A 57,671-nucleotide genomic window follows, 5' to 3' on the forward strand; every position below is an offset into this window, starting at 1 on the left:
AACTAAATTTCAATTTTTTCAAAGAACTTTTTTATATTTTAATGGGACACTAGTGACCACTTATTTCCTCTAATTGGATCGAAGATGCAGACAAGAAATATCCATGTAATTATCTTACTACCCATTTGGCGTTATTGTAATATTTAAGTGTTATTAACTGAATAACGATATAAAAATGGGTTAGCTGTAGTTGGTTTAAAGAAAAGTCCTTAATGCTTGGAAAACTAATAGTACAGGCAAAGAACCCTTGCAGTTATCTAGCTAATGATTAATAATACTTCTCAGACACTGATTTATAAAATTGGCCTTAAAACCGTAGGTGTTTTGCCAAAGTGGTATTAGTTGGGCTACATAGGAGAAATGGATTCAGTCGTTGTTTTTTGTAGTCAATTATTTGCGGGGTGTATACGTAGCCCTATCTGGACTCTTGTGTTTTCTAATTTTGCTATTCAACATTAAATTATCTCTGAATGTTGGTGCTATTCTGAATGTGAATACAAGCTGGTTTTTGGAGTTTTAAAGTACTTGAGGCTTAGCTGATAATGTTGTGAATAGTAATAGTCTTTTGTGCAGAGACATTGTATTTCTGCCACGTTGTAAGACAAAACCTTTTCTCACTTTACACTTCTTTCAAATTAGATCCTAATTATATCTTTTGGGAGGGATCTGATTTGTCGTAATATGAATATGGATTATTTTTTCATTGGGTTCGAAGGAGTTCGTGTTCTGGGGAGCTATACCTGAAAAATGACGTTTAGTGACTAAATAAGCATTTTTCTTTCCGGTATTTACCCTATTTATCTATTGTTTTCTTACTGTAAATGGTAAAAGCCTGCAACCAAATGAATAGGAAGTACTAACAATAGGATTTGGGACGATAATCAGGATAAAGTGGTTTTTTTTTAATCCTTTAAATCCTATTCAAACAAATGTATTTATTGTGGTTTAACCAATTTATTATCATTTAGTTATCTTGATTTTGCATATTTAGGTAATATATTTCTATGAATACTAATTTTAATTGTATACCATTGTACCGTTCGTCAACGAATAATACATTTTTGTCAAAATAATAATGTTGCTTTCTGATCCGGAACGAAAAGCAAATCTTCAAGAAATTAATAACTTAAAAAATAAAATGAAAAATTTAACTAAAGTTTTCGCTGTTGCAATCACGATGTTTGGATTTGCAACCAGCTCTTTTGCACAAGCCAATGCAACGGCTTCTGCTTCTGCTACTGCTACTATTATTGCACCAATTGCTATTGTAAAGAATACTGATATGGTTTTTGGAAATATTGTAGTACAACCACTTGCTGCTGGCCAAACAGTCACGTTAGATGCTGCTGCTGTGGCTAATGCTTCCCACTCGCCGTTAGTTACTTTACCAAATTATGGTATAGTTACTCCAACTGCCGCTGAATTTACTGTTACCGGAGCTACTGATTATACTTATACTCTTGAGTATCCGGCAACTATTTCTCTTGCAGGTGCTACAGGTATAGATATGAGTGTTGCTCTAACTTGTAATGTCGAAAAAACTGCAGGTGTATTAGCAGAAGGTTCTGAAACACTTTACATTGGAGGGACTCTTTCTCTTGGAACAGATCAGGTAGCTGAAGTGTATACCACTGCTTCTGATTTTGATGTAACAGTAAACTATAACTAATAAATTAATCTTCATGTGAAAATACAGCTAAAAGTTGTATTTTCCCTGAAGACTATTTAAGGCGTAACTTGTTTTTTAAACCTGTTTCTTTTGTTAGCCATAAAATTTGGCTTGTTTCTTCAACAATACAATTATGAGAGTAGTCGGATTATTCCAGACACCAATAGCCATAAAAAAGGCAATTTTTTTTTCTTTTTTCTTAATCGTATTATCTCTTTTTTCTTCAGGAAAAGTTATGGCACAAGGTAACCTGTTGATTACGCCACGAAGAGTAGTTTTTGAGGGAAAGAAAAGAATGCAGGAATTGAATCTGGCCAATACGGGAAAGGATACTGCCACTTACAATATTTCATTCAAACAAATCAGAATGACGGAAGGAGGAGAATTTGTGGAAATCACTCAGCCTGATATGGGGCAGAATTTTGCCAGTGACAACCTTCGTTTTTTTCCACGCCGTGTAACCCTTGCCCCTAATGAAGCTCAGCTTGTAAAAATGCAACTCACCAAGATCAATCAATTACAGTCAGGGGAATACCGTTCCCATATCTATTTTCGAAGCGTGCCTCAAAAAAAGCCACTTGGCGAGAAAGAAGACCGAAGCAAAGCTAAAGGACTCTCCGTTAGTTTGACGCCTGTTTTTGGAATCACTATTCCCGTGATTATCCGCAGGGGAGAATCTACCGCTCAAGTGAGCCTTTCGAATTTGGAACTTATTCGGGACGAAGATCAGACTTTCAAGCTAAAATTAAAATTTGACCGTACTGGGAATATGTCGGTTTATGGAGATATTCGGGTTGATTATATTTCGCCGGAAGGGAAGTTAAGTCAAATTGGGCTTGTAAAAGGATTTGCCGTTTATTCGCCGACTTTGGCTCGAACTTTTTCAATGAAACTTGACAATCAGGACGGAATCGATTATACAAAAGGGAAATTACATTTGGTGTACAGCAGGCAAAAAGCTGATAAAGGAGGTGTGCTTTGCGAAGCAGAACTGAACCTGCACTAATCATTCTACACAAGAGAATCTTCATGACACTTGCCTTCAGGCGCAATCGCTTATGTAAATTTATTTGCGGAGGCTTACTTTTTCTATTGAGTCATTTGTCCTTAATAGCTCAGGAGCCATCAGTTACACTCTCTGTTGTAACCATTCAAAACATTAGTTTTGGAGCCTTCTTTCAGGGGAGTTTAGGAGGAGCTGTCACAGTTTCGCCAGATGGTACACGACTGTTTAGTGGCGACATCATAGAGGCCAATATTTCAGGATTTTCGTATTATCCTGCAATTTTCGAGGTAGAGGCTGATCCCGGAATGCTGATATCCATTATCAAAGGTTCTGACACCAGCATGTCTCGCAGTAATGGCGGTTCCATAAGTCTTCAGGTAGGTGTCTCTGACCCCGGTTTTCCGGTTATCGTCCCTCCTTCAGGTCGGATACAAGTTAGTATGGGTGGCATTCTGACTGTGGAAAATCCACAAGTAAATCCTTCGGGAGATTACAGTGGCTCATTCGAAGTCACTTTTATACAGGAGTAAACACCTTTAAAGCAGATAAAGTTTAAATGAAAGTTAAAAATTTATATGTCACTTCTTTCAAAAGAGGTAGACTAACTTTTGCTTTATGGGCTCTTGTAAGCTGTTTATTTATCCTATTGCCTCAGTGTACTTTAGGACAGGTAGCAACCGAATACGATGAAATTTCAATTTATTTTAATGTGAAAGGGATAGATGGAGCTGAGATTCCTGCAGCTATTTACGAACAACAAGCTTATCTGTCACTTACTGATGTTTTCGATTTTCTTAAGATTAAAAATATTCCCACACCTCGATTAGATTCTGTAGAAGGTTTTATTATTAAGGAAGAGGCGACTTACATTGTAGATGCCAAAAATTACCAAATTCAATATCAGGATAAACGCTTTGATCTGAAGCCCACAGATTTGATTCGGACTGCAGACAATTTATACCTGAAACTCGATTATTTCGGGAAAGTATTTGGCTTAGACTGCAAATTTAATTTTCGGAGTCTCTCGGTAAAAATGAAAACCGAACTCGACCTGCCTCTAATTCGTCTGCTCCGTATGGAAGCCATGCGCAAAAACAGAGATGGACTGAAAGGCGAAATTAGCCCGGATACAATTATTAAGCGGGATTACCCCTTGTTTAAATTGGGCATGGCTGATTGGTCTATTGCTGCCAACCAGGACCTGCAGGGAATGAGCAGTGAAAACTTACATCTGGCTCTAGGATCGATGATTGCGGGAGGAGAAACCAATTTACGTCTCAATTATACCCCAAATTCAAATTTCTCTTTGAATAAGCAGTATTACCAATGGCACTTTGTGAATAATAAGCTTAAGCTTATGAGGCAAGTGAGAGCCGGAAAAATATCCCGGCAATCAATTTCATCCATAACCGCCTCTGTTGTGGGTGTGCAATTGACCAATACACCTACAACCCAACGACGGTCTTTTGGCTCCTACACTTTGAGTGATTTCACGGAGCCAAACTGGATTGTGGAACTTTACGTGAATAATAGAATGATTGATTACGCGAAAGCTGATGCCTCAGGCTTCTATTCTTTCAATGTGCCTTTGATGTATGGGAATACCGAATTAAGACTCCGTTTTTATGGTCCCTGGGGAGAAGAACGTACCAAAGAGGAGACGATTAGTATTCCTTTAAATTTTCTTCCACAAAATGAATTTCAATATAGCCTGCAGGCTGGCGTGCTTCAGGATGGTGAGCAGAGCCGGTTTACAAGGGCTAAATTCAATTATGGGGTAAGTCGGTCTATCACATTTGGTGGTGGGATGGAATATCTGTCCTCTCCAAATTCAGCAGAAAGTATCCCTTTTGCTAATTTTTCACTTAGGATTGCCTCAGGGTTATTGTTTTTGGGTGAATATAACCATGGAGTGAGTTCTGTCGGCAGACTGAGTTACCAGGGAGTCTCTAATTTGAATTTGGTTGTGGATTATACGCGCTATGTAAAAGATCAGATTGCGATAAATACGAATACGCTCGAAGAGCGAAAACTAAGTCTGTCTCTCCCAATCCGAACTCCGAACTTCTCAGCCTACTCACGTCTCGCCTTAAATCAGATGATTTACCCCTCGGGTAAAAGTACCAGAGCTGAGATCATGTTTTCAGGATCTATTTTTGGAGCCAATACGAATTTGAAAACCAATGCGATGTTTTCAAATGGTTCTCAGGTTAACGTTTCCAGTAATCTTTCAATGGCTTTCGGGTTGCCATCTGCTTGTACTTTTTCACCCCGTCTTCAATACAATTATTCTCAGAATGAGTTAGTATTTGTGAGCGCTACTCTTCAGAAAAAGGTATTTAAAAAAGCTTATCTCGATATTTCATACAATTACAATCTAACGAGTGAGACTAGTACAGCACAAATTGGCTTGCGTTATGATTTTTCTTTTGGGAGTGCGTCTGTTTCAGCCCGACGCAGTAATAACAAAATCAGCTTTTCTCAATCGGCCCGGGGAAGCCTCATGTATGATCGTTCAACAAAGTATTTAGGGACAAGTAACCGGAATACAGTTGGTAAGGGAGGTATCATTTTCCTGCCTTTTTTGGATTACAATTGCAATGGTCATCATGATAAGGGGGAGCCAAAAACCTGGGGATTAAAACTCAAAATTAAAGGTTGCTCCAGGGTAAATATGGATCGAGATACCATCATTCGTGTCGTTAATATGGAACCTTATAGAAACTACACGGTTCAGATTGACCCCAATAGTTTCAACAATATTGGATGGAAAATTGAAAAGAAAATTCTTAGCATTGAAGTAATACCTAATTATTTTAAACGGGTTGAAATTCCTGTTTCGGTGGTTGGGGAAGTGGCTGGAACAGTTTATCACCGCGATGGTGAAAAACAGAATGGGATCGGACGTATTATTGTAAATTTTTACAATAGCGACTCCATACGTATTGCTCGTACTCTTACCGAAGTTGATGGTTATTTTAGCTATTTGGGATTACCAGTCGGGTCGTATACGGTACGTGTTGATAGTGCTCAATTGCAAAAATTAAACTTGATTGCGATGCCTGATATTTTGCCATTTACAATTAAACGTAAAGTAGATGGCGATTATGTCGATGGACTTGAGTTGGTGCTTCAAAACCCTGTACGCGATACGTCCATATCAATTGTAACAGCTGAGGAAGAAGAAATGCTTGTCAAAAATACTGATAGAGATGCTTGTTTGGTTCAAGTGGGTGAGTTTGAGCTTAAGGCTCATGCGGTGGCCGTTCAAAAGCAACTTCAAGAATCTTTGGGTTATTCAGCTGTGATTGTTTTTGAAGGTGATATTTATAAGCTCATAATAGCTGGGGTAGAAAGCAGAAAGAAAGCCGACTTATTGGTTCCAAAATTGGTTGCAATGGGATATTCTGATGTGTTTACTGTTTTTGTTGAAGAGTATCGTAAAATCAATAATATTGAACTTATAACCAGAGGTGTGTTTGCTGTACAACTTGGTGCCTTTTTGAAGCAATCCAATGCCTTGGCTTTACAATATCGTTTGGCTGGTATTTCAGATAAAACTGTAGTTATTGAGTATGAAGAAGGATTGTATAAAGTTCGGTTTAATTATTTTTATGGGCGTAAGGAAGCTAAAAATTTTATATTGAAACTGTTGGATCAGGGGTTCTCAGAATTGATTATTGTGCCTGTTTTCCGTAAACTTTCTTTTTAAGCATTTCAAAATGATCAGTAATAATCATGAGCTTACAATAGGAAAGATAAAAGGGAGATATACAAAATATGTGAAACATCGGCAGATGCTGTTTTAACTATCTTAAGCAGGGACAAATAAGGGTGTTAAAATCAGGACATAAGCCTATTTGCGTGCTTTTTGTCAGGTTTCAAACTGTTACAAATATGTTGGCATTAAAATAACTCCGACAAGATTATGTCTGAGTTATACTAAAGGATAAGCTTGGTTAGATTTCCAAAGCTTATTTACATCACCAATTCTCTCCAATTTTGTTTTATCTGGTAGATTTGACAGTATGAATCTTAGTTTAGATTTAATACCTTAGTAAGAATATTAGTGCTGTTTTTATAGATTATCATCATAGTATGTGAACATTACTAGTCTATTCGGATGGCACACTGCTCTATGAGATGTATAAGTGTACATACACATTCATAATTGTTATGTCCAATTATAAAATAAGTTAAAAGCAATAAATACTTAAAAAGGGAAAAAATGATAGAACAATTAAAAACGATTAAAGGAAATGTGCTCGCAATAGAAGTTGTTGATGGGTTCACAGAAACGGATGGAAAATTTTGTCAAAAATTCTTTCAGGAAAAACTGGATGAAGGGTTTGAGCAGGTGAATGTGCTGGTAAAATTAGATGAGCTGAAAGTAAGCCGCAGTAGCGTAAAGGCATTTATGGAAGATACTATTTGGGCTTTACGTCACTACAAAAAAATTGGACATATGGCAATAGTGGCTCATTCTAGAGTATTAAAGGCTTTAGTTCCCATTGATAATTTGTTTTTTGAGAGAGCAAGCAAAGGGAGACATGAACGATATTTTGATATTTCCCAATTAGACGAAGCCTTTGAATTTGTCACCTCAGATGACAATGAAAACTAAAAAGGAATAACAGGGGATAGCAGTACCTGCCCCTGTTGATGCCCGATTGTATTGCGTTCCTTTATAAATACTTCATTCCCCCACTAAGGAGCTAACCCATCAAAAAGTGTCCTAAGCATGCACATTTGTGACGTCTCTGTTTTATGCCTGTTATGTAATTTTAGATATTAGTTGGTATTAGTTCGTTTTCTGATATAAAATTTGTTGGCAAACTGTCATCTAGCAAGTTGGAAACTGGAATTTCTGTTGGCAGAATGCTCTCAGCGATTAAAGTTGACTAAAAGCCATGCGGCAAACTGCTCTCGACGAGTAGACTTGGGTAAAACCACGCGGCAAAATACTCTCGACGATCAAATTTGAACAAAACCATGCGGCAATGTCCTCTCGATCATCAATAGGTAAAGTTTTCCGTTGGCAAACTGCTCTCGACGACCAAACTTGAGTAAAACCACGTGGTAAATACTTCAAGCCGAACGTCAATTACCCCAAAGGGGCTTATTGTGAGGAGTTTTTAGGAAGAAGTCTTCTTTTTGGAGATTAGAGGCAACTATTTTTTTTTGAAGTTCACTTTAGGGGATTTAGGGTTTATCCTCTTGCTTCTGAAATTTCATGCAGGAGAGCAGGTCGCTTAAATCGATAGTTGCAATACCCGATGATATATCAGACATGGCATAAGGAATAACTAATTGATGATTGCGAAGTATGCCTCCACACGAATAGATAACATTCGGTACATAGCCTTCACGTTCTTCTTCGTTGGGTGTGAGTAATGGTTCTTCAAGTTGTGCAATTACTTTTGTAGGATCATCCAAATCGAGCAGGATAGCACCTATGGAATATTGACGCATGGGTCCCACGCCATGAGTAAGCACAAGCCAGCCTTCATCAATTTCAATGGGCGATCCGCAATTTCCTATTTGTATAATCTCCCATGGTTTTGTAGGTTCTTGTATAATTTTTGATTCCTGCCAAAAATGCAGATGATCCGAAAACATGATGTGATTGTTTTCTCCGTCCTGGCGCGACAGCATTACATATTTTCCTTTTATTTTGCGGGGAAACAATGCCATTCCTTTGTTTTGCACAGCTTTGCCATTTAAAGTAATAACATTAAAATTGAGAAAATCTTTTGTCTCTATTAGCTGCGGAAGGATACTCACCCCATTGTAAGCTGTGTAGGTTGCATAGTATATGTATTCGTCCGTGTCATGATAAAATTGAACAAACCGGGCATCTTCAATACCTCTGTTTTCGTTTTCCGAATAGGGAAATATCACGCGCTCCGAAATCCCGCAACTCTTATCAAACTGTATGTTGTAGTTCGAATTCGCCAACCAAAATAAAGTGTTAATTACTTTATGGTTACAGCTAAAGTCCGGATCCATGTGAAGTACACCAATACTTACTTTTAACTCCTGAAAAGTAAACCGGTCGGGTATTTGTTCCATTACCCGGCTGCTTGTTTCGTCCCATGCATTTAAATCTTCTAATTTTAGTCGAAACAGATGGCTGTCATAAAACGGGTTGTGGCGCATTTTTGATGTCTCAACAAACTCGCTGATCGGATCGAAAAGAATTGAATCATCTTTATTAATGACACCACTGCGAAAAACGATTGATGAAATGTGCCCTTCGCCTGTTGCCCGCAAACTCATTATAAAACGCAGACTGCCTTTGGATAAATTACTTTGATCCGGATGAGGAATCATGGAAGGATTGAAAAGAGCTGCCGATTCAATGGAGTACTCCATTGTAAAACAGGCTCCAATGAGCTTTTTTTTCGTTTTACTGATTGTGATGCCGTGTGGTAAAAATTCCGAAACATTATCAAAGTGTTCCGTTATTTTCCTCTCTATATTTTTGTGTCTGTCCTTGAATTTATCACAAATAGTATGCATTATTTTCTCGGCATCCTCTTCGTTAAGCTTTAAAACCCTATCGATTATATGATCGATGCGCGATAAGTCACCTGGTATTTGTGCACGGGTAATTACCCGAGAAGTATCGCGCACTATTTTTATTGTTTTCCGACTAATAAGTCTGTTGATTTCCACTGTCTTTTCCATTTGTGTATTGCCTTATTGCTTAGTGATTTTATTAAAATGCGACTACTACTCTAAAATTTTCCGATAAACATCTAAATAAGCTTCTATCATTTTTTCCTGAGTAAATTTCAATTCTGCCCATTCTTTACAATACGCCCGGCTTACCCATTTAATTGAATCAACAGCAAGCACTGCTTCATCAATTGTATTCACCAAAAAGCCCGATTTGCCGGCCTGTATTAATTCCGGCATCGATCCTCTGTTGAATGCGATTACAGGCGTTCCGCACAACATCGATTCGGCAACACTCAATCCGAATGGTTCGTTAAAGCTTATGGGATGCAGCAGGGCAAAAGCTTCACCCAAAAGTTTATTTCTTTCTTTGGGATTCGAATTGCCAACATACACAACAGCGTCATCATCAATAAAAGGTTTTACCTTCTTGTTAAAATAGTCCTGGTCTTGTATTAAACCCGACATAATGAGTTTCCTTCCAGCTTTCTTAGCTATTTGAATGGATTCGGATGTGCCTTTTTCAGGATGAATTCTGCCAAAAAACAGTAAATATTCCTTCGGATTCGGGTTGAAAGTAAAATCAGAAGATTTTATTCCGTTGTAAACAGTCGCTATGTAATCGAGCTCGGAACTGCGGTCGGAATTGCTAATAGAGACGTAAAAATTATTCTTGTTGTATTTTTTATAGACAGGAATAATTTTCGGTGACGAAAAACCATGAATAGTAGTTAACATGGGTGTTTTAATTAGCTTGGAATAACTAAGGGGTAAAAAATCATAGTTATTGTGTATCAGATCAAACTTGTCCGCCTGCTCCATCAAATTGCTAATGTGCAGGCATTCCCAAACTTTTGGTTCAATAGTACTGTTTTCCGCATAAGCGGTCGCCGAGACATATTCCAATTTGCCTTTTGTATTCGAGTTTCCTGTTGCAAACAAGGTAACATCAATTCCTTTTTCAACAAGCCCTTCGGCGATATTCGAAGCTACCTGTTCCCATGGGCCATATTTTGTTGGCGGCGTTCTCCATGCAATAGGCGATAATACAGCTATTTTCATGAGCTTATAAAAGTTTGTGTGGATTGTGTACACAATGAGCCACTGGTTCGTCTAAAATAGCGGTGCCTGCACACATTGCTTTATCAGCAACACCTCAGTTAATTAAATTCTGCGATATTTTTTCAGGTGATCTTTTTTTTATGAAGCTTGCCTTATTGAAATCTTTATGCGCCTGCAGAACAGTTAGGTGTGAAATTAAATAAGCCAATGTGCTTTCTGCACCTTGATTGCGGTTAACACCATAACTTTCCAGTCCATCGCAGCAACCGTTCGTTTCAGAATCATACAAACCTATCCGTAAATCATTTTCACCATGAAACCACATGTATGATGTGAATAATTTTTCCAGATATTCTATGTTTTTGGTCAATTTAAAAGCTTGCTTAAATAATAAAATCATTGCCATAGCATCAAGTGGCTGCTGAGCAAAGACAGCTCGTTTTCCATCTTTTTCGTACCAGCTGTCATTTCCAATTATCGATAAATATCCATTGGCAAATGTTTTACTGATCAGAAACTCCATTGAACTGAATGCCGTTTTACGAATTTTATCGTCATTATGTATTTCAGCAGCATGCAGCAACGCAAGTGGCAACATGGCATTGTCATAGGTTAAAAATGGTTCAAACCATCTCCAGCTATCCGAACTGTTTGTTTCATAACTTTCAACCAGCTTTTTTGACAGACGGCTTAGCAGCTCGGTCATTGAATCATCGGCAGGATTTCTTTTCAAATAATAGCTGATTCCAATTATTGTGTTGGCAATACTCCTAATTGATTTTAGTTTATCGAAAACAGGAACTGCTTTTTTAAAAATGGATTCACCCGATTGATAATATGAATAATTGGGGGGATTGCTAAGCAAGTAGCCTAGTGCCCAAATGGTTCTTCCAAAAGAATCTTCCGATCCAACTTCATCAAGAAAACTACGATCGAAGCCGAGGAAATTCCGAAATGTTCCATCTTCGTTTTGCATATAATGTATATAGCTCAAATAGATCGGGCACAATTCGAGAGCCTTGTAATTATTTTTTCCCTTATAGGCCAGCAAAGCCATTAATAATGCTCTGGCGTTATCATCTAAACAGTAACCATCTTTTAAATTTGGGATATTAAATTTAGCATGTTGTATAATTCCGGTATCATCAGTTAATCGGTGTATGTGTCGAAGCGACAATGGGGGCATATTCAAAATATCAAATGACTGCTCCTTTATTTCTATTTCGTCTTGCAGTGTATCAAACATCAGGTTATTGTATTTAATCCCTGTTTTAGGCCACGTTAGATTTCTCCCATATTCATATGCTTTTTTCCGCAGAGCATGTAAGGTCTCGGGCTCATCCAGCAGCTCAATCAAAATATCTGTCAGTTGGTTCGAGTTGTGGAAATCAAATAGGCGGCCTACTCCGTTGGCTAATAATTCGGTGGCGTGCCAGTATGGGGTCGAGATAACGGCCGAACCTGCACCCACTGCATAAGACAAGGTGCCACTTGTAATTTGGGCTTCGTTGTTATAGGGTGTTATATAAATATCCGAAGCATATAAATATTTAAATAAATCTTCCTGAGGAACATACTCGTTTGGTATTATTACGTGATCTTCAAGGGTAAGATCTTTAATAAGTTGTCTTAGATATACCAAATACTCATCGCCCGAAGAGCGCATAACACTTGGATGAATTTTCCCTAATACCAGATAGATAATATTTGGATGCTTTTTAACGAGCTTTGGCAATGCTTTTATGGCTACCTCAATGCCCTTATTTCGGCTCAAAAAACCAAATGTTAAAAGGATTTTTTTCTCTTCGAGTTTGAACTCTTTCTTTACTTTTTTCTGATCAAAATGAAAGTCCGGCACTCCATGTTCAATAAATGCAATTTTTTCTCTGGGAACATCATATATATCTGTGAGAAAATCAATTGCTTTTAGATTCATTACAACAACCATATTTGCCATTTTGCATATTTCCTTTAGAATGGCTTTTTCGGTGTATGATGGAGTATTACTAATGGTATGAAGGGTAACTACCAAATGTATTTTAAGGCTGTGCAGCAAGGAAAGGATGTATATGCCACTTTGTCCGCCAAAAATTCCAAATTCATGTTGAAGAATGCAAACATCCGCTCCGCTATTGTTTATGTGTTTTGCTGCAGCGATATACTCATTTCTATTTTCCTGCTGAATAGTTAGTTTTACTTCTTTCGGATACGAATATTTTTCATCCGAGTTATTTATGGCAACAATAAATCCTTTATTGTTAGTACTGTCACCCGCCATAGAATAGTATAGGTCGCGTGTGAAGCTTCCTATTCCACACTCTCGTGGGGGATAAGTCCCGATGTAGACAAATTTCATATTTCGTAATTTTTAAAAGAATATTAAAACAGCTTTACTATTTCAAGATATTGTCCTGTTTGATAGGAGTTTTTTTTAAAGGTAGGACAGGACTCTGTTAAAGATAGTGAAATATCTTGAATTTTAAGGTGTTAAGGGGGTGTAAAAGGACTTGCAATAGGAGAATATTAGTTTGCAGCGACTCTTTTAACATGTGATTTATCCTACTTTCGCCAACACTTATTTACATTTCCTGACCTTATCTGCCATTGCCACTGCTTTTTGCAGGCTAATGATATTTACGGGCACCATTGTTCCACATTTTGCTAAATTGGTGTTGATAATTTTTGTTTAGCATTCTGTTTGCTATATTGCTTGTGTTAAATGACAAAACAGTTCAGACTAAGTTTTGAACCGCAGCAGTGATTAAGGAAGATATACATGACCAAAATAAAAGAAACACTTTCTATTCAAGAAGCCAGAAAACTGGTGTTGCTATCACAAAAGTTACCTCCGGCAAAGCAGACAGGTAGAGCACTTGAAGCTACTCTGTTGGCTGTTGAGCATCTTGGTTATATTCAAATTGATACCATTTCGGTGATTCAGCGGGCTCATCATCATACATTATGGAATCGAAATCCTTCTTATGAAACTTCCCATCTCGAGAAACTGATTGCTGACAAAAAAGTTTTTGAATATTGGTCTCATGCAGCTTCTTATTTGCCTATGTGTGATTACCGTTTCAGTTTGGTGCGCAAACAGGAAATTGCAAGTGGTAAGCAGAAGCATTGGTACGATCGCGATGAGAAGTTGATGAAATTGGTATTGAAGCGCATTACCAGTGAGGGGCCCTTAATGGCGAAGGATTTTGAGTATTCAGGTAAAAAGAAAATGGATTGGGCAAGCAAGCCTGCCAAACGTGCTTTGGAATATCTGTTTATGCAGGGCGATCTGATGATTCCTTACCGGCAAAATTTCCACAAAGTTTATGATCTTACGGAAAGAGTACTTCCTGAGGATATTGATACTTCAGAGCCTTCGCAGGATGAGTACGCTCGTTTTTTAATCACACGCTATTTGCAGGCCAACGGATTGGGACAAACCTCTGAAATGGTCTATTTACTGAAAAACACCAAAGCTCTTATTTCTGCCACTTTGCAGGAAATGCATTTGAATGGTGAATTGATACAGCTTGCTGTTGGCGAAAATAATTATTACACTTTGTCGGATTCGCTTGAATTATTGAATAAACCTCTGTCTCGCAGCAAACTAAAAATACTGTCACCATTTGACAACCTGTTGATTCAACGCAAGCGCATACAAACAATTTTTGATTTTAATTATCAGATTGAGTGTTATGTACCTGAGCCAAAACGTCGGTATGGTTATTTTTCTCTTCCCATTTTATGGGATGGCAGTTTGGTTGCACGAATGGATTGTAAAGCGGACCGAAAAGAATCGCTCTTTCATATTCAGCACCTTGTATTGGAGCCAGGTTTGGTGAAAACGGATGCTTTCATTCTTGCCCTTTGCAAAGAACTTGAATTTTTTATGCAGTTTAATAATTGCAGTAATCTCAAATTGCACAGAACTACTCCTAGCTACTTCAAACTTGTATTTCAAACTGCTGTTAACGTTTAATCAGGTGAAAAATACGGATGATAAATTGTTGTCGGAGAAAGAATAGATTGTAATTACTCCCGTTCACTTCCTATTTTAGAAACGATACTCATTTTGCTCATCATATACTCATGTGAGTTTTTGGTATGCGGTAGGGTGCAATCAGAGCAATTTTTAAATCCGTTTGTATATTTAAAATTACCTCCGCATTTATCTTTTAGCATGTATAATGGGCAGTAGCAAAACAAACAATTAAACTCTTCTTCGTTTTCTACTTTATGACAAGGGAAATATTCGCACTTTTTATTCTGGAAAAACTTGTAATTTTCTGACATATTTCAAACTCTTATTCTTCTTAAGTCATTATCAATTTAATGCAAAGCTAACTATTGGGGGTATTTATTCCAATTAAATATCTTTTTCCCTGGAATTATTGATCTTCATATAAATTGTTTTTTGCCTGTTTACTATTTGCTTGTGAAAGGATTTAATTAGCTGGGTTTTATAGATGAAGCTTCATTGAATTACATGTTTATGAAAATTGTTTAAAATGCCTGAATAGGTTCTGTGCAACAAATGTATGTGAGATCCAATTAATTTACAAAATTGAAGAAATGCACATTTTTGTAAAATTATATTTTATATCAGTATATGAGTGTGTTGCGTGTGTTTGTTTGGCGGGATTTTTTGCTTATTTGTGTTTTTGTATTTATTAGAGTACTTTTGTTGTGTAGAAACAATTAAGGACTATTGCTTTCATTTAATAATGTTTTAGGCTTTATAACTTAAAGACAGTATGCCTAATTATAGTAATTGTCTCTATTCTAACAATAAATGTGAATTTAATATAAATACAATTTTTATGATTAATTACAAGACATACACCTCAATTGCTAAACCTGATGGTATAGAAAGAGAAGCTGTCGTAAGCTTTTTGTATAAGCATTTAGGCGAGTACGGCGATGCTAAGGAAGATATTGAAAAGGCAATTATTTATGCAGTTAAAGATGAGCCGGTAGCAGGAGGCTTTGTTTTAGTGGCCAGAAACAATGAAGAAATAGTTGGTGCTGTGGTGGTTAATAGAACCGGAATGGAAGGTTATATTCCTGAGAATATTTTGGTGTATATAGCTGTACATGAATTTCAAAGAGGAAAAGGTCTTGGTAAAGGCTTAATGAATGAGGCGGTTAAAATTAGCAAAGGTGATATTGCTTTGCATGTTGAGCCGGAAAACCCAGCCCGGTTTTTATATGAAAAAATAGGTTTTAGCAGCAAGTATGTAGAAATGCGATTGAAAAAGTAAAGGCATGCCTATTCATGCAATTGATATTTTTAATTGAACAACATTCTATAATATCTGGTACATGAACAAGAAAATAATTGCACTTCGAAGAGAATTACATAAATATCCCGAAGTTTCAAATTGCGAATATCAGACTACCGACCGTATCATAAACTTCATCGATGAGTACAAGCCCGATGAGGTGATCAGACTTGGAGATAAAGGGGTATTGTTTGTTTTCAAAGGTGCTGAACAAGGAGAAACCCTGATGTTTAGATGCGAGTTGGATGCTCTTCCTATTCAGGAAATTTCAGGACTTGAATATACTTCTGTAAATAAGGGAGTATCGCATGTATGCGGACACGATGGACACATGGCTATAATAGTGGGTTTGGCTCGTGAAATAGCAAACGATCGTCCAACCAAAGGAAAAGTAATTTTACTTTTTCAGCCAGCCGAAGAGGTGGAGCAGGGTGCATGTGATGTATTGGAAAATGTGAATTTCAAAAACAACGAACCCGATTATCTCTTTGCGCTGCACAATATCCCTGGAGTTAAGAAAAATAGAATAGTTCTTAAAAATGGAAGTTTTGCTTCCGGATCAAAAGGCATGACTGTTCAACTTACCGGAAAAACATCTCATGCGGCCGAACCTCAGGATGGCATTAGTCCTGCTGGTGCAATTTCTCAAATAATCAGCAAACTGCATGATTTGAGGTCAGATAAAACCCTGTTTAGCGATTTTATTTTACTAACCATCATCCACATTCAATTGGGTGAAATATCTTTTGGTACTTCTCCAGGTTATGCCGAAATGAGAATTACATTGCGTGCTTTTGAAAATGAAGATTTAATATTGCTTACTTCTTTGTGCGAGAAAATAGTAAAGGACGTTGCGAAATCGGAAAGACTGGCTTGTGAAATAAGCTATACCGAAGTATTCCCGGCAACAATGAACAATGATGTTTGTGTTGGCATTGTAGAACAAGCCTCAAAGCAGATTGGTTTGGATGTAGAGCATATTAAAATGCCCTATAAGTGGTCGGAAGACTTTGGCTACTATACGGAAAAATTCAATGCCTGTTATTTTGGATTGGGCTCAGGAACTGAGCAGCCTCAACTTCATAATCCCGATTTCGATTTTCCTGATGATGTCATTGAAACAGGAATAAATCTTTTTTATACGATTTACAAAAGTACTTTCAGTCATGATTGATAATTCAACAATATCACTAAGTGAAAAATCAATTAAAAATAACATTTCTTTTCTACGATCGAAACTTGGCGATACAGTAAAAATATCAGCTGTGGTGAAAGCCAATGCCTATGGACATGGGATCGAACAAATTGTTCCCGTATTCGAGAAATATGGCATTGATCATTATTCGGTGTTCGATTACAGCGAAGCCATTCGCGTTTACAATTGCCTTTCCAAATCATCTTCAATAATGGTTATGGGTTGGTTGAGCGAAAAGGATATCAGAGATGCAATCGAAAAAGAAATAGAATTCTTTGTATTCAATATTGAGCGCTTGCAGTTGGCTGTGAAATTTGCCAAAGAACTTGGTTTACAAGCAAAAATTCATCTCGAAACTGAAACTGGAATGAATCGTTCAGGACTAAATGGGACTGAATTGAATGCTGCAATTGCTGTTATCAAAGAAAATATTGACCATATCGAGCTAACAGGGTTCTGTACGCATCTAGCTGGAGCCGAAAGTGTTTCGAATCATTTCAGAATACAGAATCAGTTGCAAAAGTATCAGGAAATGGCAGGCGAATTGGATGTAAATAATTTGAAACCAAAGTATAAACATGTTGCTAATTCTGCCGCAAGTTTTGTTTATCCTGAAACAAGAATGGATTTGGTAAGAATTGGAATTATGCTTTATGGTTTTTGGTCGAGTACCGAAGTGTTTGTTCAGTACATTAATAACCAGGATGATATGGCAGATCCGCTAAAAAGAATACTTGGATGGCAAAGTCAGATTATGGCTGTTAAAGAAATTAAACGTGGTGAATTCGTAGGATATGGAATTTCATACCTTGCTCAATCCAAGATTACAACAGCATTGGTTCCTGTTGGATATTCTTTTGGCTATAGTCGTTCATTGAGTAATAAAGGCCGTGTTCTCATTCGTGGTCATCAATGCAGTGTGATTGGTGTTGTAAACATGAATATGATTATAATTGATGTGACTCATCTTAAAAATGTGGAAGTTGGAGATAAAGTTGTTTTGATTGGCAAACAGGGCAAATTAGAAATAAAGGTGAGCGCTTTTAGTGAAATTAGTGATGAGCTGAATTATGAAATATTGGCACATTTATCAGAAAGTATAACTCGTAGAGTACTCAAATAAAACATAGAAATAATGGCTTTTGTAACTTTAGATATTAAGAAATTAAAATCAAACTTTGATTATCTCGATTCTCTTTTTAAAGAAAATGGAATTGAATGGTCAATTGTGTCGAAAATGATGTGCGGAAATAAGGAATTTTTAACTGAATTATTAAAATTTGACTTTACTCAGATATGCGATTCCCGGGTTTCCAACTTAAAAATGATCAAATCGATCAAACCTAATATAGAAACCATTTATATTAAACCTCCGGCAAAACGCTCTATTTCGAGTGTAGTTAAGTATGCTGATATTAGTGTGAATACAGAGTTTGAGACCATTAAGCTTTTATCAGAAGAAGCTAAAAAACAGAAAAAAACTCACAAAATCATAATAATGATTGAGTTGGGCGAACTTCGCGAAGGAGTTTTAGGCGAACATTTTATCGCCTTTTATGAAAGTGTTTTTAGGCTGGATAATATTCAGGTGATTGGAATTGGTGCGAATCTGTCTTGTTTGTACGGGGTTTTACCAAATCACGATAAATTAATTCAGTTAAGTTTATACGAACAGTTAATTGAAGCAAAATTCAATAAACAAATCCCTTATGTTTCTGGAGGTTCCTCTGTTACTATACCACTTATTTTTCAAAATTTACTACCGAAAGGAATCAATCATTTTAGGGTGGGGGAAACCTTATTTTTGGGAACAGATGTTTACAACAATACAAAATTAAAAAAAATGCATGCTGATGTATTTCGCCTGTACTCAGAAATAATTGAATTGATTGAAAAGCCAACTGTACCCATGGGCGAATTTGGGACAAACTTAGAAGGTGACAGTTATGAAATTGATGAAACGAACATTGGAGAAACTTCGTACCGGGCAATAGTTGATTTAGGATTGCTTGATGTTGAGGTGAGTCATCTTGAATTGATTGATAAGAGTTTAAAAGTATCAGGAGCAAGTTCCGATATGATTGTAATTGATCTGTCCGATAATAAAAATAAATACAAAGTGGGTGATTTGATTGAGTTTGACATGGATTATATGGGAATACTCAGGATTCTAAACTCAAGATATATTGAAAAAAGGGTGAAGACTGTCGCGAACAAAAAAGCCTGTGTGCTATAAGGTTTTCCTAATTCCTGCGCCATTATTTTGTGAGTTTAAAGTGCGGTTTATTATTATTAGAGATACCTGCATCAATAGGCTTGCATTAAATGCAAATTAGTTATTTTTGCCCTGAAAATGAGTTCTGTCGATTAGATTTACAATGAATGGATTATAAGAATATTATTGTTAAAATTAGGAGGATTATTCGATCTATTAATTTAGAATCAAAGAAAATCCAAAAGGATCACGGAGTAAGTATTCCGCAAATACTATGTTTGGAATGTCTTAAAAATTCTCCTAACTATCAGGCGACTCAGAAATCAATTAGAGATCAGTTGAATCTTAATTCCAGCACAGTTACAGGTATAATAAGTCGTTTGGAAAGGAAGGGAATGCTGGCGCGATTGCCTAAAATTGGAGACCGAAGAACAACTTTGATTGCACTAACCTCTACGGGTGATAATCTTTTACAGGAAGCTCCTGATTTGCTGCAGCAAAGGTTGGCAGTAAAATTAAAGAAAATATCCGATGAAGAATTGGAACAGATCGGTAAGTCGTTGGATGTATTGGTTAATATGCTCGAAATAGAAGATTTGGAAGCTTCTCCCTTACTTACGGCAGAGGATGTTATTCTGGAAGAGGTTAAATTGGAGAATTCAGACGAAGAGATATTATAAATTAGTACCTGCTAAAGAATAAACAGGCTTTTCGAAATGGAAAGTCTTTTTTTATTATGCTTTGCACTCGCTTAATCGGTATTCATCAATTTTTAGCAGCATTAAATCCCGAAAAGGTTCCAGATCTGTTTTTCGTTTGTGAAGAAAGGAAAAACGGAAAGGAGCATGCTTTTCTATTTTCTGAATAAAATCGTCGCTGAAATCTTCCTGGTTTTCGAATATTGAGATCAGGAACAACAATCCAAAACTCTTTTGAATCAATCCTCGAAAAGATATTTCATCAGGATATAAATTGGTTACACTTTGCTGAAATGTTTTGCCTAAAAAGTAAGTTTTACAAAGTAATTTATCCAAATTTCCGTAAGGTAACTTTCTTGAAAAGCAGGTCATAACTCCATCCAGATAATCTTGTCGGGCATCCTGCAAGTCATCTAAAATCTGAAGAAAAGCGCCGTATTCATATAAAAAATGCAATTGCTTTTCGTCTAAATTGCCTAGCACCAAATAACCATCAGCAATTACCGAGCTGGCTCCTTTGTTGATACAAATTTTGAAGGTTTCTTCTTCAGAAAGCAGAGGTTTGTTGCTTACCAACGCAAGACTTTGGGTTTGGGCATTGTGAATGGCAAGCAGACTATGATACACTTCAGGGTAATTTTCCCGATTGAACTCCGATTCTATCATGGCTACTAAATCGTAAATTTGCTGTTCCGAGCTGGATTCTGATTTTACAGATTCCCCTTCCAACCGCAAAGCAAATCGTTGGCAAAAATTGATTTTTTCTTCTTTTTCAATGCCTGCATCATCAATTAAATTGTCGGTGTAAGGATACAAAAGGCTATAGGCCAAAAGCGAAGGTGTAATTTTGATTTCTTTTCCGAAAAATGATTGCAGGCCAAGCATAATCCACACATTTCGTAATGCTTGAAAAATTTCAGTATTCCCCAATTCCGGATCGAAAAGCCATGCTTTTTGAATGAAATCTTTCGTGGCATTGAGCATCTCATCAGAAAAAATGAGTTCAAGTTGATCGGAGGAGTACGATAAAGCTTCTTTGAAAAACATTTGTGATTTTTGCAGTATTTCTATTTTGTTGGGTTGTTTATAATTAGCTTCACTTTGCACAAACTTTATAAAGCGATCGAATTTTGATTCCCATATTCGTTTTTCTAAATAGGAAAATCGTTTTCCTGTTGCAGGAAAATACTCCGGACAATTCTCCCAGGTGGTAATGAATTGATTTTGGATTTTATTATAAAGTGCTGAATGATTGATTGTCATGGGCTGGAATAATTGCTTGTTATTGCTACAAGTTGGAAAAAATACCTGAGATTGTAAATTAAAATCGTTTAATCGAACTTATTACTCGCCAAAACAGACTTTTGTATTGATGTTGTAGAATAGATGCTATTGTATTGATAGTGATGTATGATTTTTTTACTTTGCTTAACTCAAATTATATCATATTTGGTTTGAAGCAACTAAAAAAACAAATTATAAACGGATGAAACGACCATGTGAAAAGTATTACACACAGGAGAAGGAGTGTAGTTTGGGAGTTTCATCTGACCATAAATAAAAAATATAAACAGATGAAATTTTCTATACTGGAACCAATTGGAATAACGGCTTTTAAATACGAACAGTTAAAACAGGAGTTTGCAGTGCTTGGGCACGAATTGATTTTTTTTACCGATCGGAATGAGAATGAGCTGGAGTTAATAAAACGTGCCGAAGGTGCCGATGCTGTTGTTGTTAGTAATATTCCAATCACAAAAGCTTTTTTGGATGCTTGTCCTAATCTTTCAATGATTTCGGTTGCTTTTACAGGAGTTGATCATATCGATATGGAAACATGCCGGGAGAGAAATATTCTGGTGAGTAATGCTGCAGGATTTTCAACTGAATCGGTGGCCGAATTAACTATTGGCATGATTTTATCGGTTTACAGAAAGGTTGTTTCCGGCGATTCAATCACTCGCTTTGGAGGAGATCGGGCTGGCTTTTTAGGAACGGAATTGAATGGGAAGACTATTGGTATTGTTGGAGTCGGCGCAATTGGCCTTAGGGTTGCCGAGATTGCAAAAGTTTTTAACTGCAGGGTAATTGCATACAACCGAAGTAAAAAGACTGTAGAAGGCGTTGAATTTGTTGATATGGCTACCTTATTAAAAGAATCGGATGTTGTTTCGCTTCATGTTCCGCTAACAAACGAAACCAAGGGGTTTATTGGCAAAGAAGAATTCAAGCAAATGAAGACTTCAGCCATTTTAATTAATACAGCCCGCGGGCCGGTTGTTAACAGTGATGCTCTTTGTGAGGCATTGGAAAATGGGGAAATAGCCGGAGCTGCGGTTGATGTTTACGAAAAGGAACCACCTTTGGATAAGGAACATATTCTGTTTACAGCTCCCAACTTAATCATGTTACCTCATTTGGCATTTGCCACCAACGAATCGTTCAGCAAACGGGTTGATATCGTGATGGAAAATATCCGCTTGTGGTTACAAGGAAAACCAAGAAATATTATGAATTAGTAAATTAGTATCAAGTAAAAAAGGAAAAAGGATCAGTGAAAAGTAAAAAGGAGAAAGTGCCAGGTTGTTTGGGGCTTTCTCCTTTTTAATTTCTATCTATCTTATCGAATAATTTTTATCAATTCGGTAGTACTGTTCAGTTTTCCTTTTTTGTTGTAGGATTCACTGCGGATGGTTCCAATGTCTTTTACAATCCAGGCAACATTGTGCAGTTGTACATTTACAAAGCCCATTTTACTTTTCACATCTTCCGATACTTTGTAGCACGTAAATGTGCCGGCAGGAGTTGTTACGTCTTCAAGAGCTTCAACTTTTCGATTCACAATATTGGTGGTCATGTTCATATTCATCATCCCTGCTCCAATTTCAAGCGATATCGAGCCATCGTTTAGTTCCAGTCCAGGATATAATTTGGGAGGATAAATCAGATCATCCGTAGTAATTTTAGCCTCCATGTCTTTAAAGCCTTCCATCTGCTTCTGATTCAGGTATTTTTCCATATCGATGTAAAAAACATTGTCTCTACATCGGAAACTAATTGTGTCTTGTGTAAGTATTTTGTTTGAATCTTTAGGATCCATATAGGTTTGCAGCAATTCGAATGTTGTTTCTCCTCCGCGTTCCTTTACAGATAGCATTTTTTGAGTGTACACGCCTTCAATTTTTCCTTTGGCATTTTTCATCTCATAATGGAGCTCGGTGCCAACATTGCTTGGAATGTAGACGATGCAATCTTGTGAGAAGGCCGATGTGTTTATAAAAACCAATGCAATAAAAAAGTTAATTATTTTTTTCATGAGAACTGAATTGTTATTTGCAGATATTTAGCAAATAGTTGTTTAAAGTGATACTTGATTTTTACCTTGATAAGGTAAATTTAGAGAGGTAGGGGATCTTTCTTATTGATAATTAAAATTACAGAATTGTGTGCGAAGGAAAAAATAAATAAGATAGGTTGGTCTTTTTTTTCATTTGGGAAGGCAATAAAACCAATGAATATTTATAATTTTAAATAGTTTTTGCTTAAATAATGACTTGCAATGGAATTGAAAATTAAAGAATACCCCTTTGGAGAGAGACCCGAGGTAACCAGACCTAATAAAGATTTTTTAAAGTATTTGGGAGAAGATGGGATTCGAAAATTAGTCGATGATCATTATGAAATGTTGAGAGAAAGTAAGTTTAGTCCTTTTTTTCCTCAGGATAAAGATGAGTTTGAAGCGGCAAAACTTCGTTCATCAGATTTTTTTATTCAGGTATTAGGCGGACCGGAGTATTTTAATCAGAATAGGGGAGCGCCTATGTTGGTTAAAAGGCATGCAAATTTTAAAATAACAAGAGAAGCACGGCAGGTTTGGATGCAATGCTACCAAAAGCTTTTGCCTGAACTGAATGTGCCTGAAGAATTGATGCTTTCTTATTGGAATTATCTGGACGTATTTTCGAGCTGGATGGTTAATTCTGAGGACTAATGATCAAGAAGCAGGGAAAAAATTTGAATCTGCATCTTAAACGGGTATTTAGAGATAAAAAAAAGCTGTTGAAATTCAATTTCAACAGCTTTTTTTTGGATATATATTGATTATTAGATAATCAACATTGCATCACCATAAGTTCCAAAACGATATTTTTCTTTGATTGCTTCCTGATAAGCAGCCATTACTTTATCGTATCCTCCAAATGCACAAACCATCATCAGTAAAGTTGAAAGCGGCAAATGGAAATTGGTAACCATGCTGTTAGGAACACTAAAATCGTAAGGAGGAAAAATAAATTTATTAGTCCACCCTTCGAATGGTTTTAATGATCCTTGGGTTGATACTGAGGTCTCTAAAGTACGAACAACAGTTGTACCAACAGCACAAATATTTTTCTTCTTTTTCTTACCACTGTTTACCTTTTTTACGGCCAAATCGTTAATTTCGATTTGTTCCGAATCCATTTTGTGTTTGGTTAAATCTTCAACATCTACAGTTCTGAAGTTGCCCAAACCAATATGCAAAGTAACCTCTGCAAAATCAACTCCTTTAATTTCTAAACGCTTCATTAGCTCACGGCTAAAGTGCATCCCTGCGGTAGGTGCAGCAACAGCTCCTTCGTGTTTTGCGAAAATTGTCTGGTAACGATCAGCATCTTCCGGTTCAACCTTTCGCTGATCAATAATTGATCGTGGAAGAGGGGTTTCACCCAGGCTATATAATGCTTCTTTAAATTCTTCATACGGTCCATCAAATAAAAAACGCAGAGTTCTTCCTCTTGAAGTTGTATTGTCAATTACTTCAGCAACCAAAAGATCATCATCGCCAAAATACAATTTGTTACCAATTCTTATTTTACGGGCAGGATCAACTAATACATCCCATAATCTTTGCTCGCGATTTAATTCACGTAACAAGAATACCTCAATTTCGGCTCCTGTTTTTTCTTTGTTCCCAGATAATCGGGCAGGGAAAACTTTGGTGTTATTAAAAACCATAACATCTTCATTGTCAAAATAATCAATAAGATCTTTGAAGATTTTATGCTCGATTTTACCTGTATCTTTGTGAAGCACCAATAAGCGAGATTCATCTCTATTGTAGGCCGGATGTAAAGCAATAAGTTCGGTTGGTAATTTGTACTTAAACTTCGATAACTTCATAATGCTGAATGACTTTTATATTGGATTTTTGTTGATAGGCTATAGTAAAACTTCCTTTTTTACGAAAAGACCGCAAGATAGTTATAAATTTTCTAAGAATTTTATAAAATCTTCAATTTCAAGGGCATCGTTGATATGAAAATCTCCGATTCTAGTTCTTTCCAATGCAGTTAAGTGAGCCCCGCTATTCAATTTGTCACCAATATCCCGGGCAAGCGCTCTAATGTACGTTCCTTTACTGCAAACAACTCTGATTTTTAAGATGTCCTTTTCAAATTCAAGAACTTCTATTTCATCGATTGCCAGCGTTTTCTTTTTTATCTCAATTTCCTGTCCTTTTCTGGCATATTCGTAAGCTCTTTTTCCGTTTACTTTTACTGCTGAATAGTCAGGTGGTCTTTGTTGTATTTCGCCAATAAAACTTTTTAAGGTTTCATCTATCAGATCTTTAGTGATGTGTTGTGTAGGGTAAGTCTGATCAATTTCTGTCTCCAAATCAAAAGAAGGAGTGGTCTCGCCTAATTTAAGTGTGGCAATGTATTCTTTAACCTGCGATTGGTAACTGTCTATTTTTTTTGTGTATTTCCCTACGCAAACAATCAACAAGCCTGTGGCTAAAGGATCAAGTGTTCCTGCATGTCCGACTTTTACTTTTTTGTAATGAAATTGATGCTTGATTTTATGCTTTATCTTGTTTACTAAATCGAATGAAGTCCATTCGTAAGGCTTATTAAACAGAAGTAAAGCGCCTTCTTGAAAATCATTATCGGTTTCAAATTGAATCATTTAGAATCGGATTTAACGGGAATGCCCTTTTTTATAATTAGGCTGCAAAAATAGCAATTAGTCCGATAATCAGGCAATAAATTGCAAAATAGATTAATTTCCCTCTCTTCACCAATTTAATCATCCAGCTGCAAGCCAGTAATCCGGAAAGGAAAGCGCCAATAAAACCGACTAGTAATGGCATTAATTCTACCGATCCTTGTGAAGTATATGTTCCTTTAAAAACACTTAATATGTTTTCACCGATAATAGGAACCAAAACCATTAAAAACGAGAATTTGGCTACTTCAGCTTTCTTGTTTTTTAGAAGAAGTCCGGTTGCGATGGTTGCTCCCGATCTCGAAATTCCTGGAAGGATAGCAACTGTTTGAGCAATACCTATAATAAAAGCATCCTTGAATGAAATTTCCTTTTCTTTTTGTTTTGCATAGTAAGTGAATGCAAGAAATGCAGCTGTTACCAGAAGCATAAAGCCTACTATCAACAAAATTTTATCTGTATTGAAAATTTCTTCTACCTGATCTTTAAAAAATACGCCAACAATTCCGATTGGAATCATAGAGATAGCAATTTTAGCAATATATTGTGTCGATTCATTCCACTGAAAACTAAAAAGACCTTTTAGAAGTTCAAGAATATCTTTTCGAAATACAATAATGGTACTTAAAACTGTTGCTCCATGCACAACCACTGTAAATACTAAATTATCTTCGGCATGAATGCCTAATAAGGCTTTGCCAATTTCTAAATGACCACTGCTGCTTACCGGCAAGAATTCAGTTAATCCTTGCAGTAAACCTAAAAGTAAGGCTTCAATCCAGTTCATACGATTTAAAAGAAAAATTTTCGGCTAGTTAACCGAAAAAATACATAAAAGGAGATATTTATTGTTCTTTTGGCTTTTTCATAATGGCGTAAATTTCAAAAGCGAAACCAAACAATACCACCATTGGAGCTAAAGTAATTCTTCGAAAACTAAAGATACTTTTATCAAATACATTCGGATCATCCGATCCACCGCCCATCATCAGTAAGAATCCTACTATGATGATAACAAACCCAACAACAATAAGTTTGTAGTTTTCTTTTGAAAGAGCAAAATCCAGTTTTTTATCTTGTTTGTTCATGTTCTCAAATTTTGTCTGTTTTGACAATTAGATGCCAAATTTACAATAAACTAATTAAAGTGCCTAGAGTTAAACGTGCCTAAAGTTCCTGAAGTGTTTCGTGTTATAATTTTTTAACACATGAACGGCCATTCTAATACAAGGAGCGTGACTCAAGTCTTAAGTATTTGTTTACAGCAAATAAGGTTGATATCCAGGTAATGAAAAGGCCGATTAATAAGATCAGTAAGAACAAGATACCAATCATTTCAACATTACTAAAATTGATTACCTGACTTAATTCTTTTTGAGACAGATAAATAACACCCGAAAGCATTGCGTTGGCGATTAAAGCTCCTATGACTCCATGCAGTAAGGTTTTAGCCATAAACGGTCGGCGGATAAACCCTCTGGTAGCACCAACCAATTGCATGGTGTTGATTATAAATCGCTGAGAGTAAATGGATAACCGTATGGTATTATTGATTAGAGTAAATGATATCGTAAAAAGTAAACCACTAAAAGCTAATATGATTAAGCTGATTCTTTTCACATTTTCGTTTACCAAATGCACCAATGATTTTTGATAATCAACCTCCTGAACCTGTGATTGTTTTAATAAATGCTTTTCAATTACCGCAATACTATCTGTATTTGCGTACCCGGCATATAATTTAACATCTATAGAAGCACGAAGTGGGTTGTAGCCTAAAAATGAGATAAAATCTTCGCCTAACTCTTTTTCGAATTCTTTGGCGGCAGTTTCTTTATCTACATATTTGGTAGCTTTCACATAATCACTGGCATCCAATATTTTTTGCAAACGACGAATTTCAACTTCTTTGATATTGTCTTTTAAAACCACTGTGACTCCAATATTTTCTTTCACATAATTGGAAATCTGATTGGCATTTAAAATGAGTAAGCCCATTAGTCCTAACATGAATAGAACCAATGAAATACTAATTACAGAAGTTATGTAAGAGGAGCGAAGTCTTCGTTTTGTACCTTTTTCTTTGTATGCCATTTGAAATGAAATTAAAGAATTCTACCCGATATATTTAATCAGATGTTCATCCATATTTGAGCAGATTACATGCGAAAATACAATTTTTCAATCAAAATGTATCATACTTATATGAATTTGAAATGCTTTCACAAGAAATCAATTTTGTTAAATTTGTGATTAAATCAGAACCTAACACAAAAACAGCAAGGTGGGAATCATTCGTCAACAAACCATTAAAGGAACCGTGGTTTCCTATTTTGGAGCCATTTTAGGATTAATAAATACTGGGATTTTGTTTCCTCGGTTTTTAAATCCTGACCAAATTGGTTTAATTCTTTGGCTTGGTGCTATTACGACAGTTGCATCACAATTTTCCTCTTTGGGATTTAACAGTGTTACTGCCCGTTTGTTTCCTTATTTCCGAAACGAAAATAGGAACCATAATGGATATCTTTTTATCCTGTTTTGGGTTGGAATGGCCGGTTTTTTTCTTTCACTCTTGTTTTATTTTTTACTGCATCCCTTGGCAGTTCATCTTTATAACGACGATTCCCCGCTATATCTCGATTATCTGATCTATTTAATTCCGCTTGTATTTTTTACCCTGTTCTTTAGTTTGTTTGATGGATATAACCGGGTAATGTACGATGCGGTTTCGGGGACTATTTTTCAGGATATTGTGTTTAAGATCCTGAATATGAGTATTATTTTTCTGTTTTGGATAGAAGTAATTGATTTCTCTCAATTTGTTTTTTTCTACGTATTGGCTTATTGTTCTCCTGCAGTTTTCCTGTTTATATTGCTTTGGTGGCGAGGACAGATCTCTTTTGCGTCAAATCTGAAATTTGTGACTCCGGATCTTCGAAAGTCGATGACCAGTGTTTCTTTGTTCGGAATTTTGAATGGTTTAAGCGACAAGTTAGCGAATCAGATAGACCGAATCATGATTGTGAGTTATATTGGATTATTTGCGAATGGAATATATGGAACCATGGCAAATTTTGGAGTGTTGGTTTCGATGCCTGCCCGATCTTTGAGAAAAATATCAAGTACTGTGATCGCTGAGGCCTGGAAAAGGAAGGATTTAAAAAGCATCGCACAGATATACTCCTCAAGCGGTTTGCATCAATTCATGCTGGGAAGTCTTCTTTTTATTGGTATTTGGGTGAATATTGATAATGTACTTGAAATAGTAACAGATAGATTTGTGGATGGAAAATATATTATTCTTTTTATAGGCTTAGGGAATGTAATTCAAATGCTTTCCGGGGTTAGCGGTGTGGTGATTCAAGCTTCGCCCTACTACAAGATGCAGACTGTCTTTATGGGCGGTTATGGTCTTTTGGTTATTGTAACCAATTTAATCATGATACCAATTTTGGGGATAAACGGAGCCGCTATAGCTTCCTTGTTCTCAACATTTGTTTTCAATGTGTCGAAGTATCTGTTTCTTCTTAAAAAGTACAAGTTGCAACCTTTCAATTTCAAATACTTATTGGTCATTTTGATTGCGTTGGTGGCTTATTTTTCCGGTTATCTGCTGCCAAAGATGGATTGGTTTGTATTTGATATACTTGTAAGAAGTACTCTGGTTGGAGTTATTTATTTGCTGCTCACCTTTTTCTTGCAAGTATCGGATGATTTTAACGCATTTGTAAGTAAACGGCTGGGCTTGAGGTAAGCCTTTTCTATTTTCGATATCAGCGGCTAAGGATAAAACTACTCTTTAATGATCTCAATTATTTCGGTAGTAGAGATAGATGGAGTTCGTTCCAGATAAACCACTTCACAAAGTGATTTGAATTCATCAAACCGGCCTTCCCAGTCGTTTCCCATCACTAAAACATCAGCATTGAATTGTTTGATGTAATCCCCCTTTAATTCCAGTGATTCTTCGTAGAATACTTCATCAACCACTTTAAGCGATTCAATAATTCGCTTTCGGTCTTTTTCTGAGTAGATCGGATTTTTCTGCTTTTTGGAATAGTTTAAAGCATCGGTGGAGATGCCAACAATAAGATAATCACCTTGTGCTTTGGCACGTTCTAAAATCCGTAAATGTCCGATGTGAAAAAGGTCAAATGTTCCAAAGGTGATTACTCTCTTCATAATTTTGTTTTATTGATTCCTGCGAAGATAATGTTCCTGAATGAAATTAAAAATTCTTTGAGAACTGTTATCATCTGTATTTAGATATGATTTTTCGATAATTTGGGTTCTAGCTTCAACAAAATTGTCATTTTCAGTAAATGTACTGAGTAAATCCTGTTCCAGTTTTTCTTGAGTGGTAGAAATAGGTCCAATAATAAAATCGTTGAAGAAGGAATGTAATTCACGATCTTTGGTTTCGTACTTTTCGCGGTCATACAGCAGGAAAAACACGGGTCTGTTCAGTAAAATATAATCCATGTAAATCGAAGAGTAATCGCTCACCATACCATCTGTTTCAGGAAGAAGAGGATATACGTCTTTCACATTATCGTACCAAATAATCCGTTCGAATTCGTTGCTTATAGACTTATATTGAGGCAGTGGATGCAGTTTAAAAATAAATACAAAATGATTTGCAATGGCGAATTTGTTCAATTTCTGAAGGTCAAGAATTCCATCGGAAATACCATCACCTCCGGTATCCCGAAATGTTGGTGCATATAAGATTGCCCGGACTCCTGTTTTTCGCAGTTCAATTACTTTTCGAATGGTTTTCTCATCCGAGTTGATTAAGGCATTCTTATATTTTTCCGGATTAAGAATAATGTCATTGCGTGGATATCCTGTATCAATAAAGTGATCTGAAATAAATGCCGGCTTAAAAAAATACTCAGTAAAGAATTCTCCCGTTGAGATAAGAGCATCGTAAACAGGCAATTTTCCTACAAAATTTAAGATAAATCTGCGGTAGAGCGAACTGGTTTCCTGAATAAAGAATTTATTGTCGCGCTGAATTTTTTTGAAGCCTATTCCGTGCCAGATTTGAATAATTTTTGCCCGCCAGAACAATTGAAACCGGCAATTATCCATCCACGAAAAATTATCAACTACAAAAACCTTGCATCTCAGCGAAATCCAATAGGCTTTGGCTGACGGGTAGTACAATATGTTGCTGTATTGATGTTTGAGTGATTCATAGGTTTCTTTATTTGCTGTCAGGAAATAGAATTCCTGATCTTTTTCCTTTTCCGATAAGTAGAGAAAAAAGAACTTTACATTATCAATAAAAAAACCATCTTTTGCTCCCATAAGCACCATCAGATTCTTTTTTTTTGGAATAAGGTAGGTGATTGGAACAATAAATATCCAGCCCAATAAGGTGGTAATGAAGATGATTGGTTTGGAGTATTTGTTGAGATTCATCAATTCAATTTTTTAATTTCCTGAAACACTCTCTCGCAACTCTCTGCATCCTGATAAGTGTGATACATATCCCTGATTTTTTTGCGCCACTTGGCATGAGTTTGAGGCTGTTCGAAATAGCGTTGTAAATGCGTTATAAATTCTTTTTGCGTGCTTGACTTTGCTCCCGGAGTATTCTCCTCGAAATCGATAAAAAAGCCTTTGTATTGCTTGTATTCGTCTAAATCGTATGGCAAATAAATAATTGGCCGATCCAAAAGCAGATAGTCGATCCAAAGTGAGGAATAATCGGTTACCAGAATATCTACGTACGGTAATAATTGGTACACATCGGGGAATCGGTCCTGATCTGCTTTTATCACCCGGTCGATGGAAAAGAAATCATGAGTTTTTTCAACAGATTTTCGTTTAATATCCTCTTTGTGCCCGCGAACCAGAATGTAGGCGTCTTCTTTTTCCAAAAAATTGGAAAGCCTTTTTGCATCAAAATCCTCAAAGGGGAAGAAGAGAGTTTTGTAACCTTCTTCGCGCCAGGTTGGAGCGTATAAAATAATTTTACGGTCGAGAAATGGATTTGCAACCAATAAAGACGGACTTAGATTGATATCCTGAAGCAAATAATCGTTACGGGGTAAGCCACTCACCCAAACATCGTTCATGTCAATATTAAATCCTGCGGCATGAATAATTTGTTCCAAAGGAGAACAGCCTGCCATATAGCTGTATTTTTGCAATTGCTTGTGTTTGGCATATTTGCGCCAAGGAGGTGTTTGCAAGGCCATCTTTTTCATGGGCGTACCATGTCCCAAATAGATGATGTTTTTGCATTTTTCGTGCAAATAGTATGGCTTAAAAGCAGCAGCACTAATTCCATAGGAAAGAATGACATGCTTTGTTCTTAAAAAGAGGGAAAAGCCTTTTAAGGACCAGGCATAAACTACTTCTCCGGGAAATTTAGTGTTTAATTCACGGTACAAAGATTTGTAAGGCGTGAATAGGATGCTGTTAAAATTATTTTTTTCGCGCATGTACTCAAACAGGTACTTCGAATTGTCAAAATATACCTTTTCAGTCAAAAAGAAGAGCGCAATTCGCTTGTCTTTTGGCACCAATTTTTCCAATAGGAAATAAAATCGGCGCATTAAAAACAGCACAACATGCAGAAAAATAATTTTTTGCATGAAGTTGACAAACTGTTGGGTTCGTGTATACTTGCTGCTCATTTTAAATCGTCTCTTTTCGGATATTTTTAATTCCAAATACAATTCCTCCGGCCAGTAAAAGAAAGAATAAAACCATACTGGCAACAGATATGTTTTCGGTAACTGCCATTGCTTTTGGCTCAAATTTAAATGCAATTTCGTGTTTTCCCCCGGGAACTTTCATAGCCCGTAATATGTAGTTGGCTCTAAAGTGCGGAGTAAGTTTCCCATCAACATAGGCATTCCAGCCCGGCTGGTAATAAATGTCGGAGAATACAACCAATTGGTCACTTTTTGCATGGAACTGATAGGTTATTTTATTGGGAGCATAGGTTTCCATTGAAATACTTGCGGAAGAATCTGCCTGACTTGTAAATCCTTGCAGTTGAGAAGCAAAACGCTTGTCAACTAAAGCTTCTTTTGCAGGATCGAAGGTATTTAAAGCCACGATTTCTTCATCGGCATTGGCAACAATTTTGTAGTTGGGAACAATCCATGCTTCTCCCAAGGCATCAGGATTCAATTGAGCCTTATTTCCCTTCTCTTTATCGGGTGTGATGATGTATTTGGTATTTAGCATGTTGATCACCTTCATGTTGTTTTTTGTGATGTGATGATCAATTAATTCCTGATAACGTCGCAACTTGGCTCCGTGATAACCCCCAATTGATTTGTGGTAGTAGGAAGTACTTGCATTTTGCCAGGTTTGAACAGAGGTGTTTAAAACCCTGTAATTACTGTGCTGATTGAGAACGGTGAAAGGGACAATAGCCAATTCCAGTTTGCTTGCTTTACGGTTCTCTTTTTTGTATTCATCCTGAGCTTTTTGAGCCAATGCGTGCAGTTCCGGTCGAGCCGAAAACTCAGATTGCAGAATTTCAAAATCGGCTTGAGTAGGATTGAATGCAATTTTCAGTTCTTTTTTAGGAACAAAGCTATCTGCATTTAAAAAGCGTTTGTTAACCGGCCATAAATCGACCAGAATCAGAACAACTATACCGGCAATTAGAAGATTCGACTGCAACCATTTTTTGCCATATCCGAAAAGGAGAACAGCAATTAAAACAACAAAAAGAATGGTTCGTAAAGCATCGGCTCTAAACATAGAAACCCTGGCATTAAAAATGTCCGATTGAATTTGATTGATGTAAGTAACCGCATTTGGGTTTCCTGATTTTATCTGGGCAAAATAACTTGTTTCAGCCTGAGTAATAAAATCAAGAAAAAGATTTGGAAGTAAATACAAAAGCAATGAAATTCCGGCAGTTAAGAGTAATGGTAAAACCAATACGTTTGACTTCACAGAAAATAATTTTACTTTTTTCTTCAGGATTTCAGGCTCATCCAATACTTTTTTAACGGCTAAAATCGCCAAAATTGGGACACACAACTCAACAACAACCAGAATGGAAGAAACTACCCGAAATTTGTTGTACAGAGGAAAGTAATCTAAAAACAGATTGGTAAGGAATTGGAAATTATGTCCCCACGAAAGCATGATGGCTAAAATAGTGGCAGTTAAGAGTCCCCATTTAAAACGACCGGGTACAATAATCAATCCCAGGAAGAATAAGAATAGAATAACCGCACCAACATATACAGGACCGGCTGTAAAAGGCTGATTTCCCCAGTAGTGGTGATCTTTTATTGGTTCAATATCGTAGTATTTGGCTACATTTTCAATTTGGCCCCCACTTAGGTAACTCACCAGCTGAGTTGCTTCCTGAGGAGATCCGGCACCACCTTTTGCATTAGGAATCAGCAAGGTTAGGGTTTCCTGAACACCATAACTCCACTGGGTAGCGTAATCTTTATCCAGACCATCAGTTTTGTTGTCTTTATTGCCTAATGTCAGTTCCGATTTTCCACGAATGGTTTGTTTTCCGTATTGGTATGAATTGAAAAGATTGGAACTATTCACACCCACTGCCAAAATGGATGCAATGGCTAAAACACCAATGGCAGTAAAAAACTGCTTTAACTCCTTCTGTTTCCAGCGATAGTAAAATTCAAAGGCGACAATACAAAGAACCGTAATCAGAAAATAGTAGGTCATTTGTATGTGATTGGAATACAGCTCGAGTATCAGAAAGAAGGAGGCGAGTAACCCGCCTAATATGTATTTTCCTCGTAACGTAAGCAATATCCCGGCAAGGGCAGGTGGAATAAAGGCCAAGGCATTTACTTTCCAGAGATGGCCGGCACCGATTATGATTATGAAATAGGTCGAAAAGGCATAGGCAATGGCACCTCCGATGGAGAGCCAGGGATTTACGCGCAAAGATATGAGTAATATGTAGAATCCAATCAGATAGATCATTAGGTAACGTACCGGACTTGGAGTATTCAATTCCATGGCTTGTTTAAAGAAGTGCATGAACTTCGATTTGTACTCAACGGTGATCTGATAGGCAGGCATTCCTCCAAACATCGAGTTGGTCCACAAAGGATCTTCACCTGTGGATTTTCTAAAATCCATGATTTCCTTTTTGTAGCCAAGGGCATTCAGGGTATCCCCTTTTCGGAGCTGTTTTCCATCCAATACAGGCTGGAAAAATGCAAATCCAATAATTAGGAAAATGATGATGGCTGATAAATGGGGAATAAGGGACTTGATAATCGACTTGAAGCTCATGGTAATTATGAATTAGGAGTTATGAATTAGTAGTGAATCAATTCATAATTCATATTTTTTAATTTTAATTGTTTAATTCCGCCCCTAAAATACAAAAAGCACGGAATATTTTGCTTCGTGCTTCACTTAATATTTTACAGTAAGTATTTTCCGGCCTCGTTCTTTGCGTCTGCTGTATTCGGCTGGCGCGGGTTCGAGCTAAGCAGAATGCCTATTCTGTTGAAAAATAAGCACTTCGGGTAGTTGTGCATATATTAGTGGGGATACATGGGTACACATCAGGGGGTATAGGTGTGTACATACGAAGGGGTATAGGTGCGTACACATGATGGGGTATGCATGTGTACGCATAAGCTCGCATCTGCTCAAAACCTTCCTGGCTTTCACTGCAAAATTCGATTCATCTAAACCATTTTTTCCAGTAAATCTATACAAACAAGCTTTGTTGAGTTCAGAATTTGTAGGTTTCAAGAGTATAATTATCAAGCCAATTGTACTTTGTGTGATTTTAGTTCCCCAACATTTGGTAGGTTAAGTTTGTGTATTCGTCTAACCAATTGTAATATTCTTGAATTTGTTTAATAGTTGGTTGGTTTTTATGCCATTCATTGATTGAATCTGATGTGTTTTTGAAAATTTTAATTTCGGCAAGTTCTAATTGCTGCATTATTCCCATTTTTTCGGAGTTGATTAATTCAGAAACATTCAGGTATTTGTATCCCGCAGAACGGCTGATCGGATAGCATTTGTGTTTCAGATTCAGAGCCATTTTGTTCAACGGACAATTTCCTGATCCATCTGCAGTCAGAACTTCAGGCAAGCTATCGCCGCCTTTTACCCAAACAGGCAGTGCAATTGATGTATTCGGAAAACCGATTTGTGTCCAGATGGTATTCATATCAGAAGCCTCACCTTTTTTTATGCCTTCAATTAAAATCATGGATGAGGAACCGTGACGGGTAATCATGTCGTCAGAATTTATGAAATGAGCCCCGTAAGGAGTGCTTTCAAATTCTTGTCGGAAATCCTTTTTTAGTACAGCATGTTTTAAGCACCTCGAAAAATCCTGAATAATGGTTTGAGCATTTAAATTACCACAAGAATCGGCCTGATAAAATAGATCCTGAGCTGTTTGGAAACGGATAAAACCATATCCAATGTCTTTTTTTCCGGTAAAGGAGAAATTGGTTCTCAGAATGTATCCGTTTGGAGCCTGAGTGGGATCGTTGGCATCAAATTTTGTGAAAGTTTGATTGTTCACTTCGTAAAACGCTGCGTTGCCTTTTGCGTCGAGAACACCAAAATGAGCAGCCAAGCCCATTGGTTTTGGCCGGTCTTTTAATAATTGTTCAAATTCTTCCAGATTGGCACAGGTTTGCAGGGCAAGTTTCATGAAATAGCCTTCCTGATCCTTAAACGAAGTGGTATCTGTCAGGTTCACGTTGTATGATGCGCTGTTCATAATGGCAAAACCTTTTGAATTGGAACCGCCCCAAACCTGTTCACCTTTTTCATCATTCGAATTGATCATGCCGATGTAAGGATATTTGCCATCGGTGAAATAGTTCAGTTTGTTTTCGAAATTTTCAGTATCGCGAAGTTTCCAAATCATTGGGCGACCATCTTTCGTGTATTTGCCCGAAATTACGGCTGTAGTACATGCAAAGCTTTGATAGGCGAATACGACTAAAATTAATAATAGGCTCAGTAAGTTTTTCATTGGTTCGTTGGTTTTTTTTAGTAAATGTTGGATCTAAAATAATTCTTAATTGTGAGTTATTAATTAGGTTTAATAATGAAATTGCTCCCAAAGCGAGGGAAAGCTTAAAAATGAGGAAGTGATTGATATTAAAACAAAAAAATGGCCATCCTTACAAAGAATGGCCATTTATATATCTGGAAGATTGATGTTAAAAGTTGCTGAGAAGAATCTTTAAATCATACATCTCAAAGCTAATATCTCCTATCTAATCTTTCTATTTCAATTGTTTGAACAATTTTTTCATGCTTACATGATCCTCAACAATAGCATATAATTTAGAGATCTCAACACGTTCCTGTTCCATGCTGTCGCGATGACGAATAGTAACTGTATTGTCTTCCAACGACTGATGGTCAACAGTCACACAGAAAGGAGTACCAATGGCATCCTGACGACGGTAACGCTTACCAATTGAGTCTTTCTCGTCGTACTGACAGTTGAAATCGAATTTCAGATCGTTGATAATTGCACGTGCTTTATCCGGAAGACCGTCTTTTTTTACCAAAGGCATCACACAAAGCTTAACCGGAGCCAAAGCAAGAGGCAATTTAAGTACCACACGCTCGTCAACCTTACCGTCTTCTTTCTCGATTTTTTCTTCGATGTATGCTTCCGACATAATCTGCAGGAACATACGGTCAACTCCAATCGAAGTCTCCACTACATAAGGAACATAGCTTTCGTTTAACTCAGGATCGAAATACTGAATTTTTTTACCGGAAAATTTCTGATGCTGACTTAAATCGAAATCGGTACGGGAGTGAATTCCTTCTACCTCTTTAAATCCAAATGGAAATTTAAATTCAACATCGGTAGCTGCATTGGCATAATGAGCCAATTTATCGTGATCGTGGAAACGGTATTTTTCTTCCCCAAAACCAAGAGCTTTGTGCCAGCTCATACGGGTTGCTTTCCATGCATCGAACCATTTCATTTCCTCACCCGGACGAACAAAGAACTGAAGCTCCATTTGTTCGAATTCACGCATACGGAAAATAAACTGACGGGCAACAATCTCGTTACGGAATGCTTTGCCAATTTGGGCAATTCCAAAAGGAATCTTCATGCGACCGGTTTTCTGAACGTTCAGGTAGTTCACGAAAATACCCTGAGCCGTTTCCGGGCGAAGATAAATTTTACTGCTTCCATCGGCAGTAGAACCCATATCGGTTGAGAACATCAGGTTGAACTGACGAACATCAGTCCAGTTTTTAGATCCTGAAATCGGACAAACAATTTCATTGTCAACAATGATCTGTTTTAATTCGTCCAGGTCGTTCTTATCCAAAGCCTCAACAAAACGGGCATGTACAGCATCCATTTTTTCTTTGTTTGCCAATACACGGGGGTTGGTTGCACGAAATTGAGCTTCGTCGAAACTTTCACCAAATCTCTTTTTTGCCTTCTCAACTTCCTTGTCCATTTTTCCTTCAAACTTGGCTAGCAAATCCTCAATTAAAACATCAGCTCTGTAACGTTTCTTCGAATCTTTATTGTCAATCAACGGATCGTTAAAAGCATCAACGTGGCCCGAAGCTTTCCAAATAGTAGGATGCATAAAAATAGCTGAATCAATACCTACTACATTTTCATGCAGTTTCACCATCGAATCCCACCAGTATTTTTTAATATTGTTTTTCAATTCAACACCCAGCTGCGCATAGTCATATACGGCACTCAATCCATCATAAATTTCCGATGATTGAAACACGAATCCGTATTCTTTACAATGAGCTACCAGTTTTTTGAAAACATCTTCCTGAGCCATAAATCTTATATTTTGAGGTTAATTTTTTAAGCTATTAGCTTTTAGCCATTGGCTATTAGCATTGTATAATTTCCAAAGGGAAAGGCAAAAATACGATTCAATGGATTTACATCCAATTAATTTATAGCGTTTTTATAGATATTTTGAATAATAAGTTTAGGTAAGTGTAATGTTAAAAAGCTAATGGCCAACTACCAATAGCTATTAGCTTAACCTTTAATCATCCACTTCTTCGAAATCAACATAGTCGCCCACATCTTTTTTGTGCGGATCGCCTGTTTTGCCCGATGGTTTATCAATGGTTACTTCACCTTCTTTTCTGGTTTGCTGCTGCTGTTGCTTGGCTTGTTCCTGCATTTTATCGAAGGTTTTCTTCACTAAAAACGGGAATATTGCCTTCAAAATCCACTTTAATATGTAGTAGATCCCAACAGCTATGATTATAAATTTAATAAATGCCATATTCTTTTGTTTTGAAAGGCAAATATAAGCATTTCATTTTTTTTTTTGATGTTCTTCGGCATTTGCTTTTGGGCGTTCCCTGCGGGCGGGCTTTTCGCTGCAACTCCTCGCTCATTTTTCGCTGTGGGGTTTTCACTGCAATCCCTAACGCATTCCATTGATATTAATTTTTTTTTTGCCACTCAACACTGCTTATCGGTAAGAATTTTTCCCGTAGAATAAGGAATAATTTTTTTGGTTCGTAAATCACTGATCAGTAAATATTGTTAGGGATATTCTGCAGTTTCTCTCTGTGTCCTGCGTGGCTTAAGTTACTGATATTTTATCTTCTCACCACAGAGCCCACGAAGCAACACAGAGAAGATCCTTGTAATATCAAAAAAAAGACTGCCCCTCAAGGCAGTCTCGAATTCAAATTGATGTAAACTCTCCGTTATGGAGCTAAAAAATCGTTTGATTTACTTGTACAATGGCTTCTTCTTGTTTTTAACTTCATCCTCGAAAGAGCAGGAGTCTTTTTTCTTTGTTTTGTCTTTACAGCCAAACAAAAAGTTAATTCCGAAACGAATGTTTGCCAGTTGAGCTGTGTTTGGTTTAATGGCTGCCATTACATTGTCGCTAACCACATAAAATTGTGTTGGACCCAATTTGGTGGCCAATCCAAAACCAATGTTGTTGTACGAATTGTTAACCACCGAGTAACTTAAAGTAGTGCTAAGGTTTCTAAAGAAACGTGCGTTGGCTGAGAATGTTAATGACGATTGAATTTTACCGTTAAAAATTTCGGTTCTGCTCAATGCGCCTACGTTTACTCTTTTGTTAAGGTCGTGTGTCCCGCCTAAATAAATTTTGGTTGGCAGACCTACTTTGTACGAATCTATTCCGTTTGTTACGCGAAATTCGTCAGCAATTGAGTCTGTTAAATCATTAAATACATCTTCAATTTCTTTGTAGTTTGGGTCTTTTGAATTTCCCGATTGCGACCAATCGGCTCCTGTCCAGGTAAACGAGCCTTTTTGGGAGAATTCATGACCATCTGTTTTCCAGTTAATCGATCCAATATCCAATATACTGGCGTATAAACGTGTTTTTTCATCCATTTGGTAAGTCATACCCAAATCAACGGCAAAACCTTTGTTATCGGTATTTGCGAAGAAATCTGCATCGTAATTATCACCATCTATGTTAATGTCGTTCACATATCCGTCAGCATCCAAACCGATTTGATTAATTGGCATGGAAACACGAAGACGGTGTTCTGAATTTAAAACAATTTCGTTACCGGAAGCAGAGGTGAATACAGACATGTCGGAATCTTCCATGTGCATGTTGGCAATACCAAACAGCATTTTTCCTTTGATACCAACCGTCCATTTGTTGTTTATTTTTTTCGATACACCCAAGGCTACTTCGTGATAGTAACTTGCATCCAATCCCAGTCCGCCCCAATTCGCAGTTCTTCCTCTGTATGAGGCGTTGCCATCTTTCAAAAATGTTACCATTTCCTGATCGAAACTGAAACGGGAATCTTCCTTTTCAATCACATCCAGAGTGAAAAAGTAATCTTTTGCGCGTATTCCGAGAGCAAAAAGAGTCAGTTCAAATTGCTGCGATACAAAATTGGTTGTTTGCAATGCATCGTGAAAACTGTTGATATCAACAACTAAAGAATCTTTTCTGATTCCTGTGCCATCTTTAATAATATCGCTGTAACCAAAGCTGCTGTTGCTGTAATTCAGATAGATTGAACTCAGGGCCGGAAAGCCAACGAAGACTTTGCATTCGGGTTGAATTGCCGGATTCAATTGATTCGACTGAGGAACATTTTGCATTAAATACAAAGTGTTGTTCATTTTTTGGGATGAAGCCGAAACGGATAAAAACAGAAATATCAATCCTGCTATAGATGTTTTGTATATAAATTTAATCATAGTGGAGTGTCTGGGTGCTTAGTTATTAAGATCGATTTGAGCCTGAACAGATAGGGAGAATTTAAGTTCGTAATCCCCCTTAAGTTTTACAGGAACGCCATCATTTTTTGTACTTACGCCAGCGTTTATAATTAGGTTTTTGGTCAGGTTTAGGTTTTTTATCTGACTCTGGTTTAATTGTATTTGATGCTCGACCTCTTTTACCGAGTCAGGATCAACTTCACCAATATTGGCACCAGATGTAAATACTGTTGCTGCATCAATCACTCCATTGTCCGAAATGGAATCAATTACATGGTAAGCCGCATCAGTAAAGTAAATTTTATCGATTGTTACGTCGAGCGGATAACCATTTTCAGTAACGATAACAACGGCCGCATTCATAATTTTATCAGCATCACTAATGTCAATATCGTTTACCGTATCTCTAAGCATCAGATTTGTTGCCGTAAAATCCAAAGGAACATCAATTTCAATATCTACATTAATAGCAGAACTGCTGCTGATGATATTTGGAGTTGTTAGTGTTGGAGCAATGGCTCCAGCCGGGTTTAAAGCAATGTTTCCAAAATATTCCAATCTGTCTGATGGTGGCAGAGCCATTAAATCTACAATATTAGAATTGTTTTTGTCGTAGGTTATTGTTTCTGTTACTGCATCTATGGTTAATGGATTTGTAACAGATACTTGATCAGGATAGGCAGGTTGCAATGCATCCGGATTAAGTGCTGCACTGCTTCCATCCGATGCATAGCCGGTGATGTCGGCATTAATTTGGAACGGAACACCAACTGAGTTTTCCATGATAAGATTAATGCGGGGATCAGCAAATTGGTAATCACCTTCAATGTCATCCCAAAAGTCAACATTCATGTCAAAGTTTCCAGCATCTAGAGTAATGATCTGATTTCCAAAATCACCTTTGGCCAATTGAAAATTGATGTTCTGAACAGTTAGATTAATTCCCAGATCACCAGTACTGCTAATTATATGACTGGCATTGTCTTTAATATCAATATCAAAAGTAATGTCAATATCATTATTGGTAGTGAATGGTGTGTTGAAAGTTAAATTTAGGTTTGCCAGATTTAAGGTTTCAATTTGATTTATTGCATTAGGAGCTAAGGTATATGTCTGATTGATTGAATTTCCATTTTGAGTTCCATTAGGAATTTCAATGGTGATTTCAACCTCAGTATTTAAAGGATTTGTCAATCGGAATTGAATGTTTGCATCCAAATCCAATTCGTAAAGTTTAATACCAGTGTTGCCAGTGATGATTTGAATTTGATCAGTTTGTGCGCTTAAGCCTAATCCGGCAATAGCTGAATAAGGAAGGGCAATACCAAAACTTGGTAAAGAATAACTTAAATCTATGGCAGATTGATTGGGAAAGTTCAGGACTTCATCAACATTATAAGAAAAAATATCTTCTTCCATGTATTTGATGTGCAACATGCCTTCCGAATCAAGAGTAATAGTTTGATCGGCAGGGTTTGCCTCATGTTGATTTAGTAAATACCACAGCGAATAAGTTCCGTACCCAACAGGTACAATCATATTGGGTGTCCAGTCTATTTTATCGGAAAGCTTGTCGAAGTCGTAGTCGTCTCCGTTAAAACAGGATTGAATGGAAATGGACAGGATTCCAACAAGAATAAGTGGGAAAATAGTTCGAAATATTGATTTCATATAGATTTGATTTGATATAGCAAAAACGAATTTAATATATAAGTGGGATTTTTAATGTTTTTTGTTCCCAACAACACATATTAGTTGATGTATTGATGTTCAAAAGAACAAAAGAGATGAAAAATTAAAATATCATAGTTGTTTTTATTTATATGCGTTTATATAGATTGTACCGAACAAAGCATTTGAAACCCTAATAATGCTATGATAAATTATTAGGCTTTAATTGTAAATCCTAAAAAAACAACAGCTTGTACAGACCATTGGTTTTGGTACATGAATATTTCGTTATTGTTGACAAAATTTATTGTACGGAATAATTGAGCAGGAAGTTTCGGTTATCTCCCACATAAAGATTAAAGGATTTATCGCCGGTTTTTGAGAAGCCGATTGAAAATTCTGTATTTCCTTTCAGTGGAAATCCTTCATGGTTTTTTCCCTCTTTATCAATCAGAAAGATTTTGTTCTCATCTTCCAAACAAATTCCAATTTCAATATTTCTTCGCGAGAAGCTGTAAACATTAGGGCGGAAGCTAATATTGGAATCGAACTTTTTCTCGAGAATTTGTTCTCCCGAATCGTCAAATAGCTTTAATAGATTGTAATCAGCAAACAGATATTCATTTCTGCCATCGGTATCAATATCTGCAGCCACAAAAAAGTGTGAATCCGATAGTTGTGTGAATGTTTTTTTCTCAATGCTTCCATCAAAATAACAATAGTATATATTTCCGTTAACATCAGTAGTTACCAGTCTGTCGCTGATATTTCCAACAGATGTCTCCAAAAAGAAGGGGTTGTTCTTCGATTTTGAAAACTGCTCTTTGCATTTGATTCTTTCTTCGCCACGGCGGTTTAGGATGTAAATGCGATATTGATCGGCATAAACAATGTAGTCCTTGTTTTTTACCCGAAAATGCTGAATTTCGCAATTAATTTCATTTTCAGCTTTAGCCGGATTCCAACCCGTAAGAGTCCTGCCTTCTTTCGTGTAAGCATAAATATTTTTATCCTTGCAGGGAATAAAAAACCGATAATTTTTGTTGTTGTCGTAATCGAAGATAGAAACACCCTGAACAGCCTCAGCCTTTAGTTTTATCGGATAATTTCCCACATTGTCACCATTTCTATCTACCAAATTAAGCTTGTTTTTGGTGGCAAATAAATACTGCAGTTTTCCATTTTTAAAAAGATCTATTTGCTGAACCGTTCCTACAATCTGAGATTCCAAAGCTTTTTTCCATAACACACGTCCCGATGGATTTAAAAGATACAGCTGATTGTTAATATCCTGAACCAAAATTTCATTCTCCTTTGTGTAATGATTCTGAACCAAATAGGGTTTGTGAGCAAAGCAGGTATCCAACCTCGATTCCCACTCGGTTCGGGGAGCCAATTCCAGTATCGGATCGTATTCGATAAATAAGTTGTTGTAAATCAGATTTCTGTTCGAGCTTAACTGCAGGCCGACAGCCTGAAATTTATTTACGCTCTGCTTGTGGGCGTGAATCGCCTTTTGCAGATTGGCATTCAGGAATCCCGAAATAAATGAGTTTGCCCGTGGTGTTGAAGCATACAAATAAAAGTTCGCTTTATTGGACAGGAACTCTTTATTTTCCATGTAGGTTTGATTGGTATTCAGGGTTTTACCCAGAACCGATTCCTTAATAAATTCGGAAAGAGAGCTGATATCAGATCCCATCACCATGTAATTATCGATAAAAGTGAAATAGGCCGATGAGGTGCCGGCAAAGAAGCTTCCAAAAAGCTTTTCCGGCAGTTGATCTTCAGGCAATCTGAAAATATCGAAGCTGGTTTCCTTGTCGAGATGATAAGTGCGCATGTAGTAAGCAAGAGTGCGTTGTTCTTTTTTTGCCTTGCCATTAATCATTTCCAGCATTTTTTCTTTGGCAATACTGGCACTTTTAGTTCGTATAATGGTGAAGCGTTTGTTGGTTTGGCCTTCGGTAAAAGCAATACCAACTTCTTTATGGATAATAGAATAGATTGCTTCTTCGTAATCCACTCCGGTTTTCTTTTTTACGTCGTTAATGTTTTTCAGATATTCGGATAATTGCCCCATCTGATCAAGGTATTTCCGGTATTTCCCTTTGTGTAAAAGAGCATCATCAATACCCAGTATGGCCAAAATACTGGTACTCGATGGAATCATCGATTCCATTTCCATTTTAACTGGTTCTTGCTGAAGAAACAGATTCATTAGGTTGCCTTGCTGAGGATCGCTGTAAGTAAATCCGTTTAGCAAAATAATTTTATTTCTGAAACTAAGATCAAGCTCTGTCCAGTTCGCGAAATTGGTATAATTCCGGATAAATTTGCTGTAATCTTTGTCGAGTGATAAGGAAACCTGTTTGGGAAAGGTTTTTAGGTTCAGGAAGATGTTGGCATCTACATTTTTACCGATTGTACGGCGAATTTGTTCAAAGCCCTTCGAATTGTAAATGGAGTTCTCGGTACTTAGCTGCAACACCGAATTTTCCACCAGTAACATCGATCTGCTAGCAATAAATAATCCTTTCGAAAAAGTAAAGTGAATTCCTTTATCCTTTGGGGTTTGAGGCGGAATACTATATAATGTTGTGTTGTGGTATTTCCGTTCCGAAACCGATCTGTCCAAACCAACCCAATTAATGATGGCATTTTTAATTTTCTTTTCTTCCAGATAATCAGTAATCGGAAGAATGTACAGGTATTCAATTTCGTTTTTACCCTGCAAATGGCTCGCCATGGTAAACGACCGATCCAAAGATAAAGTGCCTTCCGAATCAAAATGACTGATCAGGCTGTCTACAAATTGAAGATTTTTATTAATGTCAGCAATTTTATCGAATTTGCTCAGCTCTTTCCAGGCACCGGTATTGTTCTCCAATTTGGTGATTAAATCTTCCAGACTCTCAAATTGAATTATCATCTCGGAATTAACCGGAATGGCCGAGAAAGGATCTATTCCTTTGTATTCGCGTTGTTTTTGAAGGTATAAGTAGCCTAAAACGGTAATTGTCAGAAGCAAAAGAATTAGTAAGGAGGTTAAAATTTTTCTCAACATATTTGGTAGGTTGCGTGGAATAGTAATGGAGCAAAAATAGCAATTTATCGAATGTTTAAAAAATTATGTGTAGGATATTCTGCATCTTTATTCGAATTAAAGTATCGCGCAATTGGTTGTAATCCTGTTATTTATATTTTGCTGTCCGATAAAGCATCAAGTAATAAGATAAAAGTATCAGGAAAAATAAAAATTAACATCTGAATTTCTGAAAATCAGCGGATTCGGAATGTGATATTTACAAGCACAAGGGTAGTATTTCGACAATCACTGTCGTGGTACTTTACCAATGGTTGTCGTCGATGCATACCAATGGTTGTCGAGGTGCTTTACCATCGATTGTCGTGGTACGGTACCACTAACTGTCGGGATAAAAAACGCTTGCTTTCATAGATTACAGCTTTATTCTTTAAAAAAATACCCCAACGATTGTTGAGGTATTTACATCTGTTAAAATGTAAGTGTTTGGTGTGTTGTGTCTAAAAATCGAATTTAATTCCTTGTGCCAACGGCAGATCTACGCCATAGTTTATGGTGTTTGTTTGTCTTCTCATATATGTTTTCCATGCATCAGAACCCGATTCGCGTCCGCCGCCGGTTTCCTTTTCGCCGCCAAAAGCACCGCCAATTTCAGCACCCGATGTTCCAATGTTTACGTTGGCAATTCCACAATCGCTTCCAATGGCAGAAATAAAGGTTTGAGCTTCGCGCATGTTCATGGTGAAAATCGATGAGGATAAACCTTGCGGCACATCATTGTGCAAATGAATGGCTTCGTCGATGGTTTTGTATTTCATGATGTAAAGAACCGGAACAAAAGATTCGTCCTGAACAATTTGCCAGTGATTTTCAACCTCGCAGAAGGTAGGAACCACAAAATTACCATCCAGTACTTTATCACCGTAAACAATTTTACCACCGGCCTTTTTTACTTCAGCAATGGCATGTTTGTATACTTCTACGGCACCGCTGTCAATTACGGGGCCAACCAATGTTTTTTCATCCAACGGATTGCCAATTTTACCTTCCACCTGTTTGTATGCATGCAGCAAACGGGTTTTAACATCCTCGTAAATACTTTCGTGGATAATCAAACGTCGGGTAGAGGTACATCTTTGTCCGGCCGTACCAACCGATCCGAATACAATTCCTGGAATGGCCATGTCTAAATCGGCCGAAGGAGCCATGATGATTGCGTTGTTTCCACCCAATTCGGCAATGGTTCTTCCCAAGCGGGCACCCACTTTTTCGGCAACCCGTTTGCCTATGGCTGTCGATCCGGTAACCGAAATTAAGGGAACGCGTTTGTCTTCTATAAAATTATCACCCATTACTGATGATTTTGCAACGATCAAGTTGAAAACACCTTCGGGTACGTTGTTGTCTTTTAGTACTTTTTGAATGATGTTGTGACAAGCCAGAGCGCACAACGGCACTTTCGAGCTGGGTTTCCAGATAATCACATCGCCGCAAACCGCAGCAAGCATTGCGTTCCATGCCCAAACAGCAACCGGAAAGTTGAAAGCAGAAATTACACCCACAATTCCCAGCGGATGGTACTGATCCATCATTTTATGATCCGGACGCTCGGAATGCATGGTAAATCCGTAAAGCATTCTTGATTGGCCCACTGCAAAATCGCAGATATCTATCATTTCCTGAACTTCGCCTAATCCTTCCTGATAAATTTTCCCCATTTCGAGGCTAACCAATTTTCCCAGATCATCTTTTGCCTCGCGAAGTGCATTGCCAATCTGACGAACTATTTCGCCTCGTTTTGGAGCCGGTATTTTCCGCCACACTTTAAATGCTTCCTGAGCAGTTTTCAGCACTTTTTCGTAATCAGCGACATTGGCATTTTTCACTTTTGCGATTACAGATCCATCAATGGGAGAAACCGATTCGGTTACTGCACCGTTGCAATCGAACCAATTCGTACCGGTTGAAACTCCTTCGTTAATTGGATCAATGCCAAGGCGTTTTAGTGTTTCCTGAACTCCAAAATCTTTCATGTGTCTATGATTTTAAGTTTTTGCCACATGGAACTTACCATTATAATCATCCCCCTGTGCGCAGAAAGTTTTATACATGGACGTTTCATGTTTTCGTATGATTTGTCTTTTGGCAGAAGTGCGGATATCCACCAAAAAGGGGTTAGCATTCAATTTTTTAAATTCGCAATTCACAAGATAATGATTGTAAGGCATTTTCCCTATGATTTATATCATATGAAACGTCCATGCCAAAGTCATTTTGACACACAGGGAGATGATTATTCTCAGCAGGGTAAGTTCCATATGGCAAAAACATACAATTATAATCATATGAATGACTGTTTGTAAAGCAAAAATAAACCCGAATCGTCTGTGATTCGGGTTCTGATGATTTTGATAATTATAATTTGAGAAATTACATTCTACATCACGAAGTTTCTGAATTGTTTCATGAATTGTACTCTTTCGAAAGCCGCCGGATCATTGGATTTAGACTGACTCATTTTGCCTTTAAAATCACGAATGCTCTTAAATCCATGTTCTTCCATCCATGCATAAATTTCTTTCGATAGAACATCGATGTATTCGGGGCCGTTTTTGTATAGTACAGAGGCCAATTGAACGGCATCGGCACCGGCAAGCAGGTGTTTTATAATGCTTTCGGATGTGTGAATACCTGTTGTACCGGCAATGGAGCATTTTACCCGTTCCGACATGATTCCTGTCCATCGTAAGGAATTCTTGTAATCGTCTGGTCCCGATAAAATTTGGCCGTTAGTTACACTTAAATCTTTAATGTCGAAATCAGGACTGTAAAAGCGATTGAACATTACAATTCCATCCACATTCATATCATCAAGCCGTTTGATTAGATTGGACAGATTGGAATGATAAGGGCTTATTTTTAAGGCAATGGGCAAGGCAACCTGATCTTTTACAGTTTTAAGAACATCGTAGTAAATCTGCTCGTTTTCATCACCGGTTCTGTTCATATCCGTAGGAAGAACAAATAAGTTGATTTCCAAAGCATCGGCACCGGCTTTTTCAATTTCCCGGGCAAAATAAGTCCATTTTTGAGCACTTACACAGTTAATACTCGCAATAATTGGAACAGAAACGGCTGCTTTGGCTTCTTTTATCAGTCTTAGGTATTTACGAACGGTATCTTCCTGAGGATCTTCATCCATATAGTCGAAAGTTTCAGGATATACATACGGACGGCTGGTCATGGCGAGTATTTTCTCATCCATTTCCATGATTATTTCTTCCTCGAAAAGGGATTTTAGAACGATAGCTCCGGCGCCATGAACTTCCAATTCAATTAATTTCTCAATAGAGTCGGTGAGACCCGAACTTGCAGCTATAATAGGACTGCTTAAATCCAATCCAAGATAATTGGTGGCTAAGTTTGGCATGTCAGAAAATTTTAGTTTATGTTTTGTGTTTATTTTGTTTACTCAAATGTAGTTTTGCAAACAGATTATAACAAATCAATAATCTTTATGCTAATATAGAGAATCCTGATGTGAATTGCCAAGATGTTTTTGCGTGCAAAGTGAGAATTGCATTTTCTCTTTCGATATTGGATCCACTTTTTCTCTTCGATGATGCTGCAGGAAGAAATAAAACAGCAGGAGTTTATTTGAGATAATTAAATGAAGCTCAGCACATCTGATGTTTGCCCGTTTTGCAGAGATCTCAGGGGTGAGTTTTTTTTGAAAAAAAAGACAGCTTTTGTTTTGCTGGATTGAAACAAACATCTATATTTGCATCGCATTCAAAAGCAATGCCCAGGTGGCGGAATTGGTAGACGCGCTGGTCTCAAACACCAGTGGGGCAACCCGTGCCGGTTCGATCCCGGCCCTGGGTACAAAATGATCCTTTCGATATTTTCGGAAGGATTTTTTTATGGCAAAAAATGGATCAATTTTATTTCTACATCCAATTAAGTTGTGGATTAATATATTAGCTATTTATGCTTAAAATGTGTATTTTTAGCTAAAATATTAACTATATGTATTCACTCTCAACAACACCATCAGACATTAGCAGAGCCTTGGCAGAACGCCATAAGATTTTGCGCAAACATTTAAAACTTTCTCAGATTGAGATGGCTGAACGTTCAGGAGTGTCATTAGGAAGCCTGAAGCGTTTTGAAAACACTGGGAAAATTTCATTGGAATCACTTTTAAAATTGGCTCATCTAATGAATCGTCTTCAAGATTTTGAAAATGTGTTTCAAGCTCAGGAAGATCAATCAGGTATTGAGAATTTATTTACTTCAAAAGTTTAGACAATGGAAGAGACAAGAAACATATTGGTCTCTCTTAAGTTGGAAGAGAAAACTTATGAGGTGGGAGAGCTGGTTGTGAATAACAGACAGATTTATTTTCGATATCATCAGGAGTTTTTAAAGACAGGATTAAATATTTCACCTCTAAAACTTCCATTTACTGGAGAAATAAGCAATGCTGAAAAAGAACCATTTGAAGGGCTTTACGGAGTTTTTAACGATTCATTACCAGATGGTTGGGGCAGATTGCTCTTAGATCGAAGTTTAAGTTCCAAGGAAATTGATATTTATGGATTAACACCTTTGGATCGATTGGCTTATGTGGGCAAGACCGGATTGGGAGCTTTGTGTTATCAGCCACAACAGGAAGGTAAACGTGATTTTGATAAGCAATTGGAATTGGATACAATTGCTCAGGAGATGAAGCATGTTCTAAAAGGGGAGAGTACAGAGATGATAGAAGAGCTTTTCACTTTGGGAGGATCTTCAGGTGGAGCCCGTCCTAAAATTTTAGTAGGCTTCAATAAACAAAACAACGAACTGGTTCATGGATATGATCAAATGCAGGATGGTTTTGAAGAATGGTTGATTAAATTCCCATCATCTCAGGATAATCAGGAAATTGCCAAAATTGAATATGCTTACTATCAAATGGCTCTGAAAGCAGGAATAGAAATGAGTGAATGTCAATTGTTTCATGGCAAAACAGACCAAACTTACTTTGGTACCAGGCGTTTCGACAGAACAAAAACGGGCAGACTTCATGTGCATACTGCCAGTGGTTTAATGCACGATAATTTTAGAATGAGCACAATGGATTACGGTCATTTGATGGATTGTGCATTTCGACTCGAAAAGCATGTAAATGCCTATGAAAAAGTTCTTCGGCTTGCTGTATTTAATGTGTTTGCCCACAACCGGGATGATCACAGTAAAAACTTCTCCTTTTTAATGGATGGCAAAGGAAACTGGAAAATGGCACCTGCCTACGATCTTACATTCTCTACTTCGGCTTATGGCATACACAGTACCCTGGTGGCAGGAGAGAGCAGGAATCCCGGTGAAAAGCACTTGCTGAAATTGGCAGATCATTTTGGAATTAAGAAACCTGAATTAATAATTGAGAGGGTAAAAGAAGCCCTTTCGAAGTGGAAGTATATAGCTCAGGATTGTGGCATCTCAAAACCGGTAATTTCAGAAATTGAAAAGACTTTTAACAAGCTGAATACACTTGGGAATTAATTTATTTTGAAAGAAAACTATTGCAATTGAAAATTATGAAGGTTTAGGTTTGAGCCGTAGTTTAAATGTGTTTGATCATAGCTAAAATTGGGGAACGTTTGAGAGTATTAAAATTCCAATAGAGAATTGCTGGATAAGCTCAAAAGTGAACTTTTTGATTCTTTTTAAGAGTCCATTAGAGGTGTTTTGTAATTGGGATTGTATTTTGAGCGACTTGAGATGTATGTGGCTACGAAGTAATGATTTTTATCTTTCATCATTATTAATGGATATTAAACCATTGTTGTCAATATTAATAATCAAGTTTTCATGTACCCCTTTACTATCCACATTTGCAGAATAGAACAATCCAGATTCTGTAATATACGTTATTGGAAATAGTCCTTTTTTTAAAAGAATTGGTGTGCTGAATGAATTGATATCTAAGGAACCTAAATCAATTAAATTTAATTTTACAGAATCTATTTGCTCAAAATATCCATTGTAAACTGATATTTTATACATTTCAGGTTCAATTGATTCTTTTTTACAGCATACTAATGTTAGGCTAAAAAGAATTAAAAATAGACTCACGTTGACTTTCTTCATACCATTTTAATTGTTTATAATATGCATTAATATTTATTCGTGTATCATAATCTTGTGGTAAATACATTGAAACTCCGTTGCAATTCTCTAAAGACAAAATTCCAATCATAAACGGTGTGTGCTCAGAATATATAATAGTATTTTTCCAAATGTTTTTAAAATCATTCAATAGTGCAGTGTCTTCTTTATAAATACAAACCCGCTCAACAAAATCATACATGTCAAATAAAAATTCGGACTTCAATCTATCATATTGTTGAATATTTCCTTTAAAATAGGGGACATCTTCGTTCGTAATATTGGTATTTAAAAGTATTTCTGATAAATTATGTTTAAAAAAAGATGCTAGCTCTTGTAAGTTTTGTGTTTTGACAACTGAAACAGAGGAGGAGCTTAAAATTCCTTTCTGATTCTCATAATATTCATGCTTTTTTGAAGCGACTAGTGTTGCATCAAAATTATTGGAAAATAATTCTGGAATAATTTGATGATATGGAAAACCTGCAGAAAGAATTTCAGTTGGCGAACTAATAATATAATTACATACGTCTTTTAACTCATAAACTACTTCTATTGATCCCATAAAACAGGCATCAAACATTATAAAATCGAATGAATAAGGATTCAAAACATTCGCCATCTCAATCACATCCATTTCTTTATAAGCTGAAGAATTGGCAATCTCTTGATCAAGACCAAAAGATTTTAATCTGCTATTTTTCACGGCAGTAGTGTCAAGTATTTTATCCCTGTCGGAATACAAGGATACCTCCGGAGGTAACCAAGCATTACCATGCGACCACAATACCAAACCTTTCGATTGATATGGTACATCTGTTAATTCTTCTATATCCTTCAACACCTGGCTTAATGTTTGAGGATCAGCAGTATTTTGCTCCGGATAAGTCCTGATTATTGTAGAAACTACCTGCTGAGTAGTGTCGGCAACAATGCGCATAAGATAAGGGTGAGATGGAGAACCATTCTCCCCCCTGTCAATAAAAACGAGAATTTCCCCTTTTTCATTGCCACTGTTAGCCATTCCACGTTCCATTTCATTTATATCGTTTATGGCAAAATAATCAAGATTATTGTCCGCAATCATATAAACTAAAACCTGCCGTCCCTTTAACGATATAGGTTCCTGATATTTTCTCTCGCAAGAGAAAAATGTCGATATGACTACAAAGAAAAAAGTGCCATAATAGTTTAGTTTCATCATTTGGCTATTTACTTGTTATTGTAACAGTTTGGGTTGAATCTTGTAAAATACTACCGTCTTCAAATTTCAATTCAACATAGAATTTCCCTTCAAAATCATCAATTGGAGATTCTTTAAGTGTAAGATGCCCTTTACATAAATCCCATCTACCAGCTTTCGATTCATGAGTCCAATAGATCATCGTATTTAATAACTCTTCCAATCTAGCCCCAACTTCAGTCTCACAATTCCAAGCAGAGAACAGGTTATATAATTCTGTACCTAAAGGGTAAGTTTCATTGTAATCGTTATTACTCCAAATTTGTATGTTTTCAATTTCTGGTGATACCCTCACTCCATCATAAGTAGCATATGCATTATTAGTTATGCTTAAAAGTGCTGCTATTGACTTTGTTTCTGTTTTTGTTTCGAAATCAAAATTAATTGTAAACTTATCCCAATCGATTGCTTTGTTTGATTGTATGTCAGAGTATTCATATGGGTCTGATTTTGTAATCACTACTCCATTTATTTTAAAAGATTTTACACTTACATCTGTATCAACAGGGTTTGGACATGCTGTAAGTCCGAATATAAAAATCAACAACAAAAAATATTTTATTTTCATAATGGAAAGATTAAAGCAGAACTGATATTCAATCAGTTCTGCTGTTTGTTTTCATTTTGCTATTTACTTGTTATTGTAACAGTTTGGGTTGAATCTTGTAAAATACTACCATCTTCAAATTCCAATTTGATATGAAATTTCCCGACAATATCATCAGTAAAATTTTGTTTTAATTTGAGGTAATTTCGAATGTCGTTTTGCTCAAATGTAGAAGAAGCCGCACTATTAAGGCACCAAATCATGTCTGCAGAACATTCTTCGTTGTAACTAAATAATGCAAAAGAACTTGTGGTAAGCATCTCTACTCCATTGTTGTTTTTATGGTGAATAGTGATGTTATTTATCTGTGGTGTAGCTACAGGATAAGTGTGATGTGTAGCAAAAACTGCATTTCCCAAATGAACAAAATTAGAAGCTAATAATTCTTCTGTTTCAAAATTTAAACGAATAGCAAAACGATCCCATTTTATAGATTCATCTTCTTTTAATAAGGTTCCACTTTCTGCCTCCACAATTTCTACCTTAAAATCATTAACTTTGAATGAAACGCCATCAGGCGTAGGACATGCAGTAAGACCAAACGTAAAAATTAACAACAAAAAATATTTTAATTTCATAATAGAAAGATTAAAGCAGAACTGATATTCAATCAGTTCTGAGAGTTATTTTTATTTAATCGTAAACTTTTACAAATACCATAAACCAACTTGACCGGTGATAGTGGTTATTTTTTGGAATATTTAACGCTCCATTATCCTGACAGGCAAAGTAATAATTTCGCCAAAATACACTACCTGAACAATAGTAAACATTTATACCTTTTTGTATGCTGTTTTTTTTACTATTTAATTTTTTAATATCGTAATAACTTGTGTTGAATCTTTCAGAATCTGCCCATTTTCAAGTCCTATGTCTATGTAAAATTTGCCCGTAAAATTTTCACTTGGAGCTTCATTAAGCTTCAAGTAGTTTTTACTAACCTGATTATCTTTCAGTATCCATTGCTCTTCAAAATTGACTATTGCCATTATGCCTAAACATTGAATAGTTTCCGAATAGAACTGTTTGTATCGATATGTAGAAAATATGTTTGACAAATCATCCTTTTCCATTGCATTTCCACTTTTTACTGCAAGGCTAATAATTGGAGAGTTAGCAATAAATCCTCGGGAACGTGCCGCAAATAAAACATTCCCACCCCCTTGATAATTACTAACTAATTCCAATTCCTGAGTAGTTTTAAAATTAAGTAATATGGCAAACTCATCCCATTTTATTGAATCATCTTCACTTAAAACTTCACAACTCTCAGCAATAACAGACTGAACACTAAAATAATCAATAGTAAAAAACTCATCGCTTTCACCTGGGCAAGCGACAAGACCAAACGTAAAAATCAACAACAAAAAGTATTTTAATTTCATAATGGAAAGATTATAGCAGAACTGATATTCGATCAGTTCTGCTGTTTGTTTTCATTTGGCTATTTACTTGTTATTGTAACAGTTTGGGTTGAATCTTGTAAAATACTACCATCTTCAAATTCCAACGAAATATAAAACTTACCGGTAAAGTCGCTATTGGGGGATTGAGTTAGTCTAAAATATCCCCCGTGATAAAACTCGTCATTATTAGAATTGCTATACGAAGAGGAAGCCATAAATTCGCAAGCTTCAGTTAAAGATATAGATCTTTCTAAGCCAGCTACTTTTGGTATTAGTATCTCGTCAAGATTGCTCCTTTGTAAAATATCGTTATACTTAGAACTCGCTTGAATTGTAGCTTTAAGAATTTTATTTCTTAACTCTGGTTCAGCAGAACGTGCAGCATAACATGTTTTTCCCAAACCTACAGAATGGAGAGCATAAACTTCTTTTGTTTTAAAGGATAACTGAATTGCAAAATCTTCCCACTTTATGGATTTTTTTTCTGACAGTTCATACATACCATTAATTGTTGTAATTTCTGCTTTAAAAGAGTTGATTTCAAATCTATCTGATTCAGGTATTGGACATCCCACCAAGCTGAACATTAATAGTATTAAAAAAAGGCTTTTCATTTTCATAATTAAAATGATTAAAGCAGAACTGATATTCGATCAGTTCTGCGGTTTGTTTTTAATTAATCATAAACTTTTACAAATACCATAAACCAGCTTGACCGGTGATAGTGGTTATTTTTTGGAATATTTAACGCTCCATTATCCTGACAGGCAAAGTAATAATTTCGCCAAAATACACTACCTGTCCGGTAACAACCATAAGCCACTTTCCAATGCATACTTTTACCAGAAGTAGTTAGTATTACAATAGGGTTCTTTTTATATCTGATATGGTCGAGTGCATTCCAGCGCCCAGTTGAATAATACGGGTTTACCCAAATAGAACTGGTTGCTTTTCGCATCGAAACACACATTTCCACGGGAAACATTGGTTTCGATCCAGCCAACCGAGCTGTCCATCCAACCAGCCCCATGGTGCTTGCCCAGCTTTCAAAATGATTGTATTTGCTTCCTCCTTTTTTAACATGATAAATCCAATCCATAGCCCAGGGACCACACCATTCGCTGTACCCTTTTACTGGATTGTATTCACCTTCATTAGTATAGTTGTCTTTATATTCAGCCAGCTCATATTCAGATGTGGTTTTGTCATTAAAAATGTTTTTAAACTTTCGCCATGTTCTGCTAAACCATGATTTGCTGGATATGTTGGTTATTTCATCATCGGTTAAAACAGCAAAAGAGTCGGTGTATTGCTCCATTACTTCCCAGTAAGCATCTCGCTGATCATGTTCATTTTGCATAGTAACTTTTAACGAATCTGCTTGTTGCTGAATGCTTGTGGTTTCTTGAGTAATACTATCTCTTAATTGAAGATTAGAAATTGTGTCTGTTGAAAAATTAAAATCTTGTGCTTGATTTTTCAATACATTAACAACTTCATCCAGTATTTCTTCATCTGAGAGTTCTTTCATACCTTCTACACTTTCGCCTGTTTCGGGGTCAATAACTGTAGCCGGAGCATCTCCCGATTTACCTACAATTCCCATATACATATTACCTGTCCAGTCAGCAATTAGTTTCATGCCGGCATCTGATTTTGCGTATAGTTCATCGTAGTTTCTTACAGTACCCCGAACTTCCTGAAGTACTGTAGGTGCTTTTTTCCTTGCAAATACAGTAACAGAACCAACTTCTTTACTTTCAGCATCTTTGTAAAAGAATTCATAATATTTTGGCTTTGAGTCGAATCCATAAATAACTACTGGTTGTTTCGACAATACATGACCTTCCCATTGCATCTTTTTAAGCAGTCCTGTACCATCAGCTTCAAGCATCGCAATATTACGAGCTAATTTGTAGTTAATTATTTCTTTGTCATCATCAAATTTTGATAATGTAGTACTATCTGAGTAAGGGATATTCAGAAAACCATCCTCATTTATTTTTTCTATTGATTGATTAGTTACTTCTGCTTCTTCCAATGATTCAGTCTGACAACTCATCAGGAATACACTAAATAGAAATGCAGTAATGAATATGAATTTTTTATTTTGCATTTTGTATTGAATTTACCGGGAGTAGCAACTCCCTATTTAATATTGTTTTAAAATGGATGCTTTTTAAAATAAATATCGTAATGTCAATCCTCCCATTGCACTTACATTACTTAGATTAAAATCATCTGAATCAATCAACATATTATTGAATCTCCAAGTACCATCCATAGAAAATTTATAAGACACTTCGGTATTGATAAATAGTTGTAGTCTATCTTTTTCCCATGTTTTTACCCTAAAGTAAAATTTTCCTCCTGTGGTAATATTTGATTCATTTGCGACGATGGAAAGTGAGGTTGGGGTAACTCCATCCTGAAACTTGTAATCGAGAAATATTTCAGCATCTTCTGTTCCAACAGTTATATACGGAGAAAAAGTGAACCAATCAGCGTTAATTAAATCGTACGATAATCCTAATTCATAAG

At 36.6% G+C, this 57,671-nt stretch carries 47 protein-coding genes and 1 tRNA gene (1 of these 48 running past the window's edge); 17 read left to right on the forward strand and 31 right to left on the reverse strand.

Going from position 1 to position 57,671, the window contains the following annotated elements; genetic code table 11:
- Nucleotides 1-1,138: 1,138 nt before the first annotated feature.
- The 5 genes from QUH73_RS14640 to QUH73_RS14660 all read left to right on the forward strand — a co-directional run bounded on the left by QUH73_RS14640 (nucleotide 1,139) and on the right by QUH73_RS14660 (nucleotide 7,299).
- The gene (locus tag QUH73_RS14640; protein WP_289531183.1) at nucleotides 1,139-1,669 is read left to right on the forward strand and encodes a DUF4402 domain-containing protein; all 531 of its coding nucleotides are present in this window, start codon (nucleotides 1,139-1,141) and stop codon (nucleotides 1,667-1,669) included.
- 133 nt (nucleotides 1,670-1,802) lie between these two features.
- Nucleotides 1,803-2,675 carry a fimbrial biogenesis chaperone gene (locus QUH73_RS14645; RefSeq protein ID WP_289531184.1) on the forward strand — a complete coding sequence of 291 codons (873 nt, stop codon included), beginning with the start codon at nucleotides 1,803-1,805 and terminating at the stop codon, nucleotides 2,673-2,675.
- A 23-nt stretch (nucleotides 2,676-2,698) separates the two neighbouring features.
- A complete protein-coding gene (locus QUH73_RS14650) occupies nucleotides 2,699-3,205 on the forward strand; it encodes a DUF4402 domain-containing protein (RefSeq protein WP_289531186.1) in 507 nt (168 codons plus the stop codon).
- Between the two features lie 26 nt (nucleotides 3,206-3,231).
- Nucleotides 3,232-6,387: an SPOR domain-containing protein gene (locus tag QUH73_RS14655; protein WP_289531187.1), complete on the forward strand. Its 3,156-nt coding sequence runs from the start codon at nucleotides 3,232-3,234 to the stop codon at nucleotides 6,385-6,387.
- 516 nt (nucleotides 6,388-6,903) lie between these two features.
- Entirely contained in the window at nucleotides 6,904-7,299 is a 396-nt protein-coding gene (locus tag QUH73_RS14660; RefSeq protein WP_289531188.1) for an STAS/SEC14 domain-containing protein, read from the forward strand.
- A gap of 578 nt (nucleotides 7,300-7,877) precedes the next feature.
- On the opposite strand, the gene QUH73_RS14665 is transcribed toward QUH73_RS14660, so the two are convergent.
- The 3 genes from QUH73_RS14665 to QUH73_RS14675 form a co-directional block, all read right to left on the reverse strand.
- Nucleotides 7,878-9,365 (reverse strand): glycoside hydrolase family 130 protein, encoded by a 1,488-nt coding sequence (locus tag QUH73_RS14665; protein ID WP_289531189.1) that lies wholly within the window; start codon nucleotides 9,363-9,365, stop codon nucleotides 7,878-7,880.
- 45 nt (nucleotides 9,366-9,410) lie between these two features.
- Nucleotides 9,411-10,418, reverse strand: coding sequence for a glycosyltransferase family 4 protein (locus QUH73_RS14670; RefSeq protein ID WP_289531190.1), 1,008 nt, complete (start codon nucleotides 10,416-10,418; stop codon nucleotides 9,411-9,413).
- 94 nt (nucleotides 10,419-10,512) lie between these two features.
- Nucleotides 10,513-12,774, reverse strand: a complete 2,262-nt coding sequence (locus tag QUH73_RS14675) for a glycosyltransferase family 4 protein (protein ID WP_289531191.1) — start codon at nucleotides 12,772-12,774, stop codon at nucleotides 10,513-10,515.
- 420 nt (nucleotides 12,775-13,194) lie between these two features.
- On the opposite strand from QUH73_RS14675, the gene QUH73_RS14680 reads away from it, so the two are divergent.
- A complete protein-coding gene (locus QUH73_RS14680; RefSeq protein ID WP_289531192.1) occupies nucleotides 13,195-14,394 on the forward strand; it encodes a winged helix-turn-helix domain-containing protein in 1,200 nt (399 codons plus the stop codon).
- Nucleotides 14,395-14,447: 53 nt separating this feature from the next.
- On the opposite strand, the gene QUH73_RS20925 is transcribed toward QUH73_RS14680, so the two are convergent.
- Entirely contained in the window at nucleotides 14,448-14,708 is a 261-nt protein-coding gene (locus QUH73_RS20925) for a cysteine-rich small domain-containing protein (protein WP_442913419.1), read from the reverse strand.
- 527 nt (nucleotides 14,709-15,235) lie between these two features.
- Here QUH73_RS20925 and QUH73_RS14685 point away from each other — a divergent pair.
- The 5 genes from QUH73_RS14685 (at nucleotide 15,236) to QUH73_RS14705 (ending at nucleotide 19,787) form a co-directional block, all read left to right on the forward strand.
- Complete coding sequence (locus QUH73_RS14685; RefSeq protein ID WP_289531193.1) at nucleotides 15,236-15,676, forward strand: GNAT family N-acetyltransferase; 441 nt, start codon at nucleotides 15,236-15,238, stop codon at nucleotides 15,674-15,676.
- 61 nt (nucleotides 15,677-15,737) lie between these two features.
- A complete protein-coding gene (locus QUH73_RS14690; protein ID WP_289531194.1) occupies nucleotides 15,738-16,871 on the forward strand; it encodes an amidohydrolase in 1,134 nt (377 codons plus the stop codon).
- A complete protein-coding gene (gene alr, locus QUH73_RS14695; RefSeq protein ID WP_289531195.1) occupies nucleotides 16,864-18,015 on the forward strand; it encodes an alanine racemase in 1,152 nt (383 codons plus the stop codon). The genes QUH73_RS14690 and alr overlap by 8 nt, the downstream gene beginning before the upstream one ends.
- Before the next feature lie 12 nt (nucleotides 18,016-18,027).
- Nucleotides 18,028-19,128 (forward strand): alanine racemase, encoded by a 1,101-nt coding sequence (locus tag QUH73_RS14700; protein WP_289531196.1) that lies wholly within the window; start codon nucleotides 18,028-18,030, stop codon nucleotides 19,126-19,128.
- 146 nt (nucleotides 19,129-19,274) lie between these two features.
- A complete protein-coding gene (locus tag QUH73_RS14705; protein WP_289531197.1) occupies nucleotides 19,275-19,787 on the forward strand; it encodes a MarR family winged helix-turn-helix transcriptional regulator in 513 nt (170 codons plus the stop codon).
- A gap of 54 nt (nucleotides 19,788-19,841) precedes the next feature.
- Here QUH73_RS14705 and QUH73_RS14710 read toward each other — a convergent pair whose 3' ends face one another.
- Complete coding sequence (locus tag QUH73_RS14710) at nucleotides 19,842-21,068, reverse strand: class 1 isoprenoid biosynthesis enzyme (protein ID WP_289531198.1); 1,227 nt, start codon at nucleotides 21,066-21,068, stop codon at nucleotides 19,842-19,844.
- A gap of 311 nt (nucleotides 21,069-21,379) precedes the next feature.
- Between QUH73_RS14710 and QUH73_RS14715 the strand changes: the two genes are divergently transcribed.
- Nucleotides 21,380-22,324, forward strand: coding sequence for an NAD(P)-dependent oxidoreductase (locus tag QUH73_RS14715; RefSeq protein WP_289531199.1), 945 nt, complete (start codon nucleotides 21,380-21,382; stop codon nucleotides 22,322-22,324).
- Nucleotides 22,325-22,425: 101 nt separating this feature from the next.
- Here the strand turns inward: QUH73_RS14715 and QUH73_RS14720 are convergent, their stop codons facing one another.
- Nucleotides 22,426-23,121 (reverse strand): TapB family protein, encoded by a 696-nt coding sequence (locus QUH73_RS14720; RefSeq protein ID WP_289531200.1) that lies wholly within the window; start codon nucleotides 23,119-23,121, stop codon nucleotides 22,426-22,428.
- 243 nt (nucleotides 23,122-23,364) lie between these two features.
- Here QUH73_RS14720 and QUH73_RS14725 point away from each other — a divergent pair, with 243 nt between their 5' ends.
- Nucleotides 23,365-23,796: a globin domain-containing protein gene (locus QUH73_RS14725; protein ID WP_289531201.1), complete on the forward strand. Its 432-nt coding sequence runs from the start codon at nucleotides 23,365-23,367 to the stop codon at nucleotides 23,794-23,796.
- 113 nt (nucleotides 23,797-23,909) lie between these two features.
- Here QUH73_RS14725 and queA read toward each other — a convergent pair whose 3' ends face one another.
- From queA to QUH73_RS14750, 5 genes are all read right to left on the reverse strand, one after another.
- The gene (gene queA / locus QUH73_RS14730; RefSeq protein WP_289531203.1) at nucleotides 23,910-24,965 is read right to left on the reverse strand and encodes a tRNA preQ1(34) S-adenosylmethionine ribosyltransferase-isomerase QueA; all 1,056 of its coding nucleotides are present in this window, start codon (nucleotides 24,963-24,965) and stop codon (nucleotides 23,910-23,912) included.
- Nucleotides 24,966-25,046: 81 nt separating this feature from the next.
- Complete coding sequence (gene truB, locus QUH73_RS14735) at nucleotides 25,047-25,751, reverse strand: tRNA pseudouridine(55) synthase TruB (protein WP_289531204.1); 705 nt, start codon at nucleotides 25,749-25,751, stop codon at nucleotides 25,047-25,049.
- A 37-nt stretch (nucleotides 25,752-25,788) separates the two neighbouring features.
- A complete protein-coding gene (locus QUH73_RS14740; RefSeq protein ID WP_289531205.1) occupies nucleotides 25,789-26,577 on the reverse strand; it encodes an undecaprenyl-diphosphate phosphatase in 789 nt (262 codons plus the stop codon).
- A 58-nt stretch (nucleotides 26,578-26,635) separates the two neighbouring features.
- The gene (locus QUH73_RS14745; protein ID WP_289531206.1) at nucleotides 26,636-26,878 is read right to left on the reverse strand and encodes a DUF3098 domain-containing protein; all 243 of its coding nucleotides are present in this window, start codon (nucleotides 26,876-26,878) and stop codon (nucleotides 26,636-26,638) included.
- Nucleotides 26,879-27,011: 133 nt separating this feature from the next.
- Nucleotides 27,012-27,884 carry a cell division protein FtsX gene (locus QUH73_RS14750; RefSeq protein WP_289531207.1) on the reverse strand — a complete coding sequence of 291 codons (873 nt, stop codon included), beginning with the start codon at nucleotides 27,882-27,884 and terminating at the stop codon, nucleotides 27,012-27,014.
- A gap of 190 nt (nucleotides 27,885-28,074) precedes the next feature.
- Between QUH73_RS14750 and QUH73_RS14755 the strand changes: the two genes are divergently transcribed.
- Nucleotides 28,075-29,547: a lipopolysaccharide biosynthesis protein gene (locus QUH73_RS14755; protein WP_289531208.1), complete on the forward strand. Its 1,473-nt coding sequence runs from the start codon at nucleotides 28,075-28,077 to the stop codon at nucleotides 29,545-29,547.
- A 38-nt stretch (nucleotides 29,548-29,585) separates the two neighbouring features.
- Here QUH73_RS14755 and QUH73_RS14760 read toward each other — a convergent pair whose 3' ends face one another.
- From QUH73_RS14760 to QUH73_RS14815, 12 genes are all read right to left on the reverse strand, one after another.
- Nucleotides 29,586-29,975 carry an adenylyltransferase/cytidyltransferase family protein gene (locus tag QUH73_RS14760; RefSeq protein ID WP_101309747.1) on the reverse strand — a complete coding sequence of 130 codons (390 nt, stop codon included), beginning with the start codon at nucleotides 29,973-29,975 and terminating at the stop codon, nucleotides 29,586-29,588.
- 9 nt (nucleotides 29,976-29,984) lie between these two features.
- Nucleotides 29,985-31,220 (reverse strand): CDP-glycerol glycerophosphotransferase family protein, encoded by a 1,236-nt coding sequence (locus QUH73_RS14765; RefSeq protein ID WP_289531209.1) that lies wholly within the window; start codon nucleotides 31,218-31,220, stop codon nucleotides 29,985-29,987.
- Entirely contained in the window at nucleotides 31,220-32,401 is a 1,182-nt protein-coding gene (locus tag QUH73_RS14770) for a CDP-glycerol glycerophosphotransferase family protein (protein ID WP_289531210.1), read from the reverse strand. Before QUH73_RS14770 ends, QUH73_RS14765 begins: the two co-directional genes overlap by 1 nt.
- A 43-nt stretch (nucleotides 32,402-32,444) precedes the next feature.
- Nucleotides 32,445-35,057: a YfhO family protein gene (locus QUH73_RS14775; protein ID WP_289531211.1), complete on the reverse strand. Its 2,613-nt coding sequence runs from the start codon at nucleotides 35,055-35,057 to the stop codon at nucleotides 32,445-32,447.
- Between the two features lie 508 nt (nucleotides 35,058-35,565).
- Nucleotides 35,566-36,777, reverse strand: coding sequence for a carcinine hydrolase/isopenicillin-N N-acyltransferase family protein (locus tag QUH73_RS14780; protein ID WP_289531212.1), 1,212 nt, complete (start codon nucleotides 36,775-36,777; stop codon nucleotides 35,566-35,568).
- Between the two features lie 256 nt (nucleotides 36,778-37,033).
- A complete protein-coding gene (locus tag QUH73_RS14785; RefSeq protein WP_289531213.1) occupies nucleotides 37,034-38,587 on the reverse strand; it encodes a glycine--tRNA ligase in 1,554 nt (517 codons plus the stop codon).
- A 216-nt stretch (nucleotides 38,588-38,803) separates the two neighbouring features.
- Nucleotides 38,804-39,049 (reverse strand): DUF4834 family protein, encoded by a 246-nt coding sequence (locus QUH73_RS14790; RefSeq protein ID WP_289531214.1) that lies wholly within the window; start codon nucleotides 39,047-39,049, stop codon nucleotides 38,804-38,806.
- A 458-nt stretch (nucleotides 39,050-39,507) separates the two neighbouring features.
- Nucleotides 39,508-40,980: a DUF5723 family protein gene (locus QUH73_RS14795; RefSeq protein WP_289531215.1), complete on the reverse strand. Its 1,473-nt coding sequence runs from the start codon at nucleotides 40,978-40,980 to the stop codon at nucleotides 39,508-39,510.
- Between the two features lie 18 nt (nucleotides 40,981-40,998).
- A complete protein-coding gene (locus tag QUH73_RS14800; protein WP_289531216.1) occupies nucleotides 40,999-42,672 on the reverse strand; it encodes a hypothetical protein in 1,674 nt (557 codons plus the stop codon).
- Nucleotides 42,673-42,976: 304 nt separating this feature from the next.
- Nucleotides 42,977-45,739 (reverse strand): hypothetical protein, encoded by a 2,763-nt coding sequence (locus QUH73_RS14805; protein WP_289531217.1) that lies wholly within the window; start codon nucleotides 45,737-45,739, stop codon nucleotides 42,977-42,979.
- 479 nt (nucleotides 45,740-46,218) lie between these two features.
- Nucleotides 46,219-47,751 (reverse strand): L-piperidine-6-carboxylate dehydrogenase, encoded by a 1,533-nt coding sequence (amaB, locus tag QUH73_RS14810; protein ID WP_289531218.1) that lies wholly within the window; start codon nucleotides 47,749-47,751, stop codon nucleotides 46,219-46,221.
- Between the two features lie 404 nt (nucleotides 47,752-48,155).
- Nucleotides 48,156-49,148 (reverse strand): dihydroorotate dehydrogenase-like protein, encoded by a 993-nt coding sequence (locus QUH73_RS14815; RefSeq protein ID WP_289531220.1) that lies wholly within the window; start codon nucleotides 49,146-49,148, stop codon nucleotides 48,156-48,158.
- A gap of 373 nt (nucleotides 49,149-49,521) precedes the next feature.
- Here QUH73_RS14815 and QUH73_RS14820 point away from each other — a divergent pair.
- The 3 genes from QUH73_RS14820 (at nucleotide 49,522) to QUH73_RS14830 (ending at nucleotide 51,268) form a co-directional block, all read left to right on the forward strand.
- Nucleotides 49,522-49,603, forward strand: a tRNA-Leu gene (locus QUH73_RS14820).
- A 144-nt stretch (nucleotides 49,604-49,747) separates the two neighbouring features.
- Nucleotides 49,748-50,026 carry a helix-turn-helix domain-containing protein gene (locus tag QUH73_RS14825; RefSeq protein ID WP_124993416.1) on the forward strand — a complete coding sequence of 93 codons (279 nt, stop codon included), beginning with the start codon at nucleotides 49,748-49,750 and terminating at the stop codon, nucleotides 50,024-50,026.
- 3 nt (nucleotides 50,027-50,029) lie between these two features.
- A complete protein-coding gene (locus QUH73_RS14830; RefSeq protein ID WP_289531221.1) occupies nucleotides 50,030-51,268 on the forward strand; it encodes a type II toxin-antitoxin system HipA family toxin in 1,239 nt (412 codons plus the stop codon).
- Between the two features lie 246 nt (nucleotides 51,269-51,514).
- Here the strand turns inward: QUH73_RS14830 and QUH73_RS14835 are convergent, their stop codons facing one another.
- From QUH73_RS14835 to QUH73_RS14870, 8 genes are all read right to left on the reverse strand, one after another.
- Nucleotides 51,515-51,772, reverse strand: a complete 258-nt coding sequence (locus QUH73_RS14835) for a hypothetical protein (protein WP_289531222.1) — start codon at nucleotides 51,770-51,772, stop codon at nucleotides 51,515-51,517.
- Nucleotides 51,773-51,815: 43 nt separating this feature from the next.
- Nucleotides 51,816-53,075 carry a clostripain-related cysteine peptidase gene (locus QUH73_RS14840; protein ID WP_289531223.1) on the reverse strand — a complete coding sequence of 420 codons (1,260 nt, stop codon included), beginning with the start codon at nucleotides 53,073-53,075 and terminating at the stop codon, nucleotides 51,816-51,818.
- 7 nt (nucleotides 53,076-53,082) lie between these two features.
- Nucleotides 53,083-53,685 (reverse strand): hypothetical protein, encoded by a 603-nt coding sequence (locus QUH73_RS14845; RefSeq protein WP_289531224.1) that lies wholly within the window; start codon nucleotides 53,683-53,685, stop codon nucleotides 53,083-53,085.
- Nucleotides 53,686-53,744: 59 nt separating this feature from the next.
- Nucleotides 53,745-54,302: a hypothetical protein gene (locus tag QUH73_RS14850; RefSeq protein WP_289531225.1), complete on the reverse strand. Its 558-nt coding sequence runs from the start codon at nucleotides 54,300-54,302 to the stop codon at nucleotides 53,745-53,747.
- A 228-nt stretch (nucleotides 54,303-54,530) separates the two neighbouring features.
- Nucleotides 54,531-55,109: a hypothetical protein gene (locus QUH73_RS14855; RefSeq protein WP_289531226.1), complete on the reverse strand. Its 579-nt coding sequence runs from the start codon at nucleotides 55,107-55,109 to the stop codon at nucleotides 54,531-54,533.
- 59 nt (nucleotides 55,110-55,168) lie between these two features.
- Nucleotides 55,169-55,750: a hypothetical protein gene (locus QUH73_RS14860; RefSeq protein ID WP_289531227.1), complete on the reverse strand. Its 582-nt coding sequence runs from the start codon at nucleotides 55,748-55,750 to the stop codon at nucleotides 55,169-55,171.
- Between the two features lie 56 nt (nucleotides 55,751-55,806).
- Nucleotides 55,807-57,246 carry a hypothetical protein gene (locus QUH73_RS14865; RefSeq protein ID WP_289531228.1) on the reverse strand — a complete coding sequence of 480 codons (1,440 nt, stop codon included), beginning with the start codon at nucleotides 57,244-57,246 and terminating at the stop codon, nucleotides 55,807-55,809.
- Nucleotides 57,247-57,309: 63 nt separating this feature from the next.
- Nucleotides 57,310-57,671 carry the 3' portion of a hypothetical protein gene (locus QUH73_RS14870; RefSeq protein WP_289531229.1) on the reverse strand. 313 nt of this gene lie beyond the right edge of the window, so 362 of the gene's 675 nt are visible here — the last part of the coding sequence; its start codon lies beyond the right edge, outside the window — the gene reads right to left on this strand; the stop codon is at nucleotides 57,310-57,312.

This window comes from Labilibaculum sp. K2S, assembly GCF_030372765.1.
Lineage (GTDB): Bacteria > Bacteroidota > Bacteroidia > Bacteroidales > Marinifilaceae > Labilibaculum.

Excerpts from the sequence above, each read along its gene's own strand:
- QUH73_RS14640 (WP_289531183.1), top strand. The coding sequence starts at position 1,139 with ATGAAAAATTTAACTAAAGTTTTCGCTGTTGCAATCACGATGTTTGGA.
- QUH73_RS14645 (WP_289531184.1), top strand. The coding sequence starts at position 1,803 with ATGAGAGTAGTCGGATTATTCCAGACACCAATAGCCATAAAAAAGGCA.
- QUH73_RS14650 (WP_289531186.1), top strand. The coding sequence starts at position 2,699 with ATGACACTTGCCTTCAGGCGCAATCGCTTATGTAAATTTATTTGCGGA.
- QUH73_RS14655 (WP_289531187.1), top strand. The coding sequence starts at position 3,232 with ATGAAAGTTAAAAATTTATATGTCACTTCTTTCAAAAGAGGTAGACTA.
- QUH73_RS14660 (WP_289531188.1), top strand. The coding sequence starts at position 6,904 with ATGATAGAACAATTAAAAACGATTAAAGGAAATGTGCTCGCAATAGAA.
- QUH73_RS14665 (WP_289531189.1), bottom strand. The coding sequence starts at position 9,365 with ATGGAAAAGACAGTGGAAATCAACAGACTTATTAGTCGGAAAACAATA.
- QUH73_RS14670 (WP_289531190.1), bottom strand. The coding sequence starts at position 10,418 with ATGAAAATAGCTGTATTATCGCCTATTGCATGGAGAACGCCGCCAACA.
- QUH73_RS14675 (WP_289531191.1), bottom strand. The coding sequence starts at position 12,774 with ATGAAATTTGTCTACATCGGGACTTATCCCCCACGAGAGTGTGGAATA.
- QUH73_RS14680 (WP_289531192.1), top strand. The coding sequence starts at position 13,195 with ATGACCAAAATAAAAGAAACACTTTCTATTCAAGAAGCCAGAAAACTG.
- QUH73_RS20925 (WP_442913419.1), bottom strand. The coding sequence starts at position 14,708 with ATGTCAGAAAATTACAAGTTTTTCCAGAATAAAAAGTGCGAATATTTC.
- QUH73_RS14685 (WP_289531193.1), top strand. The coding sequence starts at position 15,236 with ATGATTAATTACAAGACATACACCTCAATTGCTAAACCTGATGGTATA.
- QUH73_RS14690 (WP_289531194.1), top strand. The coding sequence starts at position 15,738 with ATGAACAAGAAAATAATTGCACTTCGAAGAGAATTACATAAATATCCC.
- alr (WP_289531195.1), top strand. The coding sequence starts at position 16,864 with ATGATTGATAATTCAACAATATCACTAAGTGAAAAATCAATTAAAAAT.
- QUH73_RS14700 (WP_289531196.1), top strand. The coding sequence starts at position 18,028 with ATGGCTTTTGTAACTTTAGATATTAAGAAATTAAAATCAAACTTTGAT.
- QUH73_RS14705 (WP_289531197.1), top strand. The coding sequence starts at position 19,275 with ATGGATTATAAGAATATTATTGTTAAAATTAGGAGGATTATTCGATCT.
- QUH73_RS14710 (WP_289531198.1), bottom strand. The coding sequence starts at position 21,068 with ATGACAATCAATCATTCAGCACTTTATAATAAAATCCAAAATCAATTC.
- QUH73_RS14715 (WP_289531199.1), top strand. The coding sequence starts at position 21,380 with ATGAAATTTTCTATACTGGAACCAATTGGAATAACGGCTTTTAAATAC.
- QUH73_RS14720 (WP_289531200.1), bottom strand. The coding sequence starts at position 23,121 with ATGAAAAAAATAATTAACTTTTTTATTGCATTGGTTTTTATAAACACA.
- QUH73_RS14725 (WP_289531201.1), top strand. The coding sequence starts at position 23,365 with ATGGAATTGAAAATTAAAGAATACCCCTTTGGAGAGAGACCCGAGGTA.
- queA (WP_289531203.1), bottom strand. The coding sequence starts at position 24,965 with ATGAAGTTATCGAAGTTTAAGTACAAATTACCAACCGAACTTATTGCT.
- truB (WP_289531204.1), bottom strand. The coding sequence starts at position 25,751 with ATGATTCAATTTGAAACCGATAATGATTTTCAAGAAGGCGCTTTACTT.
- QUH73_RS14740 (WP_289531205.1), bottom strand. The coding sequence starts at position 26,577 with ATGAACTGGATTGAAGCCTTACTTTTAGGTTTACTGCAAGGATTAACT.
- QUH73_RS14745 (WP_289531206.1), bottom strand. The coding sequence starts at position 26,878 with ATGAACAAACAAGATAAAAAACTGGATTTTGCTCTTTCAAAAGAAAAC.
- QUH73_RS14750 (WP_289531207.1), bottom strand. The coding sequence starts at position 27,884 with ATGGCATACAAAGAAAAAGGTACAAAACGAAGACTTCGCTCCTCTTAC.
- QUH73_RS14760 (WP_101309747.1), bottom strand. The coding sequence starts at position 29,975 with ATGAAGAGAGTAATCACCTTTGGAACATTTGACCTTTTTCACATCGGA.
- QUH73_RS14765 (WP_289531209.1), bottom strand. The coding sequence starts at position 31,220 with ATGAATCTCAACAAATACTCCAAACCAATCATCTTCATTACCACCTTA.
- QUH73_RS14770 (WP_289531210.1), bottom strand. The coding sequence starts at position 32,401 with ATGCAAAAAATTATTTTTCTGCATGTTGTGCTGTTTTTAATGCGCCGA.
- QUH73_RS14775 (WP_289531211.1), bottom strand. The coding sequence starts at position 35,057 with ATGAGCTTCAAGTCGATTATCAAGTCCCTTATTCCCCATTTATCAGCC.
- QUH73_RS14780 (WP_289531212.1), bottom strand. The coding sequence starts at position 36,777 with ATGAAAAACTTACTGAGCCTATTATTAATTTTAGTCGTATTCGCCTAT.
- QUH73_RS14785 (WP_289531213.1), bottom strand. The coding sequence starts at position 38,587 with ATGGCTCAGGAAGATGTTTTCAAAAAACTGGTAGCTCATTGTAAAGAA.
- QUH73_RS14790 (WP_289531214.1), bottom strand. The coding sequence starts at position 39,049 with ATGGCATTTATTAAATTTATAATCATAGCTGTTGGGATCTACTACATA.
- QUH73_RS14795 (WP_289531215.1), bottom strand. The coding sequence starts at position 40,980 with ATGATTAAATTTATATACAAAACATCTATAGCAGGATTGATATTTCTG.
- QUH73_RS14800 (WP_289531216.1), bottom strand. The coding sequence starts at position 42,672 with ATGAAATCAATATTTCGAACTATTTTCCCACTTATTCTTGTTGGAATC.
- QUH73_RS14805 (WP_289531217.1), bottom strand. The coding sequence starts at position 45,739 with ATGTTGAGAAAAATTTTAACCTCCTTACTAATTCTTTTGCTTCTGACA.
- amaB (WP_289531218.1), bottom strand. The coding sequence starts at position 47,751 with ATGAAAGATTTTGGAGTTCAGGAAACACTAAAACGCCTTGGCATTGAT.
- QUH73_RS14815 (WP_289531220.1), bottom strand. The coding sequence starts at position 49,148 with ATGCCAAACTTAGCCACCAATTATCTTGGATTGGATTTAAGCAGTCCT.
- QUH73_RS14825 (WP_124993416.1), top strand. The coding sequence starts at position 49,748 with ATGTATTCACTCTCAACAACACCATCAGACATTAGCAGAGCCTTGGCA.
- QUH73_RS14830 (WP_289531221.1), top strand. The coding sequence starts at position 50,030 with ATGGAAGAGACAAGAAACATATTGGTCTCTCTTAAGTTGGAAGAGAAA.
- QUH73_RS14835 (WP_289531222.1), bottom strand. The coding sequence starts at position 51,772 with ATGTATAAAATATCAGTTTACAATGGATATTTTGAGCAAATAGATTCT.
- QUH73_RS14840 (WP_289531223.1), bottom strand. The coding sequence starts at position 53,075 with ATGAAACTAAACTATTATGGCACTTTTTTCTTTGTAGTCATATCGACA.
- QUH73_RS14845 (WP_289531224.1), bottom strand. The coding sequence starts at position 53,685 with ATGAAAATAAAATATTTTTTGTTGTTGATTTTTATATTCGGACTTACA.
- QUH73_RS14850 (WP_289531225.1), bottom strand. The coding sequence starts at position 54,302 with ATGAAATTAAAATATTTTTTGTTGTTAATTTTTACGTTTGGTCTTACT.
- QUH73_RS14855 (WP_289531226.1), bottom strand. The coding sequence starts at position 55,109 with ATGAAATTAAAATACTTTTTGTTGTTGATTTTTACGTTTGGTCTTGTC.
- QUH73_RS14860 (WP_289531227.1), bottom strand. The coding sequence starts at position 55,750 with ATGAAAATGAAAAGCCTTTTTTTAATACTATTAATGTTCAGCTTGGTG.
- QUH73_RS14865 (WP_289531228.1), bottom strand. The coding sequence starts at position 57,246 with ATGCAAAATAAAAAATTCATATTCATTACTGCATTTCTATTTAGTGTA.